Genomic DNA, 57,538 nt, shown 5'->3' on the forward strand with positions numbered 1-57,538 from the left:
CGTACGCGGTGCTACTTCGGTGTGCTCGCGGGGGTGCTCGACGCAGCGCTCGGCGCGGTGATCGGCGCGGCAGCCGCGACCTGAGGTGACGCCGGGTTCGCGAGGGCCGACGGGGCCGCGACGCTCTCCGTGGGGTCGGGAGCGGGGTCATCCTCCGGCTCCGGCACAGGGCCGCCCACGATGCGGATGTCGGCGGCGTCGAAGGCACGCTTGATGCGCCAACGCAGCTCGCGCTCCACGGAGAGGGCCTTGCCGGGCATCGTCTTGGCCGAGACGCGGACGACCATGGAGTCGAGCAGGACGCTGTCGAGGCCGAGGACTTCGATCGGGCCCCAGAGGCGCTCGTTCCAGGGCTCGTCCTTGCTCATGTTCTCCGCGACCTCGTTCAGCACGGACTGGACGCGGTCCAGGTCCTCCGAGGCGCGGACGGTGACATCGACGCCGGCCGTGGCCCAGCCCTGGGAGAGGTTGCCGATGCGCTTGACCTCGCCGTTGCGGACGTACCAGATCTCGCCGTTGTCGCCGCGCAGCTTGGTCACGCGCAGGCCCACCTCGATGACCTCGCCGGAGGCGACGCCCGCGTCGATCGTGTCGCCGACGCCGTACTGGTCCTCCAGGATCATGAAGACGCCGGAGAGGAAGTCGGTGACCAGGTTGCGCGCGCCGAAACCGATCGCGACACCGGCCACACCCGCGGAGGCCAGCAGCGGGGCCAGGTTGATCTCGAACGTGCCGAGGATCATCAGCGCGGCCGTGCCCATGATCAGGAAGGACGCCACCGAGCGGAGGACGGAGCCGATCGCCTGGGAGCGCTGGCGGCGGCGCTCGACGTTCACCAGGAGGCCGCCGAGGGCCGTGCCGTCGACCGCCTGGACCGTGCGGTTCATGCGTTCTATCAGCTTGGTGATCGCCCGCCGGACGACCACTCTCAGTACCGCCGCGATCACCAGGATCAACAGCACCCGCAGACCGATGGCGAGCCAGGTGGACCAGTTCTGCTGGACCCAGCTGGCGGCGTTGGTCGCACTTTCCTGGGCGTCCTGAATGGTGGCGACCGCCGGGTCCGTCGACGTCGAGGGGGACGGCGACGGCGTCGAACCGACGGTCAATAGGACGGGCAGGGACACGGCAGCAACCTCCAGGCGTAGCGGTCTGCCCGCGGCAGGGACACATGAGGGGCACCGGTCGGACAGACCCACCACACTAACGGGGCATCGTGTGTGGATCGTTGCGATGTTCGAAGGAGAGACTGTGCTCACCTGCGGATGAAGAGGTCGTGATCCCGGGGAGAAAACAGGTGTGGTCGAAAACACTCCCAGCCCGTTACCGGGACATGGTGGCGCTTCCACCAGGCATGAGGGGAGACTGACTACAGATCGTCCCGGCGCGAGCCACGCGCCGCCGACGCCCAAGGAGGCATCCGTGCCGCATGTCCTGGTCCTCAACGCGTCGTACGAGCCGCTCGGCGTCGTACCGCTCCGCCGCGCGCTCGTCCTCGTCCTTGAGAACAAGGCCGTCTCTCTCGAGGAATCCGGCGCCTTCATGCACAGCGCGACCGTTACTGTCCCCGCACCCAGCGTGGTCCGGCTGAAGAGGTTCGTGCGGGTCCCTTACCGGGGGCCCGTTCCGCTGACCAGGCGAGCTCTGTTCGCCCGCGACGGCGGCCGGTGCATGTACTGCGGTGGCGTCGCAACCAGCGTCGACCACGTCATCCCGCGCAGCCGCGGGGGTCAGCACGTCTGGGACAACGTGGTGGCGTCGTGCCGCCGCTGCAACCACGTCAAGGCCGACCGTCACCTGGTCGAGATCGGCTGGCGCCTGCGCCACAAACCCGCCCCGCCGACGGGGCTCGCGTGGCGCATCATCGGAACCGGGCATAGGGACCCGCGCTGGCTGCCATATCTGCAGCCGTACGGCGCGGATGACGCGATGGCCCGGATCGACGGCATTTCCGCCTGACGATCCGGGCCTTTGTGTTGCCCGGCAGCATCGGCTGCCGCCCCCGTTCCGGCTCCCCAGGAGGACCCCCGTGCCTCCCGGGGAGCCGGCCATGCCCCCTGATCAGGCGTAACGCAGTTCCGCCGGGTGCAGGGAACGGCGCAGCAGCGGCAGGGACGTGGCCGCGGCCAGCAGACACGCGGCATAGACGATCACGGGGACGAGTGCCGGCAGCACCGGGACTGAACCGCCACCGGCGAGCTGTCCGTACCAGACGCCGATCCCCGTGCCTCCTACGCCGGCCAGCGCGACCGCGGGAGCGAGCGGCAGGGCCGTTTCCAGCAGCAGGGCCCGGCCGAGCACCGCCTGCGGCACCCCGGCGGCGGCCTGCGCGGCCAGGCCCCGGCGGCGGGTGGCGAGGGACTCGGCGGTGCCCACGGCGAGACCCGACAGGGTGATCGCCAGGGCGATCAGGATGGCCGCGCCGGTGAGATTGACGCCGGTGGTGTAGAAGGACATGTCCTCCGCCAGCATGCGGCGATCGCGCCCGTCGAGATCGTCGAGCAGGACCTGCCGTACGCCCATGAAGCCCGTCCCCACGACGGTCACCAGCAGGACGGCGGCATGGGTGCGGGCGGCTGCCCACGGGTCGTCGCGCAGGCGTTCCGCCGCGATCAGGATCGCAGGGTTCCCGGTCCGGTCCGCGAGGACGCGGCCCGTGAACCGGGCGGTGACGCCCGTCACCCACACCGCGCCCAGGCCCGTGAGAATCACCACGGTGAAGACGAGCGGCGGAGCCGTGCCGAACCCGCCGAAGTTGCCCGGGGCCATGGCGAGCCCGGTGACGAGGATCACCAGCGTCGCCGCCAGGAACGCGAGGCCCGGGCCCCGGACGCCGCTCGGGCGCACCCGCCGCACCCAGCCCAGCGGCGAGGCGACCACGCGGCGCAGGGCGAGTGCGCTCACCAGCGCGCCCAGCAGGGGCACGGCCGACGCGATCACCACGAATCCGGCCCAGACGACGGCCGGCGGACGCTGCCACTCGCTCACCAGGAGCAGCGCGGAGAAGACGGTGGCGACCGCCGACCCCGCGAGGCATGCGAGCCCCGCCTCCAGCGCGGCGATCCGCCGCACCTGGGCCGGGGAGGCCCCCGCCAGGCGCAGCCCGGCCAGCCGCCGGTCGCGGTGTACGGCGCCGATGCGGGCGCACTGACCGAGGAAGCCCAGTACCGGGACCAGCAGGAGCAGCAGCGTGAGGACGATGCCCGCACGCTCGCCGGGCTGATCGAGCAGGCCGTTGGCCAGGGACACGTTGTACTGCCCGTCGAGCGAGGCGACCGCGGCAGCGGCCAGCCCGAAGCCCGTCGCCAGCCCGGCCCCCACCGCCGTGAGCGTGACCCGCCACCACTCCCGCCGGTCGGAGCCACGGGTGAGCAGCAGCGCAAGTCGCAGGTCGGTCATCATCGGGCGGCCTCCTGGGCGTGACGGCGCGTGAGGGCGGCCGGTGGTGTCGGCCGGGGCCGGGCGGTGTCGCCGTGGGTCAGGAATCTGACGCCGGCGTGGTCGGTGGTCGTCCGGCGGCCTTGGGTGTCTCGCGGGGTTACGGCGGTGGGTGGTGTCGGCCGGGGCCGGGCCCTGTCGGCGAGGGTCGGGTTCCGGACGGGTGCCGGGTCGGTGGTCATCCGGCGGCCTCCTGGGAGTTGCGGCGGATGACGGCGGTCGGTGGCGCTGTCCGAGGCCGGGCCGTGTGGGCGTGGGCCGGGATCCGGACGGGGGTGGGAACGGTGGTCATCGGGTGGCCTCCGCCGACGGCTCGGCAGCGGTGCCGGCCGCGCCCTCCGCGGGCGCACCGGCCGCCCACTCCGCCGTCACCACCCCGTCCCGCAGTGACACCTCCCGGTCCGCGTACGCCGCCACCTGGGCGTCGTGGGTGATCAGCAGGACCGCCGTGCCGGACTCGCGGGCCGTGTGGATCAGCGCGGTCATCGCCTGTTCCCCGGCGAGGGAGTCGAGCGCGCCGGTCGGCTCGTCCGCGAAGACGACCTTCGGGCCGGTGACCAGAGCCCGGGCGAGCGAGACCCGCTGGGCCTGGCCGCCGCTCATCTCGCCGGGCCGCAGGGCCTCCTGCCCGCGTACACCGAACCGCTCCAGCCACTCACCGGCCTGCTCCCGAGCCGCCGTACGCGGGGTGCCCGCGAGCAGCAGGGGCAGCGCCACGTTGTCGACGGCGGTCAGCTCGGGGATCAGCTGCCCGAACTGGAACACCACCCCGAAGTCGGTGCGCCGCAGCTCGCTGAGCCGCTTCTCGGGCAGCCGGTCGAGGCGCTCACCGGCGTACTCCACCGTGCCGGTGTCGGGCCGGACGATGCCCGCCAGGCAGTGCAGCAGCGTGGACTTGCCGCTGCCACTGGCCCCGGTGACGGCCAGGATCTCGCCCGCGCGCAGGTCCACCGATGCGCCGCGCAGCGCAGGGGTGGAGCCGTGCGCCTTGACGAGGCTCCGGGCCGCCAGGAGTGGGTTGCTCATGCTGCGTCGACCTCCGCGGTCAGGGTGGTGAGCCGGGCCGCCGTGGTGTTCATCCAGCGGAGATCGGCGTCGAGGTGGTTGAGGGCGTAGTCGGCCGAGAGGACGCTCGCGAGATCGGCGCCGGGCGCCGTCTTCACCGCGGTGAGCTCGCGCATGCGCGCCATGTGGGCGGCGCGCTGCGCCCGCAGATAGCCGGCCGGGTCTGCCGAGGCGAGGATCGAGACGACGACCTTGGCGAAGATCTCGTTCGTCACGAAGGGCGCGGGTGGGGCGATCTCCCCGGCCCAGTGGGCCAGTTCACGCGATCCGTCGTCGGTCGAGCGGTACAGCGTCCGCTCCGGACCGCCGTCGGAGTCGGTGCCGTCGACCTCGGCGAGACCGTCGCGGACCAGGCGCTGCAGGGTCGTGTAGACCTGCCCGTAGGCCAGCGGGCGGGCCTGCGGGAAGCGTTCGTCGTGCCGTCGCTTGAGGTCGTACCCATGGCTGGGCCCTCCCGCGAGCAGCCCCAACAGGATGTGACGGGTGCTCATGGAGATCATTATGCACTCGATATATGTAGTGAGTGAATAGTGAGCGAAGAAAAAGTCCCGCCGCAGCGGGACCGTGACATGTCAGCGAGCCACCGCGTACGCCTCCACCGACCACAGTGAGTACCCGTACTCCGTCGCCCTCTTGACCCCCTGGACACGTACGTACCGGACGTCGCGTTCGTCGAAGCGGAGGGATTCGCGGCCGCCGCGACCGTCGTCGACGGTCGTCGCGGTGCGCCAGACGCGGCCGTCGGCGGAGACCTGGACGCGGTACGAGGAGGGGTACGCGTCCTGCCAGCGCAGGACGACCCGGCCGAGGCGGGCCGGCTCGGCCAGCCGCACCTGCCACCAGGCGCCGTCCTCGACGGGCGACGACCAACGCGTCCCCGGATCACCGTCGTTCGCCGCGGACGCCGGAAAGTCGGGGGTCTCGTCGCCGGACGAGGACGCGACGCCGGTGCGGGCCAGGTCGGGGCCCGTCGTGCGCGGGAAGGCGCGGACCGTCAGCGTGCGGGTCTCCGGGCCGAAGGTGACGGTGACCTCGTACGTTCCCGACGGCGTCCCCGGCTCCACGGTCACCTCGACGGGGAGGTCGACGGAGGTTCCGCGGGGGAGGGTGGAGGCACTGGCGGGGACCTTGACCTTGATGCCCTTCGGTGCCTTCGCCGTCAGTTCGCCGCGGACGTCGGCGGGGCGCAGCGACGCCAGCCGGACCGGCACCCGCTGTGTGCCGCCGATCTCCACGTCGGTCGTGGAGCGGGCCAACTCCACCGCGGCGGCAGGGGAGTCGGCGAACCAAGGCACGAGATGGCGTACGCGGGAGGGCGCGGGACCGGTGACGCGGAGCGCGTCCGCGTACACGCCCGCCGCCGTGACCTCCGTCGAGCCCCCGGTCGAGAGGGAGCCGAGGTGCCGCCAGCCCTCGCCCGGGACATGGGCCTCGACGGAGCCGCTGGTGCCGGGGTCGGTGAGGACGCTCACCGCGGTGACCTCGCGGGTGCGCGGGAAGCGGACGGTGCGGCCGTCCGCCGTCGCGCCGCGGTCGGGGCTCGGCTCGTGGTCGAGGCCCGCCCATGTCTCGTACGCCGTCCGGGCCTTCGCCAGGAACGGGTCCAGCGCACCCTTGCCGACCGTCACCCGGCTCGCCGCGAGCTCGGTGCGCAGCCGGTCGAGGGTGCGGTATGCCGTCCAGGCCGTGGTGGCGTCCCCGCTCGACTGGGCGCGCAGCATGGCGACCGCCGTTTCGCCGGCCTCGCCGTAGCGCGCCAACTGTTCGGTCCAGGGCGTCACTTCGGCCGCCAGCGAGTCGTCGGCCAGCCGCTCCGGGGTCTCGCGCATCACTGTGAACGCGGCGCGCAGCCGCTCGGCCGCCGTCTCGTTCGCCGCCCGGTCCGTGGTCGTACGGGCCTGCCAGAATGCCTCGACGAGCGGGCGCAGATAGGCCGACTCCTCGCCGCCGAGGACGGAGGAGGCGTCGTTTCCGGCCAGGGCGCGCAGCGCGTCCCCGCGTCGCGCGTCGCCGTCCGCGAGGTCGTCGATCGCGGCCTTCCAGGACTCCTGGGGGCGGTAGTCCCGCGGGTTCCAGGCGTAGTCGGCGGCGGTGAACAGCGGGATGCGGGAGGCTTCGGCCTGGGGCATCGCGTTCGCCAGCAGGGCCGCCGAACCCCTCGCGACCGCCGGCTCGCGCCCCTGGTACGGGCCGAGGAACACCCGGTCCTGCGCGTAGTCGTTGACCGGATAGTTGTCCATGGTGACGAGGGGGTGCCCGCCGAACGCCTCGCGGGTGCGGGCCAGTTCGCGTCCGGTGATCGTCCTCGGCACGACACCGACGCCCGTCCACGCGACCTCGACGTCCTCGTCCAGGGCGTTCGACAGCTCCTGACGGTAGGTCGTCGAGCCGTCCTCGTAGTACTCGGTCGGCATCAGGGACAACGCGGCGGCGTCCGGGTGGCGTTCGGCGAGATGCCGGGCCACCGCGTTGGCCACCCGGGCCTGCGCCTTCGCGGCCGCCTCGGAGCCGGAGCCGAACGTGTCGGCGTCCGCGTCGCAGTGCCACTCGCTGTAGCTGACGTCCTGGAACTGGAGCTGGAAGGCCCGGAAGCCGAGCGCCCACATGGCGTCGAGCTTGCGCGTCAGTGCCCTCACGTCCGCGTCCGAGGAGAAACACATCGCCTGGCCCGGGGCCACCGCCCAGGCGAGGGTGACATGGTTGCGGCGCGCCCGGTCCGCCAGCTCCCGGAAGTCCGCCCGCTGGTCGGCGGGGTACGGCTCACGCCAGCGCGCCTGGCGGTAGAGGTCGTCACCAGGGGCGTACACCGAGCGGTTCTGCTTGGTGCGGCCCATGAAGTCCAGCTGGGCGAGGCGCTGTTCGCGGGTCCAGGGGGTACCGTAGAAGCCCTCGGTGGTGCCGCGCACCGCGGTGCCGGGCCAGTCACGGACGACGACGCCCGCGACCCTGCCGTCGGCGCCGACGAGCTGCCGCAGCGTCTGCACCGCGTGGAACAGCCCGTCCTCGCCGACTCCCGCGAGGGCGACGGTGTCACGGCCGCCGGTGCGGCCGACGGCCAGACGGTAGCCACCGGCGGGTAGGTCGGTGCGGGGCGCGGCGCCGAGTGCCGTGAGCGCCCGCTCCAAGTCGCTCGAGGCGGCGCGCGGACCAATGGCGTGCGCCCCATCGGTGGTCGCGCTCCCGGCGTGCCCGCCGAAGGAGTACGCCCCCTGGGTGCCCTGTCGGCGCGAGTACGCCGTCTCCGTGCCCGCACGCACCACCAGCGCACGCGCGGGGAGCTCGTCCCCCTCGCGCGCGGTCGCGATCTCGCGCGCGCCTGCCTGGCGAAGCAGCGTGCGCAGCGCGTCCACGGCGTACGGATCGGTCGTCGCGTCGGTCACCAGGACGACCTCGTCCGTGACCGCGACGGGGGTGCCGCCCGCGCGGAGGGACTGCGGGCGGGGCCAGACCGTGGGCAGTCCGCTCTCGATGGGGTCGCGGTCGTCCGCGGAAGCCGTGGGCGCGGGCGGTGCGGCGACGGCGGAAGCCGAACCCAGCGCGCCGGCGACGACGGCGAACGCGACGGCGGCCGCCCCTTTCCCACGCAGGAGCTGCACGCTCCGCCTCCTCGTAGCTCGCCCCCCGACGGCCGTGCCGGAGAGGGTTCGAGCCCACCATCCGCGTGGTGAGGGTGTCAACGAGAGTGGCCCAAGTGCCCTGTTTACCCCAATCCGGAGGTGCGACATGGGGGCAGAATGTGACCAGAAGCACGTTGTTCGTCCGCGTACGTCTGCGATCGCGCCCGCTGGGTAGGGCTGCGGTATCCCGCCAGACAGGTCCAAGACCGCCAGACTCGACAAGGAGGCCCCCGTGGCCGCATCGGCACACCTTCTGCTCTCGGCCCTCTCCAAACGCGAGACGGATATGTCCGTCGAACCCGAAGGCGCCCATCTGTGCCTGCTCAGCGCGGAAGGCGCCTGCGCGGAGGCTCCGCTGACCAGTGAACCCCCGCTGCCCGACGCCGAACCGCTCACCAGCGAGCCGCCGCTGGCAGACGCCGCGCACCTGACGAGCGAGCCGACCTCCACCGGCGCCGCCTCGGGGATCTAGATGGCGCCACCCCGGCCCGCCGACCCGCCGCAGACGACGCCTTCGACACCCCTGTCCCGGCTCGCCGAACTGCGCGGCGTCGCCACCTCCTACAGCCCGTCCCCGGACCGTACGGTCGCGGCCTCGGACACGGCGCTCGTCGCGGCCCTGGCGGCACTCGGCGTCGACGCGAGCACCCCGGACGCCGTGAGCGCCGCCCTCGCAGCGCAGGAGGCCGAGGTGAGCGAGCGGCTGCTGCCGCCGACGGTGGTGTGCTGGGACGGCAGCGCCCCCGCCGAGCTGGCCGAACTGCCGAAGGGCACCCGGCTGCGCATCACGACCGAACAGGGCGAGACCCGCGCCTCGGCCGAACAACTCCCGCCCGGCGTCCATGCGTTGCGCGCCACCGCCCCCGACGGCCGCACTGCCGACGCCCACCTCGTCGTCGCGCCCGCCCGGCTGCCCACGCCGCCCGGACGCACGTACGGCCTCCTCGTCCAGCTCTACTCGCTGCTGTCCCAGCGCTCCTGGGGCATGGGCGACCTCGGCGACCTCGCCGAACTGACCGCCTGGGCCGGCCGTGCGCTCGGCGCCGGATTCGTGCAGGTCAACCCGCTGCACGCGGCCGTACCCGGCACTCCCACCGACCCCTCCCCCTACCGGCCCTCCTCCCGCCGCTTCCCCGACCCGGTGCACCTGCGGGTCGAGGACATCCCCGAGTTCGCGTACGTCGACGAGCCCGACCGGGTGCTTACGCTGCTGGAGCGCGCCGAGCGGCTGCGCGAATCCGTGCTGCGCAAGGGCGCGTTGATCGACCGCGACGCCGTGTGGGAGCTCAAGCGCGAGGCGCTGGAACTGGTGCGCGCCGTGCCGCTCGGGCCCGGCAGACGGGCCGCGTACGTCGACTTCCTCGCCGAGGAGGGTGAGGCCCTGGAGGACCACGCCACCTGGTGCGCGCTCGCCGAGGTGTACGGCCCCGACTGGCGGCGGTGGCCCGAGGGACTGCGCGACCCCCGCTCGCCGGAAACCGCCCGGGCCCGCGGTGAGTTGATGGACCGCGTCGACTTCCACACCCGTCTCGCCTGGCTCACCGACGCCCAACTCGCCACCGCCCAGCGCTCGGCGCGCGACGCGGGGATGGCGGTGGGGCTGGTGCACGATCTCGCCGTCGGGGTGCACCCGGACGGTGCCGACGCCTGGGCCCAGCAGGAGTACTTCGCGGCCGGCATGTCCGTCGGCGCGCCCCCGGACGCCTTCAACGCGCGCGGCCAGGACTGGGGCCTGCCGCCCTGGCGACCGGACCGGCTGGCCGCGTCCGGCTACGCCCCGTACCGCCGCCTCCTGCGCGCTCTCTTCCGGCACGCGGGCGCCCTGCGCATCGACCACGTCATGGGCCTGTTCCGGCTCTGGTGGATCCCGCAGGGCCGGCCGCCCACGGAAGGCACATACGTCCGTTACGACGCCGAGGCGATGCTCGCGGTCCTGGTGCTGGAGGCGTCGCGCGCCGGGGCGCTGGTCATCGGCGAGGACCTCGGCACCGTGGAGCCGGGCGTGCGCGAGACGCTGCGGGCGCACGGGGTGCTCGGCACGTCGGTGCTGTGGTTCGAACGCGACTGGGACGGTGACGGGCTCCCCCTGCCCCCCGAGCGCTGGCGGGCCGACTGCCTGGCCACCGCCACCACCCACGACCTGCCGCCCACCGCCGCCCGGCTCACCGGCGACCACGTCGAACTCCGGGACCGGCTCGGCCTGTTGACCGGCTCCCTGGAGGAGGAACGAGCGGCGGCCGCCGCGGACACGGGGGAGTGGCTGACGCTGCTCACCCGGCTCGGGCTGCTGTGGGGCGCGAGCGGTGGGTGCCCCGCGGATTCGGAGGAGGCCGAGATCCAGGCCGTGCACCGGTTCCTGCTGCTGACCCCGGCCCGCATGATCGGCGTCTGGCTCCCGGACGCGATCGGCGACCGGCGCCCGCAGAACCTCCCCGGCACCTGGGACCAGTACCCCAACTGGCGCCTGCCCATCGCTGACGCCGAGGGCCGCCCGGTGACGCTGGAGGAACTGGCCGCGTCGCCCCGGCTGCACGCGCTGCTCGAAGTGGTGCGGGCCGGGGCGCGGACCGGAGGCGGCAGGCGCGCACGTGGCGGCGGAGACGGTCACGCCGGGCGCTGAGACCTCCGTACGGCACCCCCGGGCGCGCGACTCATTCAGGTGTTCGCTACGTTTGCACCGTGGACAAGAAGAACGCCCTGCGCGCCGGCGCCCTGGCCGCCGGTACGACGCTGATGATGCTGCTCATGTCGTCCCCCGCGCTCGCGCTGACCCGCGACGACGGTGACGACCCCGGCAACGGCCTGAGCGTGGTCGACACGCTGGGCCTGTACGTCGTGGCGCCGATCCTGCTGTTCCTGATCATCGCCGGCCTCGTGATGGTCCTGGACAAGTCCGACAGGCCGGCGAAGCAGGGCTGAGCCCGGCACGGCTCACCCGGCATTCCCCGGCTTTCCCCGGCTCTTTCTCTTTCCGTCGAGGGAGTCCGCGCACCGCAGGGTGCGCGGACTCCCTCGACGTGTTTGTGCGCGCAGCGAGGTGTCTTTGCGCGTACTCAAGGATTCGGCGCCGTCAGATACCGCTGCACCGTCGGCCCCAGCCACGCCACGATCTCCTGGCGGTGCAGGGCGACGGCCGGCTCGATCCGCAGGACGTAGCGGGCGAGCGCGAGCCCGAGCAGTTGTGAGGCGCACAGCGCTGCCCGTGTCGGCGCCTGCTCGGGGTCGGGGCAGGTGCGCTGGACGACCGGGGAGAGCTGGTCCCTGAAGATGCCCTGCATGCGTTCGGCACCGGTCTGGTTGGTGACGCCGACCCGGAGCATCGCGGTGAGCACCTCGTTCTCCTCCCAGAGGTCCAGGAAGTGGCTCACCAGGACCCGGCCCACGTCGTGCGGGTCGACGGCCGCCGGGTCGGGCAGCCGCAGATCGACGTCCAGCACGGCCGCGAACAGCCCCTCCTTCGAGCCGTAGTAGCGCATCACCATCGACGGATCGATCCGCGCGTCCTTGGCGATGGCGCGGATGGTGGCGCGCTCGTAGCCGTCGGCCGCGAAGCGCTCCCGGGCGGCGGCGAGGATCGCGGTGCGGGTGGCGTCGGAGCGGCGGGGCGCGGGCGCGTCGGCCGCCGCCGGTGCCGACGCGGGCGCGGGGTGGTTCTTGAGTGGCATGCCAACAACCGTAGGCCAACACATGTTGACAGTCCAGCGATGTCAACCTATGTTGGCAAACAAGCGTTGGCCAACAAGTGTTGGCAAGCGGGCGCTGGTCAGCAGGCGCTGACCAATGGGCGTTGGCACCAGGAGGCCGCCATGAACGGCAACACGCGGAACACGCGAAACGTGCACAACATCGAAACCATGGGCACCACGGGAAACACGGGAGTCGCGGAAGTCGTGCGCATGCGAACCCTGAAGGCCGTCCCACCCGGCAGCGTCATCGTCGTCGGCTCCGGCCCCACCGGGTTGCTGCTGGCCGGCGACCTCGCCACCGCCGGCGTCCCCGTCACCCTCGTCGAGAAGCGTCCGCACAAGATCAGCAACCTCTCCCGCGCCTTTGTCCTGCACGCCCGCACCCTGGAGCAGCTCGACGCCCGCGGTCTCGCCGACGGCCTGGAGCGCAAGGGGCAAGCCCTCGACCGCATCCGTCTCTTCGGCGGGCTCACCGTCGCGCTCGACACGCTCCCCTCCCGTTTCAACCAGCTCCTGGTGATCCCGCAGTACGAGGTGGAGAAGGCGTTGCAGCGGCGGGCGGAAGACGCCGGAGTGCGGTTCGTGTACGAGACCGAGGTGACCGGGCTGAGTCAGGACGCGGACGGGGTGATCCTTGAAGTCCGCGGCAGGGAAGGCGAGTCGGGGCAGTTGCGCGCCGCGTACGTCGTCGGGACGGACGGGATGCGGAGTGCGGTGCGCGCGGCAGTCGGGCTGTCGTTCCCCGGCAAGTCGGTCATCCGGTCCGTCGTTCTCGCGGACGTGCGGCTCGACGAGGAGCCGGAGTCGGTGCTGACCGCCGACGCCGTCGGCGATGCCTTCGCCTTCATCGCGCCCTTCGGCGACGGCTACTACCGGGTGATCGGCTGGCATCGGGGCCGCGACGTCCCCGACAGTGAGCCGCTGGAACTCGACGAGGTCAAGGAGATCGCCCGGCTCGCCCTCGGCCGCGACTACGGCATGCGCGACGCCCGCTGGATGTCCCGTTTCCACAGCGACGAGCGCCAGGCGCCCGCCTACCGCGTGGGTCGCGTCTTCCTGGCCGGGGACGCCGCTCACGTGCACACCCCGGCCGGCGGCCAGGGCATGAACACCGGCCTCCAGGACGCGGCGAACCTCAGCTGGAAGCTGGCCCTGGTCGTCAACGGCCATGCCGACACCGCCCTGTTGGACACCTACCAGGCCGAGCGCCACCCCGTCGGCAAGTCCGTGCTGCGCAGCAGCGGCGGCATCGTGCGACTCGCGATGGCCAAACGCCCCTGGACGCTGGCGCTGCGCGCCGGGCTCACCACCTTCCTCAACCATGTCGGCCCCGCCCGTCGCAAGGCGGCGGGTCAGATCACGGGCATCGGGTACGCGTACGGGGCGCCGCGGGGCTCGCACCGCCTGACCGGCACCCGCGTCCCGGACGTCGCCCTCGAAATCGGCCGGCTCTACGAGGCCCTGCGCGGCGGCCGGTTCGTCCTGATCACTCCGGAGGCGTACGACGACCGGCAGGACCGCAAGGACCGGCTGACCGTGGAACGGTGGGCGGGCGACCGCCGTACGACCGTCCTGGTGCGCCCCGACGGATACGTGGCCTGGGCGGCCGAATCCGCCGACCCGGCCGCGATCGAGGCCGCGGTTGCCGCGCACGTGGGATGAGGGGAGTCGCGCACGTGGGGTGAGGGAGGACGCGCCCTCGTCGATCGCCTCGGAGGCCGGGGAGAGGGAAGTCTGCCCATCCCGGCCTCTTCAGGGGCCGCGGAGCTACGGCAGCTTCACGAATGGCGAGAGGAACGCGCGGGCGCCGGGCGTGTCCAGGCGGTACGACACGTTCGTCGCGTAGCACGGGGTGTCGCCCGTGATCGTGGTGGCGGCCAGAACATTCTTGCCGCCGATCACCGCAAAGTTGGGGCCACCCGAATCGCCGTAGCAGGCGCCACCGTTGCCCTGCGGCGCCGTCATGGCCAGACGCACCCACGCGTTGTTGAGGGCGTTGAACGTGACGGGCGCCTTCATGCGGACGCCGCCGCCGGGGTGGGTCTGACCGCCGGGGCCGTTCACGGCCTCCTGGGTGCCGTACCCCGCGACGAACCAGTCGGTCGAGTTCAGCCCCTGCGGACCGAGCGCACCGAGCTGGCCGGCGGTCGGCAGCGTCGCCGGTGTGAAGGTCCAGCGGGCCTTGGTCTTCGCGGCGGGTAGCTCGATCACCGAGATGTCGTGCGGGTCGGACGCGGGCCCGGGATAGTCGGGGTGCGTGTGGGCGGTGCCCTGGACGGCGACGGCGTTCGCCTGTGCGGCCGGGTCGCCCGGGTACTTCTTGGCGGCGGCGTCGAGCCCGGATTGCACGTCCTGGTCCAGCGACACGTAGAACTTCACGTTGGCCGGCCAGTCGGTGGTGCAATGCGCGGCCGTCAGGAACGTGTCCGTGTCGATCATGGTGCCGGAGCAGACCCAGTCGACCCGGTCCGGGGTGGCGGGGTCGTCGTCGTTGTCCCACGTGGCGACGAGCGCGCCGACCTCGGTGCGCTCGGGGGCGGGCATCGCGTTGTAGGAGTTGATGGCCGAGGACGGCAGTGCGGTGGTGAGCACGGCCGCACAGGCTGCCGCGGTGACGGCGGTGGCGCGTATGGCTGACAAAAGAACTACCCCTTCTACAGGTGGGAGTGGGCGTTCTCCTGTGGGAGGTGGGCCAAGTGAAGCGCCTGGGGCGGGCTACGACAAGAGCGCGCCCCATCCCGGCGTCAGCCGTCAGCCGTCAGCCGTCAGCCGTCAGCCGTCAGCCGACGGCCGACGGCGGAGTGCGAAGTGTGGAGTGCGGAGGGCTGATACGGGAGCAGAGGGGCGCCCTAGTGCTCGGGCGCCTGAGTCCCAGCCAGCAACTCCCTCAGCAGGTCGGCCAGTTGGGTGGACCGTTCGGCGTCGAGGGTGTTCAGCGCCTCTGTCTGGGCGGCGAGGCCCGCGCCGACCGCCTCGTCGATGAGCGTCAACCCCTTCTCGGTCAGGGTCACTTGCAGGCCCCGTCGGTCGTGCGGGTCGGGGGAGCGGCGCAGCAGGCCGGCCCGTTCCAGCTTGTCGAGGCGGCCGGTCATGCCGCCCGTGGTGAGCATGAGCGTCGCCGACAGCTGTCGGGGTGAGAGCGTGTACGGGGCGTCCGAGCGGCGCAGCGTCGCCAGCACGTCGAACTCCCCGCGCGCGATGCCGTAGCGCGCGTACGCCTTCTCCATCCGGTCGCCCATCGCCCGCGAGATCCGGAAGATCCGTCCGAAGACCTCCATCGCGGCGGTGTCGAGGTCCGGCCGGACGGCGGCCCACTGCTCGATGATCGCGTCGACGGGATCCTTGGGGGTGCTCATGGGGCGAGTATCCGCCGAAGATCGGTTGCCCGCAAGAAAGTAGATCAGCGAGAAGTAGCTTGACAGAAAGTAGCTTGCAGCTAAGCTACTTTCCATCGACCTGCTCCCTGCTGGTCTCGTCGAAACCGGGTGCCCTCATGGCCGCGAACAGCAACCGCCCCGCCCTCATAGCCCTCACCGCGCTGGCCCCCGTCTCCTGGGGCAGCACGTATGCCGTCACCACCGAGTTCCTGCCGGCCGACCGTCCCCTGTTCACGGCGGTGATGCGCGCCCTGCCCGCCGGCTTACTGCTTCTGGCGCTGGCGCGGGTACTGCCGCGCGGCGTCTGGTGGGGGAAGGCGGCGGTGCTGGGCGCGCTGAACATCGGCGCCTTCTTTCCGCTGCTGTTCCTCTCCGCGTACCGGCTGCCCGGCGGTATGGCGGCGGTCGTCGGCTCGATCGGGCCGCTGTTCGTCGCGGGCCTGTCGGTGCTGCTGCTCGGCGACCGGCCGACCCTTCGTACGCTCCTGACCGGCATCATTGCGGCCCTCGGCGTCAGCCTCGTCGTGCTGAGGGCGGCGGGCGCGCTCGACCTGGTGGGTGTGCTCGCGGCGCTCGCCTCAACCACCTCGATGTCCACGGGAACCGTGCTCACCAAGCGGTGGGGGCGGCCGGACGGGGTCGGCCCGCTGGCGCTCACCGCCTGGCAGTTGACGGCCGGCGGGCTGCTGATCGCGCCGGTCGCCCTGCTGGTCGAGGGTGCGCCGCCCGCGCTGGACGGCCGGGCGGTCGGCGGCTACCTCTACCTCGCGCTGGCGAACACAGCGGTCGCGTACTGGCTCTGGTTCCGCGGTATCGGCCGGCTCACCGCCACCCAAGTCACCTTCCTCGGCCCGCTCTCGCCGCTGACCGCGGCTGTCATCGGCTGGGCGGCGCTGGGGCAGGCGCTGACGCCGGTGCAGTTGGCGGGCATGGCGCTGGCGTTCGGGGCGACGGTGTTCGGCCAGCTCAAGGCGCATACGGCTGTCGAGCCGCGTATCGGCGTCGAGCGGCGTACCGGCGTCGAGCCGCGTACGGCCGTCGAAAGGGGCGCGACCGCCGGGCAGGGATCCCTCGGTGCGCGATCTTTCAGTTCAACTGAAAGGAATGCTCGAAAAGATTCGATGGACGTGATGGTTCCCGCCTTGCGACGGTAGTCGGGCTGCTGCCCCGGCCGTCGGGCAGCTTCCCCGACCACACGAGAGGCAAGGGATATTCGTGGCAGTCCTGGACCGGACGCGTACGCACAGCGTGACCCCCACCGCAGCGCGGAAGGGGGTCACCGGTCTCGGAATCGCCCTCGCGGCCGCCGCCACGGTCCTCTGGTCCGGGAGCTTCGTGGCCGTGCGCGCGCTGCACGACAGTGTGCCGCCCGTCCAGCACGCGTTCTGGCGCTGGGTCATCGCGCTCGTGGCGGTCGCCCCGTTCGCGGCGCGCGAGGCCTGGCGGCAGCGGGCGCCGGTACGCCGTCACCTCGGTCATGTCCTCCTCGCCGCCCTGCTCGGTGTCACCGTGTACAACACGCTGGTCAACCAGGCGGGCGTCTCCACCTCCGCCGGCAACATGGGCATGATCATGGCCGCGTCGCCCGTCCTGATGGCGGTGTACGAGCGGATCGGCGGCGTACGTCTCGGAGCGCGTCGTGTCGCCGGGATGCTGATCGCCTGCACGGGCGTCGTGCTCCTGGTCTCCAAGGGTTCGCTGTCGGCCGTGGACTTCACGGCGGGCGACCTCTGGATGATCGCTGCGGCGACGTGCTTCGCCTCGTACAGCGCGCTCCTGCGCCGCCGGCCCGCCGAACTCACCGGCCTCACCTTCCTGTTCACCATCTTCGTCCTGGGTACGGTGATGCTGCTCCCGGCGTACGCGCTGAGCGTGCGGACGCAAGGGACCTTCACGCCCACCCCCGCGACGATCGGCCCTCTCCTCTATGTGGGAGTCGCTTCCTCCGCGGTCGCCTTCTTCGCCTGGAACAAGGCCATCTCCCTCATCGGCGCGGCCCGCGCCGGAACCGTCTACTACCTCCAGCCGGTCTGCGTCGCCGCCCTGTCGTACCTGCTTCTCGCCGAGCGGACGACCTGGACGCAACTGCTCTGCATGACCCTGATCCTGGGCGGAGTCGTCCTGGGCACCGCCGCCAGGGCCCGCTGAACCGCCGCAGGTCGGGGCCTCCGGGCCGCGGGATAGGTTGCCGCCATGGCCGAGTACGACAAGTGGGACATCAGGAAGCTGGAGATTCTGCGGACGCTGCGCGAGCGCGGGACCGTCACCGCGACCGCCCAGGCGCTGATGATGACCCCCTCCGCCGTGTCGCAGCAGCTGACGAACCTCGCGAAGCAGCTCGACGTGACCCTGTTGGAGGCACAGGGGCGGCGGGTTCGGCTCACCGACGCGGCGGAGCTCGTGCTGCGGCACGCCGAGGCGGTGTTCGAGCAACTGGAGCGGGCCGACGCCGAGTTGACCGCGTACGCGCACGGGGAGGTCGGGGAGGTGCGGGTCGGTGCCTTCTCCACCGCCGTGCCCGCGCTCGTCGTACCCGCTGTGCGGGCGTTGCGTGCGGCGCGGCCCGGGATCTCCGTGCAGGTGCGGGAGGCCGAGGCGGCGGAGGCGTACGAACTGCTCGGCGCCGGGGTGGTGGACCTCGCCCTGTCGCTGGCCGCGCAGGCGCCGTCCGCGGCGGATTCCCGCTTCACGCGCGTGCCGCTGCTCGCCGACCCGCTCGACCTCGCGCTCCCGCATGGGCACGCGCTGGCCGGCGCGCCGGTGGTGCGGCTGGCCGACTTCGCCGCCGAGTCCTGGATCTTCGGGGGGAGCGGGCCGTGGTCGGACATCACCCGGGGGGCGTGTGAGGCGGCCGGGTTCAGTCCGCATCAGGGTCACTCCGCGGCCGGGTGGACCGCGATCCTCGCGATGGTCGAGGCGGGGATGGGTGTCGCGCTGGTGCCGCGGATGGCCGCGGTGCGGCGGGAGGGTGTGGTGATGCGGGAGCTCGCGGGGGAGCGTCCGCATCGGCATGTGGTGGCCGCGGTGCGGCGCGGGGCGGAGGAGGGAGCCGCGGTGGGGAGAGTGTTGGAGGCGCTGGGAGAGGTGGCGGCGGGGCTGGGTCGTTAGCGGGTTCTCGCCCCTCGCCTCCTCCATCCCCGCCCTCCCGAACTCTCGGCTTCTCCCCCAGTGCCTTAGGGGGCTTCTGATGGATCTCCGCGGCGTCACGACGCCCGGCACGCACTCTCGCCGCACCGGACAAAAGCCCTAGTAGCTCCTCCCCCACGCTCGGCTTCGCTCGCGCGGGGGGACCCCCATCGAGGACTTCCGCCCGGCACGCCGAGAGCACGCACCGAACGCCGCTCCTTCTTCCACGGAGATCCATCAGAAACCCCCTAAGGGCCTGGGAGGTACCCCCAGAGCAGGGGACCGCCACCGTCCCTCGGGGACTCCCCACCCAGACCCCCGTATCGCGCCAACGCGCTCGTCCTCGAACGCCGGACGGGCTAGAACAGTCTCCGTGGGCGTCGATGTGGTGTGCCGGAGTTGTGGGAAGGCGTTGCCCGAGCGGGTGGGGCGGAAGGGGCGGAGCTCGGTGTACTGCTCCGCCGCCTGTCGGCAGAAGGCGTATCGGGAACGGCGGGCGGAGCCCGTGGACACCGCGGAGGGCCTCATCGAGGAGGTCGGCCGGCAGGTCGAAGCACTGGTGCCACAACCACCGTCCGTCTTCTACTCCGGAGTGACGGAGCTGTCGTCCACCGTCGGCCGGCTGCGCCGTATCGCCCGAGTCGCCCGGGACACCGCGCAGGAAGCCGGCGGGGAACGCCCGGAGGATTTCGTCACGGGAGACGGAGTGACGGAAGTCGCCCTCACTGAGAGCGACTTCGCCACGCTCGTCGAGTCGTACCGGCGCGAGCTGCGCGTCCACTGCTACCGGATGTCGGGCTCGTACGACGACGCGGAGGACCTCGTGCAGGAGACGTTCCTGCGGGCCTGGCGTGCGCGGGACGGGTTCGCCGGGCGGGCGAGCGTGCGGACGTGGCTGTACCGGATCGCCACCAACACCTGCCTGGACTTCCAGCGGCGTACGGCGCGCCGCCCCCAGCGGTACGAGCCCCTGCCCGGCATGAACCACGGCAGCGCCGAACCCCCGACCCGCATCACCTGGCTCCAGCCGTACCCGGACGAGGACCTGCCCTCGGCGGAGGACCAGCCGGACACCCGCGCCGTCTCCCGGGAGACCCTCGAGCTCGTGTTCCTCGCCGCCATCCAGCACCTCCCGCCCCGCCAGCGCGCGGTCCTTGTCCTGCGCGACGTCCTCGGCCTTGCGGCCGCCGAGACCGCCGAGGCCCTCGACATGACCGTGGCTTCGGTCAACAGCGCCTTGCAGCGTGCCCGGCCCACCCTGCGCGACCACCTGCCCCGCCGCCGCGCCGACTGGACCGCCGTCGCCGACACCGACGCCCGCGAGCGCGAGATCCTCAAGCGCTACATGGCCGCCGCCGAACGCCTCGACCTCAGCGAGTTCGCCACCCTGCTCAGCGAGGACATCACGCTCACGATGCCGCCGAACCCGTTCTGGTTCGTCGGCCGCGCCGCCCTCACCGAATTCCTGAAGGTCAGCCTCGACCCCGCGTCCCCGATGTTCCTCGGGCACTGGCGCCATCTGCCCGCCCGCGCCAACGGCCAGCTCGCGGCGGGGGGTTATGTACGGCGTCCTGGGACGACCGTCTATCGCGCCCAGGTCCTCGACGTCCTCCGCATCGAGGGCGACCGGATCGTGGAGATCACCTCCTTCGAGCCGCACCTCTTCCCCGCGTTCGGACTGCCGCTGCGGCTCCCCGCCGACCGATGAGTGCGCGGGGCCGCGTACGTCTCCATGACCGACACGTACGACCACGTACTCACCCGTACGACCGACCTCATGGAGGAACACCATGCTGCTCACCGACAAGACCGCGATCATCTACGGCGCCGGCGGAAGCATCGGCGGCGCCGTCGCCCGTACCTTCGCCCGCGAGGGCGCCCGCGTGCACCTCGTGGGGCGTACGACCCAGACGCTCGACGCGGTGGCCAAGGACATCGCCGCGGCGGGCGGGAACGCGGAGACGGCTGTCGTCGACGCGCTGGACGAGGCGGCGGTCGAGGCGCACGCCGGGTCCGTGGCGGCCGACGGCGGCATCGACGTGTCCTTCAACCTCGTCACGCGCGGCGACGTCCAGGGCATGCCGCTGCTCGACATGCCCGTCGACGACTTCGTACGGCCCGTCGACACCGGCATCCGCGCCCACTTCATCACCGCTCGCGCCGCCGGCCGGCGCATGGCCGAGCGCGGATCCGGGGTGATCCTCACCCTCAACAGCGGTTCCGCGCACGGCAGTCCGATGATGGGCGGGACGGGGCCCGCGGACGCCGCGATCGACACCCTGGTGCGGAACCTGGCGATGGAGCTGGGCCCGCGCGGGGTCCGGGCCGTGGGGCTGTGGGTCGCCGGGGTGCCCGAGACGCTGACCCGGGAGAAGCTCGCGGCGGTCGACAGCGGCATGGACCTCGACGAGAACGCCCTCCAGGGCCTGCTCGCCCACCTGGCGGGCATGCGCATGACCCGTCGCAGTCCGACGCTCCCCGAGGTCGCGGCCACCGCCGCCTTCCTCGCCTCCGACCACGCCGGCGGGATCACCGGCACGTTCGTCAACGTCACGGGTGGGATGGTCCCCCGCTGACCCTCCGCTCGCGTCGGTTGTGCCACCAGGTGCGGGCCCACAACAGATGGACTCCACCGAGCGCGACGACGACGGCCGTCGCGTCCAAGCGCTGCGCCACCGAGTGGCCGGGGCCCAGACGGGCCACGGCCTTCGTACGACGCAGCAGGCGCCAGCGCAGACCGGACTGCACGTGCGGACCATGATCGACACCGCCCGCCTGGTGTGCACGGTGGGCGGGCAACTACCGAACAGGTCACCCGCCCACCGTCACCACCGATCAGGCGTGTGCCGCCTGCGCGTCCGCCGCCTGCGCCTTCAGTGCCCGCTCCACGCCGGAACGGGACTCCGAGATCAGGCGCCGCAGGGCCGCATTGGGCTCGGCGGAGGCCAGCCACGCGTCCGTCTTGGCGAGGGTCTCCTCGGAGACCTGGATCGACGGGTAGAGGCCGATCGCGATCTGCTGGGCGATCTCGTGCGAACGGGAGTCCCAGATGTCCTTGACCACGGCGAAGAACGTGTCCGTGTACGGGGCGAGCAGCTCGCGCTGGTCGGTCTGGACGAAGCCGGTGATCACCGCTTCCTGCACGGCGTTCGGAAGCTTGTCGGACTCGATGACCGAGGCCCAGGCCTCCGCCTTCGCCTCCTCGGTGGGACGGGAAGCCCGGGCCGTGGCCGCGTGCCGCTCACCGGCTGCCGTCTTGTCGCGCTCGTACTCGGCGGCGATCTCCGCCTCGTCGAAGCGGCCGACCGCCGCGAGCCGCTCCACGAACGCCCAGCGCAGCTCGGTGTCCACGGCCAGGCCCTCGATGGTCTCCCGGCCCTCCAGCAGCGCCTCCAGCAGGTCCAGCTGCTCCGGTGTGCGGGCGGTCGCCGCGAAGGCGCGCGCCCAGGCCAGCTGGTGGTCGCCGGCGGGCTCGGCCGCGCGCAGGTGGGCGAGCGTGGCGTCCGTCCAGCGGGTCAGCAGGGCCTCGCGCGCCGTCGGGTCGGCGTACAGCTCGATCGCCAGCTTCACCTGGCGCTGCAGCGACTGCACGACGCCGATGTCGGACTCCTTGCCGATGCCGGACAGGACGAGGGACAGGTAGTCGCGGGTCGCGAGTTCCGCGTCCCGGGTCATGTCCCAGGCCGAGGCCCAGCACAGGGCACGGGGGAGGGAGGACTCGAAGTCGCCCAGGTGCTCCGTGACGTGGGCCAGCGAGGCCTCGTCGAGGCGGACCTTGGCGTACGACAGGTCGTCGTCGTTGAGCAGGAAGACCGCCGGGCGGCGCTTGCCGACCAGCTCCGGTACGGCGGTCAGCTCGCCGTCGACGTCCAGCTCGACACGTTCGACGCGCACCAGCTTGCCGCTCGCCTCGTCCAGGTCGTACAGGCCGATGGCGATGCGGTGCGGGCGCAGCGTCGGCTCGCCCTTGGCGCCGGCGGGCAGGGCCGGGGCCTCCTGGCGGATCGCGAAGGAGGTGACGACGCCGTCCGCGTCCGTCTCGACCTCCGGGCGCAGGATGTTGATGCCGGCCGTCTGCAGCCACTTCTGCGACCAGTTCTTCAAGTCACGGCCGGAGGTCTGCTCCAGCGCGCCCAGCAGATCGCTGAGCCGCGTGTTGCCGTACGCGTGCGCCTTGAAGTACGCCTGCACGCCCTGGAAGAACTCGTCCATGCCGACATACGCGACAAGCTGCTTGAGGACGGAGGCGCCCTTGGCGTACGTGATCCCGTCGAAGTTGACGAGGACGTCGTCGAGGTCGCGGATCTCCGCCATGATCGGGTGGGTGGAGGGCAGCTGGTCCTGCCGGTACGCCCAGGTCTTCATGGAGTTGGCGAACGTGGTCCAGGAGTGCGGCCAGCGCGAGCCGGGCGCGTACGCCTGACAGGCGATGGACGTGTAGGTGGCGAACGACTCGTTCAGCCACAGGTCGTTCCACCACTCCATGGTCACCAGGTCGCCGAACCACATGTGGGCGAGCTCGTGCAGGATCGTCTCGGCACGCACCTCGTACGCGGCATCGGTGACCTTGGAGCGGAACACGTACTGGTCACGAATCGTCACCGCACCGGCGTTCTCCATCGCGCCCGCGTTGAACTCCGGCACGAAGAGCTGGTCGTACTTCTTGAACGGGTACGCGTAGTCGAACTTCTCCTGGAACCAGTCGAAGCCCTGCCGCGTCACCTCGAAGATCGCGTCCGAGTCGAGGAACTCGGCGAGCGAGGGCCGGCAGTAGATGCCGAGCGGGACGGACTGCCCGTCCTTCTCGTAGACGCTGTGGACGGAGTGGTACGGCCCGACGATGAGCGCGGTGATGTACGTCGAGATCCGCGGCGTCGGCTCGAAGACCCAGACGTCGTCCTTGGGCTCGGGCGTCGGCGAGTTGGAGATGACGGTCCAGCCGGTCGGCGCCTTCACGGTGAACTGGAAGGTGGCCTTCAGATCGGGCTGCTCGAAGGACGCGAAGACGCGGCGCGCGTCCGGGACCTCGAACTGGGTGTAGAGGTAGGCCTGCTCGTCGACCGGGTCGACGAACCGGTGCAGCCCCTCGCCGGTGTTGGTGTAGGCGCAGTCCGCGACGACCCGGAGCACATTGCGCCCCGTCAGCAGACCCGTGAGCGCGATCCGCGAGTCCTTGAAGACCTCGGCGGGGTCGAGCGCGTCACCGTTCAGGGTGACCTCGTGGACGGTCGGGGCCACCAGGTCGATGAAGGACTCCGCGCCGGTCTCGGCGGAGTCGAAGCGCACCGTGGTCACGGACCTGTAGGTGCCGCCCTCCTGCGCGCCGGAGAGGTCGAGATCGATCTCGTACGAGTCAACGGTGAGCAGCTTCGCCCGCTGCTGTGCCTCTTCGCGGGTCAGGTTTGTGCCAGGCACGCGGTCATCTCCTCGTTATGTGTGGGTTGCGCCATCCTTCCACGGGACCTGCACGGAATGCGATGTCCGTATCCCGCCGGTGAGGAGCCCCGGCGGGCGCGAACCTGGACGTCATGACGGAGTACATCGCACACCCCATTGAGCAGGCCGTCCTGAAGCAGCTTCGGGACCTTGATGACGCGGGTCGCCCGGCGGCGGCCCTCACCGACGAGGAGGGAGGTGCTCCGCTGCGCTGCTGTCTGCGCCGCAGTGAGCCCGGGGAGCGGATCGCGCTCGTCTCGTACGCGCCGTTGCGGCGGTGGGCCGCGGAGACGGGGGCCGAGCCGGGTGCCTACGACGAGCAGGGGCCCGTTTTCATCCACGCGGACGACTGCGCGGGTCCGGATCCGGACGGCCACCCGTTCACAAACGCCCACCGTACGGTCCGCCGCTACTCCGTCGACGGGCGCATCCTCGGCGGCCGGCTCGTGCAGCCCCCGGACTCCTTCGACGACGCGTTCACGGAGGCCTTCGCCGACCCTGCGGTGGCCCTCGTCCATGTGCGAGCGGTGGAGTACGGGTGCTTTCTGTACGAGGTGCGCAGGGCGCGGGCGTAGCGGGTTCCGCCCCCGCCCGTCAGCCGCCCACCGCGATGCGCCAGGGGCCGTCGGCGCCGATACGGAGGAGGCCCGGCCCCCGGACGGGAGCCAGTACGTCGAGGCGGCCGACCTCGTTGACGAGGAGGTCCTCGTCGTCGCCGGGCCAGTCGGGGTTGGCGGACTCGACGTGGTGCCAGACGGTGAAGTTGCTCTCGCCCTGGTGAGTGAAGGAGAGAACGCCCGCGGGACCGTCGTACACCAGCAGATCGGGACCCTGGCCGTGGAGTGAGTGGTCAAGGCGCCGGGCCTGGCCGAGGGGAAGCACCCGCAGGGTCCAGGGGGTGTCGGCCTCCACGCTCAGGGACAGCGGCCGGTTCTCGGGTACGGACGCCACCGTCCGCCCGTGCACCTCGTCCTGGTAGGAATCGAGCAGTGACATGTCCGTACGCCCGTACTCGTCGCACGAGTACACGCTGACGGAAATGCTGTCGCGGCACTCGATCTCGACGACCACGCGCCCACCGGGCGGAAGGGAGTGGGGGCAGGTGACGCGCTGCTTGCCCGAGCCCTGCTGGACGAAGGGCGGGAACGCGAACGCGAGGCCGTCCAGGATTCCCCGTGCCGGCGGGCTCGGCGGGCTCGGCGCGTCCTGGACGGTCGTCTCGTCGTCCTCGACACTGATCCCGAAGTCCGTCGCCAGCCCGGCGAGGCCCGAGTCGTAGCCCTGACCGACCGCGCGGAACTTCCAGCCGCCGTTCCTGCGGTAGAACTCCCCGAAGACGAACGCCGTTTCCGTCGACGCGTCGGCGATCGCGAAGGACGCGACGGGCGAGCCTTCGGGGAGGCCGACCCGGACGTCGAGCTTCGGTATCTGCCCGAAGGTTCCCGCGTCGGCGGACGCGGCCACCACGACGCGGTCCACCGCGGGCTCGACGGCCGCCAGGTCCAGCCAGATCCAGTCGGCGGTCGCCCCGTCGCCTCCCTGCCCCTTGCCCAGGTGGCGCACGGTGCCCGAGGGATGCTCACGCTGGTTGTAGAAGACGAGGTCAGCGTCGGAGCGGACGCGGCCGGTCGCGTCGAGCAGCAGGGCCGAGACGTCCACGTCCGGAACGCCGGGACCCTGCTGCCAGGTCACCGCCACCTGAAGAACCGCTGCGGGAACGGGCAGGTTTCCGCCCTTGGCCATGTCCGTCATGGCGTGATCTTCACATAAACCAACGCGGGTGGAGGGTGGTTCGGCGAGGTCCGCGAAAAGACGTGGAAGGGGTGCGCGCACGGGCACACGAAGAGTCGCCGGACAGGAGGGCGGGGCACCGTGTCGGTGCCCCGCCCTCCTGTCGTGTGCGCGGCTGTCAGCCCCTGAGCTCGTTGAGTTCGGCCGCCACCAGCTCCGCGATCTGCACCGCGTTCAGTGCGGCACCCTTGCGGAGGTTGTCGTTGGAGATGAACAGGGCGAGACCGTGCTCGACCGTCTCGTCGGTGCGGATGCGGCCGACGTACGAGGCGTCCTTGCCGGCTGCCTCCAGGGGGGTCGGGATGTCGGAGAGGGCGACACCCGGGGCTCCCGCGAGGAGTTCGGTGGCGCGCTGCACGCTCAGCGGACGGGCGAAGCGGGCGTTCACCTGGAGGGAGTGGCCCGAGAAGACCGGGACGCGCACACAGGTGCCGGAGACCTTGAGGGCCGGGATCTCCAGGATCTTGCGGGACTCGTTGCGGAGCTTCTGCTCCTCGTCCGTCTCGTGCAGACCGTCGTCGACGATGGAGCCGGCGAGCGGGAGCACGTTGAAGGCGATGGGACGCTTGTAGACCTGCGGCTCGGGGAAGTCGACCGCCTCCCCGTCGTGGGTGAGCTTGTCGGCGTCGTCGACGACCTTGAGCGCCTGGCCGTGCAGCTCGGCCACGCCCGCGACGCCCGAACCGGAGACCGCCTGGTAGGTGGCGACGACGAGGGCCTCCAGGCCCGCCTCGTCGTGCAGCGGCCTCAGGACCGGCATCGCGGCCATCGTCGTGCAGTTCGGGTTCGCGATGATGCCCTTGGGGCGGTCCGCGATCGCGTGCGGGTTCACCTCGGAGACCACCAGGGGCACGTCCGGGTCCTTGCGCCACGCGGAGGAGTTGTCGATCACGACCGCGCCCTGGGAGGCGACCTTCTCGGCCAGCGCCTTGGAGGTCGCGCCGCCCGCGGAGAAGATGACGATGTCCAGGCCGGTGTAGTCGGCGGTCGCCGCGTCCTCCACCGTCACGCCGTCGAGCACCGTCCCGGCCGAGCGGGCCGAGGCGAACAGGCGCAGTTCGTCGACCGGGAAGTCCCGCTCGACCAGGATCCTGCGCATGACCGTGCCGACCTGACCGGTGGCTCCGACGATTCCGACCTTCACGGCGACTCCCTTAGCGTGCGTTTTACGTGGTCCAGCGTTTCCATGATGCGTCTGTCCCGTGCCCGTGTGTCCAATCCTTTCGCCGTGGCGCCCGAGGAGTGGGACGCGGGGATCGGTCGGTTCCGCCCGGATCGTCCGGCGACGGCTCCCCCCGCTCCGAAGAAATCCACCCGCCGCCCGCCCCGGACCGCAAGCCGTACTGCGGGGCGCGGTCCCGTGGCCCGGAGCGGTGTGACGTACGACTCCGGGCCGGGGGGCAGGGCAGCGCGGCGGCCTAGCCGCGTGTCTCGATGCTCCACTTGCCGCCGCCCGTTCTGACCTGGACGAGGCCCTGCGGTATGTGCTGGAGACCGGTGGCCATGCTGATCCGGCGTATCGGTTCGAGACGCTCGTCGAGCTCCCAGAGCGCGATCAGGTCGAGCAGGCCACGCGCTTCGTACCGGACCATCATCTCGGCCGCCGGGCCGGTGTGACGTACGACTCCATAGCCCTGTCCCGACACCTTGTCGGTGAACGCGGGCACGGTGTCCAGGGCGGCCGGCTCGATCTGCCAGCCGGTCGAATGGCGGGCGGTGATCAGGACGTAGCAGTATCCGGCCGCCGACACCGGCAGGGTACCGACGACGGGCCGGCGCCGCCCCGCGGTGCCCGCGCTGATCCACTTCTTGCCGTCGGCCTGCACGGTGAACGTGTCCAGCGGATGGTCGTCCCGGGTGAGACGGCGCACGGTGTGCACCGCGGGCGGGCCGGTGTAGCGGAACACCGTGCTGCCCTTGCCCTCCGCCTTCCCGGTCAGCGGTGTCGCCGCCTCGATGGGCAGCAGACGCAGGCTCCACGAGCCCACCCGCTCCAGCCGCAGCCGGACCTCGCTCTGGCCCGAGCCGAACAGGAGGGTGCGGCCGGCCGTTCCGTGCGTGCTCGATTCCATGAACTTGTCGGCGTCGTCGTACTCGTCCAGCCGGTCGATCCTGTAGCCGCCGTACTCGGTCTCGTCCTTGATCGTGTACTCGAGGACCGCGGGCCGCCCGGGCTCCGGGTTGACCAGTGTGACCGTCTTCGCGCCGCGGCCCGAGTGCTCGTCCTTGGCACGGCTCAGGCGGCCGAGGAGGCCCTTCGAGCGGCGCTCGTCCTTGCCCGGGTCGTCGCTGTCACCCGCGTACGGCTGGACGGGTTGCGGCGCGGGCACGGCGGCGGGCGGCGCGGACGCCGGGGCCGGGCCGGGGTCGAGGGCGGGCAGGGGGCGGGCGGTGAGCTGCCAGGGGCCGTCGGCCTCGACGAGCAGCAGGAGCGGGCCCCCCGGGATGGGCGCGGTCTGCCGCAGCCGCCCGATGTCGTTGAAGACGAGGCCCTTTGAACCCTGCGGGTTGTGCGCGTCCACGCTCCAGACCACGAACGAGCTGTCGCCGTCGTCACCGCCGGAGAACTCCGCGTCGACGTCGGCCTCCGTACCCGTGTAGGCGAGCACTTCGGGGCCGAGCCCTTGCACGGTGCCGTTGAGGTGGCGCACCACCGACAGCGGTTGGACGGACACCGTCCAGTCGTTGTCTCCGGTGACCCGCAGCCGGAGCCGCCGGTCGTCCCCCTGGAAGGCGAGCGCGCGGCCGCGGAAGTCGGTCATGGTGTTGTTGAAGACGAGCTTGTCGTCCTTGTTGCGCTTGGTGAGCGTGTACGCGTAGAGGTAGCCCTCGCCCTCGTGCCAGGCCTCGACGATCACGGGGCCGGGAGGAACGGACCCGCCGACGGTGATGACGCCCTGACCCCGGCCGCGCTGCACGACGGGCTCGAACCCGGGCCCGAACGGGAACGGGGCGGCGTCCTGCGGTACCGGCCGCGTGGCGTCCACTGCTACCGGTCCCGCTGTCGAGGGCACGGCGTTCAGCGTTGCCGGTCCCGCGGTCAGTGCGGGCACGGTGTCCACCGGTCCGGGTCCCGCCGTCTTCGAGGGCTCGGCGTCCAGCGGTACCGGCCCCACCGACATCGAGGGCACCGCGTCGAGCGGCTCGGGCTCCGCCGGTTCCTCCACCGCGATGCCGAAGTCCGTGGCCAGCCCCGCGAGCCCCGAGGCGTAGCCCTGTCCGACCGCCCGGAACTTCCACTCCCCATTGCGCCGGTAGAACTCGCCGAGCACGAAGGCGGTCTCGCTCGACGCGTCCGTCACCTCGTAGTGCGCCACGATCGCACCGTCACCGGTCACCGCCTGCACGGCGAGTCCGGGTACCTGGCCGAAGACCCCGCCGTCGCAGGATCCGGCGATCAGCACCCGCTGCACCTCCGGCTCGACGCGCGGCAGGTCCAGCTCCAGCCATTCGGCGAGCTGCCCGTCGCCCTCGGCGTTCCCCGCGTGCCGTACGGCCGCCGAGGGATGCGTCGGCTGGTTGTAGAAGACGAGGTCGGCGTCGCCGCGTACCTTGCCGACCGCGTCGAGGAGCAGGGCCGAGGCGTCCACGGCCGGCGTCCCGGGGACGTTCCGACGGCAGACGGCGACCCGCAACAGACCTGCGGGGACAGGGGTGTTGGCACCTTTGGTGATGTGCGTCATGAGCCACATGCTGACAGTGGGGATCATGTGAAGTCGAGGGGCGGGAAATGTGGAGGCCGATGGTCCGGAAAACCCCTCCGAAGTGGGCCGAACGTTTTGGACCGCCGCCGCGTCGTAGAGGAAACGCGGCGAGGGGAGGGGTGGCTGTGCTGCGCAGAAAGGCCCGCCGTGCTCAGGGGGTGGACGACCCCTTGGACGCGGCCCAGGAACGCCGGGTGCGGGCGGTGCTCGCGCTCGGCGGCGTACCGCAGGCGGACCTGCCGGACGGGGTGCAGCAGGTCCGCCTGCGGTTGCTGGAGCGGGCGGCGAAGGGGGACGAGGCGCCGCGCGATGTGTCCGCGTGGGCGGCGGTCGTCGCCTCGAACCTCGCGATGGACTGGCACCGGGCCAAGCGCCGCCAGGAGCGGCTGGGTGAACGCCTGGCCTCGCTGCGGCAGCCGGCGCACCCCTCCGACGAGGACTCCAATGTGCTGTCGCTGGCCGTCGCGCAGGGCCTGGACGAACTGCCCGACGCCCAGCGCCAGGTCCTCGTCCTGCGCTTCTACGCCGATCTCTCCGTGCGTGGGATAGCCGAGGAGCTCGGCATCCCGGAGGGCACGGTCAAGAGCAGGCTGCACACGGCGGTCCGCGCCCTGCGCGCCCGCCTGCACGAGGACGAGGTGGTGTGACGTGGCCGAGTACGAAGGCATGGACGCGCTCATGGCCGCGATCACGGACGAGTCGCCGACCGAGGAGGCCCACGACGACGCCGAGTTCATGGCGGAACACCGTGCCGCGGTGGCGGACGTGGCGCTGCTGCGCGAGCAGTTGACGGCCCTCGGTCATGCCTTGACGGACCCTGGGGAAGAGCGGAAGCCGGTCCCGCGACGGACCCCCAGGAAGCGCACCCGCCGCCCGGAACAGGCCCCCAGGAACCGCGGCCGCCGTCCCCTAGCCCTCGCGGTGGGAACCCTCGCCGCGGCCGCCGTGGCCGCGATGGTCGTCGGCATGGGATGGCTCATCGCGCAGGGCGGAGTCGGTGGGGGGAACGACAGCGCCAAGGCATCCAAGGCGGACAGCGGAGACAACAAGGGGGGTGCGGAGTCCTCGCAAACCGCCGCCGGCTACATCGCCTGCTCCCGGCTCATCGTCGAGGGCACGGTCGTCGACGTCGAGCCGGCACCCGGCGGCGCGCAGGACCGGATCACCCTCGACGTGGACCGCTACTACAAGCCGGACAAGGGGAAGGCCCAGGTCACCTTTGTGATGGACGAGGACGTCGACCCGCGGCTGCACAAGGGCGACCACGTCCTGGTCGGCATCCCGCGCAACTCGGCGTCACCCGACATCTGGAGCACGCGGGAGAAGGACATCGCCCACGATCGGGCCTGGATCCTCAAGGCGTTGCCCCCGTCACGAGGCCTGGCGTGTGAGTGAGAAAGGGGCGGGCGCCCGTTTCCGGACGCCCGCCCCGTACCAGCCGTAGGAACTATGGCTACGGCGTGACCTTCTCGATCTTCACGCTGCCGATGCCCGCGACCGTGCCGCGCGCGTTCACCAGCTGGACCTGGCCGAAGAACTCGCGTCCCGCGGGCGCCGCGGCCGCGGCGGTGACCGAGCCGGACACCGTCGCCGAGTCGCCCGTGCCGAGCTTCACCGGCGCGGACTCGTCGACCGTGACGGTGCCGAGAGCGGCGGAGAAGAACACGTCCTGGTAGTCGTACGCGGTCGAGCCCGACGGGACCGCGTAGCCCGCGACCTCGATGGTGTACGTCCCGGCGGCCGGGTTCGCGACGGAGACCGCCTCCTCGGAGTCGCCGTCCGCCGACGAGCCGACGACGGTCCCGGCGGCGTTCTTCACCGTCAGGTCGAGGTCGGCGGCCGTGTCGGAGACATTGCCGATGGCGACGTCGAGGGACGTGGCGCCCGCGGGCACCTCGACCGTGGTGGTCTGCGTCGCGCCCTCCGCGATGGTCGGCCGCGCGGTCAGCGAGGAGCCGAGCGGGCCGCCCTTCAGCTTGCCGTCGAGCGCGGCGTACTTGTTCGTCACCTTCCAGGAGGCGGCGGCCGGGGTGCCGACCTTGGCCTCGGGGACGGTCACGACGGCCGGGTCGAAGGCCGCGCCGAGCACGGCGACGTCGAGCTTGTAGGGGTTGTCGAGCAGCGGCGACGTACGGCGCGCCTCGACCTCGACCTCCCAGACGCCGGCCTGCGGGTCCGCGTACGAACGCACGTCGGGCTTGCAGCCGTTGCCGGCGAGGTAGTTGTTGTAGCAGTACGGGGTGCCGGTGTTGTCGACCGGAACGCCGTACGGGTGGATCGAGATGAACCGGGTCTGGCTCTTGTCCTTCAGCCCGCTCATCGCGACCTCGAGGGACTTGGCGCCCTCGGGGACGGTCACGAAGTACGACTGCGTGCTGTTGCGCTGTACCGAACCCGACGCGGAGTACGTGTACTTGACCGGGGACGAGACCACGACCGTCGACAGGATCTGCTTGTCGATGCCCTCGGTGCTCGGGTCGTCGACCTCCAGGATCGCGCTCTTCAGGCCGGCCGACCTCGGGGCGGCCTGGACCTTGACGGTCACCGGCTGGTTCAGCGGGAGCCTGACCTCGTCCGAGCCGACGATCCGGAAGGTGTCGGCGGCGTTGTTCTCGAAGTACAGCTCGTGGCGGATCGCCCGGTCGGCGCCCGACGTACGCGTGATCGTGATGTCGTACGTCTTCTTGTCACCGGCCTTGAGCCCGCCCTCGCGGTCGTACAGGCCCGTGCCGAAGCCCGGCGTCTTGAGTGCGTAGTCGATCGCGGTGTCGACCGGGGCCTTCACGGTGTAGTCGTGGGCGGTGGCGCCGTCCTTGACGGCGTCCCAGGCGTCCCCGATGTTGATGAGGCCCGCACCCTCCGCGTACGCCTGCACACCCTTGATGTGGTCGGCGGTCGAGGTCAGCGCCGTGCGCAGGGTGGCGGGCTTCAGGTCGATGCCCTTCTGCTTGGCGGCGCTCAGCAGCAGCGCGGAGGCGCCCGCAGCCTGCGGCGACGCCATCGACGTGCCCTGCAGCATCGAGTAACCGGCCGGCAGTGAGTAGCCCGCCTCGGCGACCGGGGAGCCCGGCAGCCAGGTCTGCGTGGAGTTGATGGAGGCGCCGGGGGCGCTCAGCGTCGGCGTGAAGCCGCCGTCCTCGCGCGGGCCGCGCGAGGAGAAGGGCAGCATCGCGTAATCCTTCTCCACCTGCGAGCCGTAGTTGGCGGCCCAGGTCTCCTTGGAGATGGTCGCGCCGACCGAGATGACCTTGTCGGCGAGGCCCGGGTCACCGATGGTGTTGGCGCCGGGGCCCGAGTTGCCCGCGGAGATCACCAGCTGGACGCCGTAGGTGTCGATGAGACGCGTGTAGAGCTCGGCGCGCGCGTTGTTGCCGTCGTTGAGCGCGGGCAGACCGCCGATGGACATGTTGACGATGTCGACGCCGCGGTTGGCGACGAGGTCGATCATGCCCTCGGTGAGCGCGACGTTGGTGCAGCCGCCGGTCCAGGTGCAGGCGCGCGAGGAGACGATCTTCGCGCCGGGCGCGGCACCGTTCATCCTGCCGCCGAACAGGCCGTTCGCGGAGGTGATGCCCGCGACGTGGGTGCCGTGCTCGGACTCGATGACACCGATGTTGACGAAGTCGGCCTTCTTGCCGATCCAGTCGCCGCCGTAGGGGTCCATCGGGACGTCCTTGCGGATCTGCACGACGAACGGCTGCCGCTCGACGACGTCGGTCGACGGGTTGTCGGTGCCGAAGTAGCCGATCTGGTAGCCGTCCTTGTACGGCTTCATCGGCTTGTCGTCGGTGAAGTCGTTGTTGTTGTTCAGGTCGACGGTGACCGTGCCGGCCGCCGCGTCGTACAGGACGCCCCACGCGTCGGTGGTGTCGCCGTCCCGGTTCGCGTCGCCCTTGGCGTCGCCGCCCGCGGTCACGGACTCGCGGAAGGTGCTGATCTCGTACGAGCCCGCAGGCGCCGTCCAGGTCTTGCCGCTGTAGGTGAAGGTGGGCCCGGACACGGCGGTGACCATCGCACGCCAGGTCGCGTCGCCGTCCACGATCGGGTCGGTCGAGGTGACCCAGTCGACGATCTTGCGCTCGCCGGTGGTGGTCTTCTGCAGCGCGGGGTGGCCCAGGTCGACACCGGAGTCGAGGATGCCGATGGTGATGCCGCGGCCGTCCGCCTTCGGGTGGTCCTTCACGAAGTCGACGGCGCCCGTCTCGAAGGACGGGTTGTACGGGTTCTCGGCGGGGGTGCTCTTGGACGGACCGGAGTACGTGGCCGTCGAAGTGGCCTGCTCCTCGGCGCCCTTGGCGGTGTCGGCGCTCGGCGTCGGGTCGTCCAGCGCGATCTCCTGGCGCAGGTCGATCCCGTGCACCGAGGACAGCTTCGCGGCGGCGGCGATGGCCGAGTCGGCCCGGCCGGTGGGGACGGTCGCCCGGACGTAACCGAGCTTGTCGTAAGTGCGGCCCACGGAGCCGCCCTTGACCGCGTCCAGCTCCTTGGCGACCTGCTCGGTCCGACCGGGAGCGGTGGCGATCATCATCGTGACGTTCTTGTCGCCGTTGGCCTTGGCCTCGGCGAGGAGGTCGGCGTCGGACGAACCGAGCTTGGCGGCGGCGGACTTGGTGCCGGGGTCGGCAGCCGGGGCGTCCGTGCCCGCGTTCGCGGAGAAGGCCATGGGTATCGGCCCGGCCGCGGAGAGCGCGGCCACCAGGCCGGCGGCCACGGCTATGCGGGCCACGCGTCTCGCGCCCGATATCGGAGCGCGCTGAGGGTCGGAGGTCATCTGCATCCCTTGTAGGTAAAGGAACGAACGCGGAACGACCGGCCCCGACGTTCCTCCGGGACGCGATCGCATCAGTCCGGTATGTGGACCCGGATGACCGCTCAGCTTTACCTAAGGGGCAGTTGTTTGGGGAGAGTTGACCGAGGCGGGATGGAGTCATGGCGTAATTCCGCCATGCGTCACGCCAGTTATGTCGTTGTATGGCGTGACATGTAGGAGAGCTCAGCTCTCCTTCGTGCGCGCGTAGTGGCGGGATGCCTTCGCGCGGTTACCGCAGGCCGCCATCGAGCACCAGCGGCGGGTGCCGTTCCGCGAGGTGTCGAAGAAGTGCAGGATGCACGAGTCGTGGGCGCAGCGGCGGATGCGGTCGGGGGCGGCGGCGAGCAGCTCCAGATAGTTGCGCGCGGCGAGCCAGGCGGGACCCCAGGCGGTGTCCTTGAACTCGACTCTCTCGCCCGGTCCCTGGGGGCTCAGGGTGGGGCGCAGCCGTCCGTGCGCGAGGACGGCGTCGACGCGGTCCGCCCCGTCCTCCAGAGAGCCGTCGACCACGGCGCGCAGGGCGTCGCGGGCCTGGAGCACGTGTCGCAGGGTCGCCTCGTCGGCGACGTGGTCCAGCTCGTTCGCGGCCAGCCATACCGCGAGCCCCTCGGTGTCCTTGAGCAGGTCCTGCGTGACCCCTTCGTGCATCCAGCGGGTGTTGAGCAGGTCGAGTGCGAGCGGCTCACCGGTGAGTGGACGCGGGTCGGAGGCGGTGGGCATGGCGGGGCTCCCTTCACGGCTAACCGGTCAAGAGTACGTGACCGGTTGCGCTTCTCCAGTCTAACCCTTAACCTCGATGACAGAGGTTAGCCCTGTCGGGGGCGCCATCGACAGAGGGGACTGGCATGGCACCGCGCACCGGCCACATCGGCCTGAACGTCACCGACCTCGACCGCTCACTCGCCTTCTACCGGGACGTCCTCGGCTTCGGGGTGATCGGCGAGGGCAAGGAGGAGGAGCGGCGGTACGCATTTCTGGGGGAGGGTGGCAGCCCGGTGCTCACGCTCTGGCAGCAGGCGCAGGGGGCGTACGACGACGGGCGCGCCGGCCTGCACCACCTCGCGCTGGAAGTCGACTCGATCGACCAGGTCAGAGAGTACGAGACAGCCCTGCGCGCCTACGGTGTCGACTTCGCGTACGAGGGCGTGGTCGCCCACCGCGAGGGCGCGGCCTCGGGCGGCATCTTCTTCCACGACCCCGACGGCACCCGCTTGGAGATCTACACGCCGAGTGGTGCCGAAGAGGCACCGGCGCCGTCCGCATCGGCGCCGACCTGCGGTTTCTTCTAGGGACGGGTATGACTCTCCAGGAGCCGTCATGACCTACCACTCCGGTTCGCGCGCCGTGCAGGACCGGGTCGGCGTCCGCGACCTCGCCGATCACGTGGGACAGGCCATCGGACAGGGCATCCGACCGGTGGCCGCCGCCTTCCTCGAACTGCAGCCGTTGCTGATCGTCGGCGCCGCGGACCCGGAGAGCGGAGCGGTGTGGGCCTCTCCGCTCACCGGGGCACCCGGTTTCGTGCGGGCCACGGGGCCCCGCCAGATCTCGGTCGCGGGCGGGGTCGGGCCCGGCGACCCGCTCACGCCGGCGCTCTCCGCGGCCGGCACCCCACTCGGCACGATCGCGCTCGACCCGCGCACCCGCCGCCGTATGCGCCTCAATGGACGGGCCCGCCCGACACCCCGCGGGTTCGCGGTCGAGGCCGACCAGGTCTTCTCCAACTGTCCGAGGTACCTGCAGAGGAGGGAGTCGTACGAGACGACGGACCGTGTGCGGGGCATGCCACGACGCGGCGCCGAGCTCTCCCCTTCCCAGCGAGGGTTCATCGAGGCCGCCGACACCTTCTTCCTCGCCACGGTCCACGCGCACGGGGCCGACGTGAGCCATCGGGGCGGCAACCCCGGATTCGTACGTGTTGATTCGCCCGGCGAGCTCAGGTGGCACGACTACCCCGGGAACTCCATGTTCCTGACCCTCGGCAACCTGGCGGTCGACCCACGTGCCGGGCTGCTCTTCCTGGACTGGGAGTCGGGGGCGGCGCTCCAGCTCACGGGCACGGCGCGCACAGAGTTCACCGACGACGGGGAGCGGACCGTCCGCTTCACCCTCACGGAGGTCGTGGAGACACCCGCTGCCAGTCCGCTGCGCTGGTCGGCGCCCGAGTACTCACCGGCCAACCCGTCGGCGAGCGCCGGGGAATAGGTTCAGTACCCCGCAAAATGAACACGGAGTGACCGTCTCCCGGCCGTTCGGGGAGGGGCCGTGGACGCGCAGGGTGGTCCAAGATCCACGTACGGTGATCGGCGCTGCCCGTTGCTGCCCAGTTAACGTGCAGGTCATTCCCGGTGCCAACGATCCAGTGTGAGCGGGGAGTTCGCGAGCCGAGCGCCCCGCGACCACTGCCGACGCGTTCGCACTCGGGGAGACCGCGCCATGTCGCGCATACGCTCTGTCGCCACTGCTGCTGCCATGAACCGCCGTACGCTTCTCGCCGCCACCGGGGCGGTGTCCCTCTCCGCGGGGATCGGCCTGGCCCTGCGGTCCGGCTCGGACGCGCACGCCGCGGCCGGCCACGCCGGTCAGGCGCCCGTCGCCGACTCGCTCGCCCACTCCAGGACCCGGTCGAACGGGGTGGCCCCCGCGAAGCCGGCCCCCTACACACGCGGCACCACGCTGAGCAACGTCGCCACCCCGCACTCCGGCTCCACCGGGTACCGGCGGCTCGGCGACGGCGCCGGCTGGAAGCGGGTCGTGCGCAGCGAGCTGGCCTCGGTCAAGTCGGGCCGGGCCGAGCGGCGCACCGCGCTCGCCGCGTTCGTGCAGCTCACCGACCTGCACCTGGTCGACGCCCAGCACCCGCTGCGCCTGGAGTACCTGCGCGCCCAGAACAAGAGCGCCTGGCGTCCGCAGGAGACCCTGACCGTCGCGGGCGCCGTCTCGCTCGTCGAGCGGGTCAACTCACTGCGGGGAGCGCCCGTCACCGGCTCCCCGCTGCATTTCGTCATGACCACCGGGGACAACACGGACAACAACTCCAAGACCGAGCTGGAGTGGTTCCTGAAGGTCATGAGCGGCGGCCGCATCAGCCCCAACAGCGGGGACCCGCGCCACTACGAAGGCGTGCAGGCCAGCGGCCTCAAGACGTACTGGCAGCCCGACTCCGCCCTGCGCGACGCCGACAAGCAGCTCGGCTTCCCGCGCATCGAGGGCTTCCTGGAGGCGGCGATCCGCGAGCTGCGGAGCCCCGGTCTCAAGCTGCCCTGGTACTCCACCGTCGGCAACCACGACGCGCTCCCGCTCGGCTGCTACGGCTCGCGCGGCGACTCGTACCTCACCGACTTCGCGGTCGGCGGCAAGAAGCTGATGTCGCTCCCGGCGGTGGAGTGCACCGCCCTCGCGAAGAGCATCAAGGACGGCAGCAGCCCCAAGGGCACGGAGTTCCGGGACCTGCTCAAGGCGCACGCCCGCCAGATGCGCTCCGTCACGCCCGACGAGAACCGGGCCCCGTTCACCCCCGCCGAGTACATCCGGGCGCACCTCGACACCGCGTACACCGGCCCGGGTCCGATCGGCCACGGATACTCCTCCGCGAACCTCGCCGCGAACACCCAGTACTACACGTTCCGCATCGCCGAGGACGTCATCGGCGTCAGCCTCGACACCACCGACCCCGGCGGCCACTACGAGGGCTCCATCGGCACGGCCCAGCTCCGCTGGCTGGAGAAGACACTGCGCGAGAACAAGGACTCGTACGTGATCGTCTTCAGCCACCACACCAGCAAGACGATGCGCAACCGCCACGCCGACCCCGCCCACCCGGCGGAGAAGCGCCACGGCGGCGACGAGGTCATCGCGCTCCTCGCCAGCTTCAGCAACGTGTTGGCCTGGGTGAACGGCCACACCCACAAGAACGAGATCATCCCGCACGCCGCGCCCGACAACCGCTCCTTCTGGGAGATCTGCACCGCCTCGCACGTCGACTTCCCCCAGCTCGCCCGCGTGATCGAGCTGGTGGACAACAAGGACGGCACGCTCTCCCTCTTCACCACCCTCATCGAATCCTCGGCCCCGCACGGGACGGACTTCGCCGACCTCACCCAGACCGGCCTGGCGTCCCTCTACCGCGAACTCTCCTTCAACGCTCCCGGCGCCCGCACGGACCTGTCGGGAACATCGCGGGACCGCAATACGGAGCTCGTACTGAAGAAGGGCTGAAACCCGCTCAACTGGCACACGGGCAGGCAACCTTCACACCGGCCCATCGGGTCCCTCCACCCGACCTGGCAGTTCGTCGGTGAAGGGGGAAGACATGTCAGTGCGTACGGGACTGGTGGGGGCCGCCGCGGTGGTGCTGGCCGGGGCTCTGGCGGGACCCGCGGTGGCGGCGCCCGCCGGAGGGGGCCATGCCTCGACCCGGCAGGCGATGGACGCGGCCGTGAAGGACGGCGTCCCGGGTGTGACGGCCACAGCGAAGGACCGGCACGGCACCTGGTCCGCCACGTCGGGCGTGGGCGACCTCCGGACGGGGGCGCCGCGCTCGACGGCGGACCACTACCGCGTCGGCAGCATCACCAAGACCTTCGTCTCCACGGTGCTGCTCCAACTGGAGGCGCAGGGCCGCCTGTCGCTGGACGACAAGGTGGACACGTGGCTTCCGGGCGTGGTGCGGGGCCACGGCCACGACGGCCGCGCGATCACACTGCGCCAACTCCTCAACCACACCAGCGGCATCTTCAACTACACGGCGGACGAGGACTTCGGCCGTACGTACTTCCTGAAGGACGGCTTCTTCCAGCACCGCTTCGACACGAAGACGCCCGAGCAGCTCGTCGCGATCGCCATGACCCACAAACCGGACTTCGCGCCGGGCACGTCCTGGAACTACTCCAACACGAACTATGTTCTGGCCGGCATGGTGATCGGCAAGGTCACCGGCCACTCGTACGCGTCGGAGATCCGCCACCGCATCATCGAACCGCTCGGCCTGCACGCGACGTCCGTCCCCGGCACCAGGGTCACGGTCCCGGGGCCGAGCAGCCGCGCCTACTCCAAACTGGCCGAGGCGACGACGGGCCCGACATACGACGCCACGGAACTCAACCCGTCCCTGGCGTCCTCGGCGGGCGAGATGATCTCCGACTCCTCGGACCTGAACCGCTTCTACGCGGCCCTGCTGCGGGGCAAGCTCCTGCCGCAGAAGCAGCTGACGGAGATGAAGACCACGGTCAAGGCCGACGGCATCCCGAACGCGGGCTACGGACTGGGTCTCATCGACCGCAAGGTGAGCTGCGGCGTCCACGTCTGGGGCCACGACGGCGGGATCCACGGTTCGACCTCCTCCGCCGTGACGACCGCCGACGGCCGCCATTCCCTCTCCTTCAACTTCAACGGGGACTGGTCGGGGGACAGCGACGCGGTCATCGAGGCGGAGTTCTGCGGCAAGTAGCCGGCCCGAGGGCGCAGGCCCCTAGGGCCTGTCGTCACATTCGGGAATGTGACGACAGGCCCTAGTCGCCGGCCGCGAAGGTGACGTCGCCCGTGTCGACCGTCCCTCCGCGGCGCCCGGGGGCGCTCTGCCACTGCCAGTAGAGGTTGGTGTGGGCGACCACCTGCTCCGGGGGCGGTGCGCCGTATGCGGTCAGGTCCTCCGTGGTGTGGGCGTCGCCGACGAGTGTCACGTCGTAGCCGCGGGTGAAGGCTCCGTGGAGGGTGGAGCGGATGCACGCGTCGCTCTGGGCGCCGGTGACGACGAGGCGGCCCACGCCGCGGTCGGCGAGCAGCGTCTCCAGTTCGGTGGCCTCGAAGGAGTCGCCGTAGAGCTTGTGGACGACGGGTTCCGAGTCGGCGCGGACCAGTTCCGGCACGTACTGCCAGCTGTGGCTGCCGCGCTTGAGGTCGTCGTCGGAGTGCTGCACCCAGATCACGGGCACGTCCTCCGCGCGGGCCTTGTCGACCAGGGTGTTGATGTTCGCGATCACGCTGTCGCGGTTGTGGGAGCCGTCCACCACGCCGTTCTGGACGTCGATGACGAGCAGCGCCGTGTGCGGCCGGTCGGGCAGGGTCGTCATGGAGCCCTCCTGATTCTCGTCGAGGATCCTCGGAAATCCTGTGTCGGCCCCACAGTAGAGCGGCGCACTGACAACGCCACCGCGAAGCGGCAAGCGCAGGAGAAGGGGCCCGCGGCTGTGCGCTCGCAGGCCCCTTCCCTCCCCTCCTGACACCTCCCCCGGTCCCTCCCTACCGGGGCAGCACCACGACATACGCCGCCGGATCGCGGTCGTTCGAGGCCATCAGCGCGGTGCGTACGACCGTGGCCTGCTGTTCCATCCCCTCGCGGAGCTTCTTCGGGGTGATGTAGACGACGGTGATGCCCAGGCGCTCCAGGTGTTCGCGCTTGCGGGCGTACTCCGACCAGAGGGCGTCCTCGTCCTGGCGGGGAGCCCGGGTGTCCAGCTCGACCGCGACCGCCTGCTCGGGCCAGTACGCGTCCAGGCCGCCCAGGTGGGGACCGCCGGGCAGGCGCAGGTCCACGTTCCACACCGGGTCGGGCAGGCCGTGCTCATGGACCATGCGGTACAGACGGTCCTCGGCTTTGGCGCGCCCCTCGGCCAGCAGCGAGTCCACCGCGTCCACCACGTGCGGGCGGCCGAGGAGCCGGGCCGCAGTCAACTCACGTACCACTGCCGCCGGTTCGCAGTGGAGGCCCCGTACTGCCTCCGTCAGCAGCCGGCGTACGGCCCCCGCGTCGGCCAGTTCCGCGACCGCGTCGGCGAGGGCGCGCGGCACGGGGGCGACCGGAACGCCCGTGACCTGCACGGGGGTCGGGAGGGACGGCGTACGGACGATGCGGGCGCAGCCGTTGGAGCGGAGGCGGCGCAGGCGGGGGACCAGGACGTCGATCCTGTCGAGGGACAGGAGGGGCGGGGCCGAGGAGAAGCCGTACAGGGTCAGTGCCGCCAGGCCCGTGATCAGGGCGTCCGTGTACGGCTGGGGAGCGTGAGGTTCCTCGGCGCCCGGTTGGGCGGGGATGGAGGCCGCCGGGCCGGGCACGGGGGAGCGGGCGGCGTACAGCAGGACCGCGTGCAGGCGTTCCTCGGAGGTGGGCGGGCCGGGGTGGAGGAGGTAGACGCCCGGGAGGATCTGCTGCCAGGGGCCGCCGGGGCGGCACTGCTCGTTCGCGTCGGCGGTGGTCACGCCGTGGGCGCGCAGCTGGGCGGTGGTCAGGACGCGCCGCTGTACGTCGGAGAGATGGCGGAGGGGGCGGGGGGAGAGCGGGGTGTTGTGGTTCATGACCCGGGGTTTCCCGCCCCGGGGCGGGCCTCTAACCGCTGTTACACGCCCGTCGACAAATCTGGACAAGCTCGTCCTAAAGTACGGGCGTTCGACTGCCGAAAGGCCCTGGTCCGGACGGGGAGTAATAGGGGTTACGGCTCTGAATACCTGTATTTCGTAACCACTGCGTGCATCGGATTACGTCACCAGAGCTCCGGCCACCCGCGTTGGCGCCGCGTCCGCACCGCGCCGGTATCGCGTCCATTCGACGTCCGCGCCGCGTCCGCACCGCGCCGGTATCGCGTCCATTCGACGTCCGCACCGCGCCGGTATCGCGTCCACTCGACGTCCGCACCGCGCCAGTACCGCGCCGCACCCCGTCAGCACCGAGGGCACCGGCCGGAACCGGTGCCCTCGGTCGCCCAGCGGTGGGCGGTGCTAGCCCGCCGCCGCCACATCGCACGCCTGTCCCCGCAGCGCACGCGCCAGATCGTCCCGCGCCTCCAGCACCAGCCGCCGCAGCGCGGGCGCCGCCCCCTCGTGCGTCGCCAGCCACGCGTCCGTCGCGTCCAGCGTCTCCTGCGAGTCCTGGAGCGACGGGAACAGCCCCTTCACCACGTCCATGCCGATCTGGATGGACCGCTCCGCCCAGACCCGCTCGATGGCGTCGATGTACTTCGCGGCGTACGGCGCGAGCAGCTCGCGCTGGGACGGCTGCGTGAATCCGGCGATGGTCGCCTCGACGAGCGCGTTGGACAGCGCGTCGGACTCGACCACGGCCGCCCAGGCCTGCGCCTTGACCGCCGCCGAGGGGCGGGCGGCGAGGCAGCGGACCTGGTAGCGCTTGCCGGACGCCGTGTCGTCGCGGGCGAGTTCGGCCGAGAGCGCGGCCTCGTCGGCGACCCCGTGCGCGGCGAGCGGCTCCAGGAACGCCCAGCGCAGCTCCTGGTCGACCTCCAGCCCGTCGATCTTCGCGGTGCCCGCCAACAGGTCCTGCAGCAGCTGGAGATCGGCTTCTTCGGACGCCACCGTCGCGAAGAAACGCGCCCACGTCAGCTGGTGCTGGCTGCCCGGCTCGGCGAGCCGCAGCTCCCGCAGCGCGCCCTCGGCCAGCAGGCGCCCGCCCTCCGCGCGCCAGGAGGGCGCCGCGTAGTACGTGAGCGCCGAGTTGGCCCAGGCGTGCAGCATCTGGAGCACACCGATGTCGGACTCGCGGCCCGCGTACCGCAGCACCAGGTCGATGAAGTCACGGGTGGGCATGAGCGCGTCGCGCGTGAGGTTCCACAGCGCCGACCAGCACAGGGCCCGCGCCAACGGGTCGGTGATCTCGGCGAGTCGCTCCCGCAGAGTCGCCAACGAGCCTTCGTCGAACCGGATCTTGCAGTACGTCAGATCGTCGTCGTTGACGAGGACCAGCTCGGGGGCGTCGGCGCCGACCAGCTCATGGACGAGCGTGCGCGGGCCGTCGACGTCCACTTCGGCGCGCGCGTACCGCTCCACGGTGCCCTCGGGCGTGCGGCGGTACAGGCCCACCGCCACCCGGTGCGGGCGCAGTTCGGGGTGCGACTCGGCGGCCTCCTGAAGGATCGCCACCTCCGTGACACGTCCCTCGGAGCTCAGAATCACCTGCGGGGTTAGGGAGTTGACGCCGGCGGTCTGCAGCCAGGACCGCGCCCAGCCGGCCATGTCCCGGCCGCTCGTCTCCTCCAGTACCGACAGCAGGTCGCCGAGGCGCGTGTTCCCGTAGGCGTTCCGCTTGAAGTAACGCCGCGCGCCCTCCAGGAAGGCGTCCTGCCCCACGTACGCGACGAGCTGCTTCAGCACGCTCGCGCCCTTGGCGTAGGTGATGCCGTCGAAGTTGAGCTTGGCGTCCTGGAGGTCGCGGATGTCGGCCGTGATCGGGTGGGTGGACGGCAGCTGGTCCGCGCGGTACGCCCATGCCTTGCGGCGGTTGGCGAAGGTGATCCAGCCGTCCTTGAAGCGGGTCGCGCCGACCAGCGAGAACGCGCCCATGAAGTCGGCGAAGGACTCCTTGAGCCACAGGTCGTCCCACCACTCCATGGTGACCAGGTCGCCGAACCACATGTGCGCCATCTCGTGCAGGATGACGTTCGCCCGGCCCTCGTACGACGCCTGCGTCACCTTGCCGCGGAAGATGAACTCCTCGCGGAAGGTGACGAGTCCCGGGTTCTCCATCGCGCCGAGGTTGTACTCGGGCACGAACGCCTGGTCGTACTTGCCGAACGGGTACGGGTAGTCGAAGTGGTCGTGGAAGAAGTCCAGCCCCTGCTTGGTCACCAGGAACACGTCGTCGGAGTCGAAGTGGGGTGCCAGGCCCTTGCGGCACATCGCGCCGAGGGGGATCTCCAGCGTCGTACCGTCGTCGAAGGTGCGGGAGTAGGAGTCGGTCACATAGTGGTACGGGCCCGCCACGACCGCCGTGATGTACGTCGAGATCGGCTTGGTCTCGGCGAACTGCCAGATGCCGTCCGTGAGCTCGCCGACGCCGTTGCTCCAGGCGGTCCAGCCCTCCGGGGCGCGTACCTCGAAGCGGAAGGGGGCCTTGAGGTCCGGCTGCTCGAAGTTGGTGAAGACGCGGCGCGAGTCGGCCGGCTCGTACTGCGTGTACAGGTAGACCTCGCCGTCCTCGGGGTCGACGAAGCGGTGCATGCCCTCTCCGGTGCGGGAGTAGGCGCACTGGGCGTCGACCACGAGTTCGTTGTCGGCGGCCAGGTCCTCCAGCTGGATCCGGGAGCCGTCGAAGACCTCGCTGGGGTCGAGATCCTTGCCGTTGAGTGAGACGGCCGTCACACTCGGCGCGATCAGGTCGGCGAAGGTGGCGGCGCCCGGCTCGGCGCAGCGGAAGCGGATGGTGGTCACGGACCGGAAGGTCCGCGGACCCTCCGTGCCGCCCTCTCCCGCGGGGGAGTCGCCGACGGCGGAGCGCAGGTCGAGGGACACGTCGTACCCGTCGACGGACAGCAGGGCGGCCCGCTCCCGGGCCTCGTCGCGGGACAGATTCTCACCGGGCACGGACGGCACTCCCTCAGCTGGTGTTCGGCATGCGGACAGGCCCGATCCTGCCATGTGCCCCTGACACCGGGCACCCGGGAATGGGGTGGACGACGGTCGGTGTTGCCTGGGGAAACGACCTCATTTCTAGGAGAACCATGTCCCAGACCGTGAGCACCGCCGCCAAGACCCCCGTCGACTTCTGGTTCGACCCGCTGTGCCCCTGGGCCTGGATGACCTCACGGTGGGTCCTGGAAGTGGAGAAGGTCCGGGACATCGAGGTCCGCTGGCACATCATGAGCCTCGCCGTGCTGAACGAGCCCAAGCTGGACGAGCTGCCCGAGGAGTACCGCGAGATGCTGGCGACCACGGCATGGCAGCCGATCCGCGTGGTGACCGCCGCCTGGCAGAAGCACGGCGACGACGTCCTCGGCCCGCTCTACACCGCGCTCGGCACCCGCTTCCACAACCAGGGTGAGGGCCCGACCCGCGAGGCGATCGCCGCAGCGCTCGACGAGGTAGGCCTCCCGGCGGACCTGATCGACTACGCCGACCAGGAGAACTTCGAGTTCGACGCCGAGCTGCGCGCCTCCCACAAGGAGGGCATAGACAAGGTCGGCCAGGACGTCGGCACCCCGGTCATCGCCGTCCCCGGCGCCGACGGCGAACAGCTCGCCTTCTTCGGCCCCGTCGTCACCCCGGCCCCCAAGGGCGAGGACGCCGCCAAGCTCTGGGACGGCACGCTGCTCGTCGCCTCGGTGCCGGGCTTCTACGAGATCAAGCGGACGCGGACGGCGGGACCGGACTTCAGCAACCTGTAAGTCCTTCGGTCCTCAGTCGGCGTAGAGCGCGGACAGCCGGGGCAGCCGGCGTGACCGTTCCTCCTCGTCGTCGAAGTCGAAGTCCCAGGACGGATCCAGCTCCGGATACCGGATCGTGAAACTGTCCTGGGGCGGCTCCTTACCCGTCGCGGCCCGATGGGCGTCCCAGGCGATGCCCAGTGCGTCCTCGCATTCCATCTCCGTCCAGTCCGCCGCGGCCTCCCGCACGACCGGGAGGTCCAGGGTCTGACAACGGGGGGTCAGTCCGCGCCCGGCTCGGGTGGGGGGTCCTCCCGGAACTTCTCGGGGAGGACGTCGCCGCCTCGCGTGTGGAGGTACGGCTGGTACCACAGGCACCCCTTGGCGGTGCATCGCCAGAGGTTGTTCACGAAGTGGCGCTCGCCCTTTTCTGCGCGGACTGCCGCCTTCTCGGCGTCGTTGAGCTTCCGGAAGTCCTGCCTGCTGCCGCAGGTCGGGCATTCCCGGCTTATCGTCATTAACCCTCCTCGTGGGCGCGTTACCTCTTCTTTCGCCCCCGCCGCCCCTACCCATTCCCGTACCTGGGGGCTCTGCCCCCAGACCCCCTGGGTCGTTTCCTCTGGCGCGGGTCGGTGGGGGCTTGTCGCGCAGTTCCCCGCGCCCCTTCGGGGGCGGCGGGGCGAAACAAGTCACGGGTGGGAGCGGGATCGGGCCTCTGTGAGGCGGGACAAGTGGTCCTGGTAGGCCTTGGCGTAGTAGGCCGCCCGAGCCGCGTCGGGTTCGACGACCGCTGTCGGCTCGGTCCACGCGGCCGTGTCGAGGGCGACCCCGTAGCGCGCCGCCGCCGCCAGTACCGCCCCCCGCGCCCCCACCTCGCCCTCCACGACCCGCAAGGGCCGCCCGAGCACATCGGCCAGCAGCCGCATCCACGCGGGGCTGCGCGTGCCCCCGCCGCAGACGGCCAGCGATCCGGTCAGGCCCGCGGCCTCCAGGCAGTGGCGGGCGGCGAAGCCGATGCCCTCGCAGGTGGCGCGGATCAGGTCGCCACGGGTCGACTCCAGGCAGACGCCGGTCAGTTCGGCGCGCAGGCGTGGTTCGACGAAGGGGGCGCGTTCGCCCGAGGGGGCGAAGTAGGGGAGTACGCGGACGCCGTTCGCGCCGGGCGGGGTGGCGGCCAGCAGGGCGTCCACCTCGTCGTGGCGGACGCCCGTCGTCGACAGGACCCAGTCCAGCGCCGCCGTGCCGACCATCGCGGGCATGGCGCGCAGCCAGTACCCGGCCCGGTCGGTCGAGATGTACAGGCCGGCCGGTTCGCCGGTCAGATCGAGGTCCGTCGTACCGACCAGACTGGCCAGGCAGGTGCCGACGATCAGCAGGCCGTCACCCGGGGCCGTGACGCCCGCGCCGAGCGCACAGGCCGGGAGGTCGTACGGGCCGTTGGCGATCGGTGTGCCGGGCGGCAGGCCCGCGTCGCGGGTCCGCGCGGTGGCCACGGGATCACTCACCGGTGCCAGGAGCCGGCGCCGGTGGGTCAGGCCGAGGAGCTCCACGACACGGTTGTCGTAGGTACGGGTGCGTGGGTCGAGGAACGGCATCGACGCGTCCGAGACATCCGTCGTCGCCCGCTCCCCGGTCAGCCGCTGGAAGACCATGTCCTTGCAGTACAGGGCGGCCGTCGCCGAGTCGAGGGAAGCGGGCTCGTAGCGGTCGAGCCAGGCCAGCAGCGGCCCGGGACAGCCGGGGAACATGGCGCTGCCGGTGCGTCGGAACACCGTCTCGAAGGTGCCGTCCGCCAGCCATTGGTCGACCAGCTCGTGCGCCCGGCCGTCCATCCAGGACGCGGCGGCCCGCACCGGGCGGCCCTCGTCGTCGACGAGCCACACCCCGTCGCCCTGCCCGGTGAGCCCGGCCAGCTCGACGGGGCCCGGTACGGCGGCGCTCAGCTCGGAGAGTACGGCGACCACCGCCGCGTACACCTCTTCCATGTCCTGCTCGACGAAGCCGCCGCGGATGGTGAGGTCCACCGGCCGCGCCTGCACGGCCAGTTCGCGGCCCGTGTCGTCGAAGGCGGCGGCCTTCACCATGGACGTGCCCACATCGATACCGACGTACATGCCCCTCGGCCTCCCTCAGCTCAGTCGTCTCCTACCGGTGGGCCTCAGTCGAGGCAGTGTGCCGGCGGTTCCCCGCGTGTCCAGCGGCCCACCTCCGCCGCCGCGATCCGTGCGGCCTTTTCGGCCACCGCCCGGCTGGCGCCGCCCAAGTGCGGGGTCATCACGAGTCGTTCGCTCCCGACGAGGTCGAAGAGGGGGGAGTCCGGCGGCACCGGCTCGCGCTCGTAGGTGTCGAGCGCGGCCGCCGACAGCTGCCCGCTCTTCAGCGCGTCGCACAGCGCGTCCTCGTCGACCAGTGGCCCCCGGGCCACGTTCACCAGGGCGGCACCGGGCGGCAGCAGCGCCAGTTCGCGCGCCCCGATCAGGCCGCGGGTCTCGGAGGTGAGCCGCGCGTGCAGGCTGATCACCCGGGACCGGCTGAGGAGTTCGTCCAGTGAGCCGACCCGCAGTCCGTGCACCTCGCCGCGCACATACGGGTCGTACACCAGCACCCGCGCCCCGAACGCGCCGAGCACCCGCGCGACCCGGCTGCCCACGGCCCCGTAGCCGATCAGCCCGACGGGAAGGTCCTCCAGCTCCAGGCCGCTCTGCTCGTAGGTGTAGTACGTGGCCCCGCCGCCCCAACTGCCCTGCCGCGCGAGGAGATCGTGGGCCTGCGGGATGCGCCGCAGTGCCGCGAGGAGCAGGCCGACGGTGAATTCGGCGGTGGCGGCCGCGTTGCGGCCCGGCGCGAAGCACACGCGTACGCCGTGTGCGCGGGCGGCCTCCCGGTTCACGTTCACCGGGCCGCCCCGGCAGACGACCACCAGTCGCAGCCGGGGGGAGGCGGCCAGGACGCGCTCGGTCACCGGCCCCATCTGGGTGACCAGGACGTCCGCGTCGGCGAGCGCCTCGATCAGCTCGTCCTCGGCGTCGCTCGCCTCCTCGACCTCGGCGACCCGGCCGAAGGGTTCAAGAGGCCAGCCGAGCATCAGTTCCCGTACGAAGAAGGGGTGTTCGCCGAGCGCTGCGCGGACCGCCTCCGCGATCAGCCGCGGCAGTACGAAGTGGTCACCGGCGGCCACCACAGTCACGGAACCGGTCATCGCAGAGAGTCTCCCGTCTCGGCGTCGAAGACATGGGTGAGGCCGGGATCGGCGCCCACCCGGACCCGCTCGTCCCGGACGAGTCGTACCTCGGGGCCGGTGAGGGCGACGAGCGGTCGTACGACTCCTTCGAGGGCGAGGGTGGCGATGCCCGATTCCAGGAGCGGCTCGTGGGCGCTCACCCGTGCCGGGACCCCGTCCCCGCCGGACAGTTCCAGATCCTCCGGACGGATGCCGATCACGATCTCGCGGTCCTGCGCCACCTTCACCGGCAGCGCGAAGCTCACCGTGCGCGAGAGCCGGGCGTGGCCGTCCCCCGTCGAGATCCCCGGCAGCAGATTGATCGCGGGTTCCCCGACGAAGTCGGCGACGAAGACATTGGCGGGGCTGTCGTAGATCTCGTACGGCGTGCCGAGCTGCTGGATGACGCCGTCCTTCATCACCGCGATCCGGTCGGCGAGGGAGAGGGCCTCCTCCTGGTCGTGCGTGACCAGGATCGTGGTGTGCCCCAGGTCCCCTTGGATGCGCTTGAGTTCGCGGCGGGTCGTGTCCCGCTGGGCCGCGTCGAGGTGGGACAGCGGTTCGTCGAGGAGCAGGACGTCGGGCTCGCGGATCAGTGCGCGGGCCAGGGCGACGCGCTGCTTCTGGCCGCTGGACAGACCGGCGGGCCGGGCCTGAAGCAGATCGGTGAGCGCGACCCGTTCCGCGATCTCGGCGACCTTGCGGGCGACCTCTCCCCGTGATCCCCGTGCTCCTCGCCTGCGGGCCTTCAGTCCGAACGCCAGGTTCTCGGCGACGCTCAGCGGCGGATACAGCGCGTAGTTCTCGAAGGCGACCCCGATGTTGCGGGCCTGCGCGGGCCGCCCCACGACCGAGGCACCGCCCACCAGGATGTCGCCGCCCGTCACCGTCTCCAGACCCGCGATCATGCGCAGGGTCGTGGACTTGCCGCACCCGGAGGGGCCGAGCAGCCCGAGGAGTTCGCCGGAGCGCAGCTCCAGGTCGATGCCGCGCACCGCGTCCACGGCCGGGCGACCCCGGGACCTGTACGTCTTGCGCAGCTCGCGCAGCGCCAATTCGGCCATCGGCAGCCCTTTCTGCTGGGCACTCAGCCACCGGTGCCGGTGGCGCACACTTCGTACGGAACCTTGTGTTCGTCGAGATCGCGCAGCCCCTCCGCCGATGCCCCGTCGTCGACGAGGACCAGGTCGAAGCGGGACAGCGGGACGACGCGGTGCAGTGCGACCCGGCCGAGCTTGGTGTGGTCGAGCAGCAGGATGTTGCGGGCGGCCGAGTCGAGCATGGCGCGCTTGACGGACACGATGTGCTGCTCCTGGTGGTAGGCGTACCCGCCGAAGACCGCCGACGTCGAGGCGAAGCAGACGTCGACGCGCAGCGACTGCACCGCCTCCACGCAGGACACCCCGAGGAACGACGAGTGCAGGGGGTCGTAGTCGCCGCCCAGGGCCATCAGATGGATGCCGCGCCGGTCGGAGAGGAGGTTGATCGCCTCCAGGAAGTTGGTGACGACCGTGAGCGGGGTGATCTCGCCCAGCCTCCGGGCTATCTCCAGCGCGGACGTCGAGTCGTCGAGCAGCACCGCCATGCCGGGCTCGACGAGCTTCAGCGCGCGCTCGGCGACGGCCGCCTTCTGCGGGCGCATCGTCTTCAGCCGGTACTGGACGTTCGACTCGAAGACCCCGGACGGCTGCGCGGTCACACCACCTCTGAACTTCCGTACGATTCCCTGCCGTTCGAGCTCGTCGAGGTCCCTGTGTATGGTCATCAGGCTCACGCCGAAGCGCTCGGCCAGCTCGGCCGCGGTCGCCGACCCGTCCGCCAGTACCTGTTCGGCCATGGCGGCCTGCCGGACCGCGGGCCCCTGCTGTGCGCCACTGGTGTTGCCGCTGCTGCTCATCGCGTGCTCGTCTCGATCCTTCGTCCTGGACGCTCCGGCCGGTCGGCCTCGAACAGCAGCAGGTTCTCAGGCCGTACGGTCAGCCGTACCGGATCGTCGGGACGCAGGTGTGTCGCCTCGGCGCGTGGCGCGACGAGCGAGACGTGCTGCCCGCCGAGTCGTACGGTGACCTCGACGGCCCGGCCGAGCACCTCGGTGACGTAGACGGTGCCGGTGAGGACCGGGCGCCGGCCGTCGGTGCCGTGCCCCTCGCGCTCCAGAGCGAGATCCCGGGGACGCACTCCGACCAGCACGTCCGTGCCCGGGGACGCCTCCGCCCCGAGGGGCAGCTCCACCTCCCCCGAGGTCTTGGCTCCGCGCGACCAGGGGGCACCCCCGCCGTCCGCCGAACGGAAGCCGCCGCCTTCGGTGATCGTTCCCGGCAGCAGATTGATCCGCGGCCGCCCGAACGCCCGCGCCACCTCCGTGTCGTACGGCCGGTACCAGATCTCCTCGCGCGTCCCCGTCTGTACGATCCGGCCGTCCCGGATGACACCGATGCGGTCGCCGAGTGCCAGTGCCTCGACGGAGTCGTGCGTGACGTACAGGGTGGTGGTGTGCTGCACGGCACCGATCGCCTTGAGCTCGGCGCGCATCGACTGGCGGAGTTTGGCGTCCAGGTGGGAGAGCGGTTCGTCGAGGAGGAAGGCGCGGGCGGGGCGTACCAGCACCCGGCCGAGCGCGATCCGCTGCCGCTGCCCGTTCGACAACTGGCCCACCGGACGGTCCAACAGACCGCTGATACCGAGGAGTTCGGCGATCGCGCCGATGCGGTCGCGGGCCTCGGCGGCGGGCAGCCTGTGCCGGGGCGAGCGCAGCGGGGAGGCGAGGTTGTCGTACGCCGAGCGGTGCGGGTAGAGGGCGTAGCTCTCGAAGCACATGGCCACGCCCCGGTCGTACGGTTCGACGCCGGTCATGTCGGTGCCGTCGAGCTCGACCGTGCCGGAGTCGGGCTGTTCGAGTCCGGCCACGGTCTTGAGGGTCGTCGTCTTGCCGGCGCCGGAGGGGCCGAGCAGGCAGAAGAACTCGCCTTCGTGGACCTCCAGTTCGAGCCCGTCGAGCGCGGTGGTCCGGCCGTACGTCTTGCGCACGCCGCGCAGAGCGATGCTCATGACTTCACCGCCCCGAACGACAGCCCCCGCACCAGATACCGCTGGATCGTCAGGGCGAGCAGCAGCGGCGGTACGACGGAGACGAGCGCGGCGGCGGCCGTGAGGTTGTACTTGGGCCGGTCGCCGCCGAGGAAGGACAGCGCGCCCACGGTCACGGTCTGGGCCCGCGAGGAGGTGAGGATGAGGGGGAAGACGAAGTTGTTCCAGGCGAAGATGAAGGCGAGCAGCGATACGGCCGCGATCCCGGGCTTGACCAGCGGCAGTGCGACCCTGAAGAAGGCCTGCTTGCGCGTGTAGCCGTCGAGGAGCGCCGCCTGCTCCAGCTCCGGTGTCAGATCGGCGAAGTACGACCGCATGATCCACACGATCAGCGGCAGGGTGACGAGTTGCAGCACCCACACCATGCCGACGTACGTGTCGAAGAGGCCGAGCTTCTGGTAGAGCACGAACAGCGGAATGATCACGGTGAGTTCGGGCGCGAAGCGGAACGACAGCAGCGTGAACATCAGGTTCTCGGAGCCCTTGAACCGCCAGCGCGCCGACGCGTACGCCGCCGGCAGGCCGACCACGAGCGAGAGCGCGACCGCGCCCAGCGACACGACCAGGCTGTTGACGAAGAAGCGCACGAAGGGAATCCCTTCGCTGTCGCCGAGCACCGTCCGGTAGGAGTCGAGGGTCGGGGTGAAGGAGAAGTAGGTGCTGAAGAGCTGGTCGGCCGGCTTGAGGGAGAGGATCAGCATCCAGGCGACCGGGAAGAGCGCGAAGACGAAGTAGAGGATGAGCGCGGTGTCCGCCAGCCAACCGAGCCACGGTTTGCTGCCCGGCTCTCGTTCCGACAGCCTGCTCTTTCGGGTCACTTGGACACCTCCGCGGCCCGGTTCTGAAGCCTGCCCAGATAGCGCACCAGCACCATCGCCGCCAGATAGACCACGGCCCACAGCACGATCGTGTAGCTGATCCCGAACGAATAGCGCTGGAAGCGGATGGCCTCCAGGTAGGCGCGGATCTGCAGCACCACCGTCGAGTCGCCGGGGCCGCCCTCGGTCAGCGCGTAGATGATGTCGAAGACCTTCAGCGAGTCCATGAAGCGGAAGATCACCGCGACCAGGACGTAGGGCCACAGCATCGGCAGCGTGAGCCGCCGGAAGGTGTACCACCAGTGGGCCCCGTCCACCGCGGCCGCCTCGAACGGGGAGGTGGGCAGCGAGCGCAGCCCGGCCAGCGCCAGGATCGCCACGAAGGGCGTGTACACCCATACGTCCACCGCGATCGACGACAGCAACGCGCCGGTCGGGGTGTCCGTCCACTGGACGCCGCCCAGGCCGAAGGGGGTCAGCAGGTGGTTGATCACGCCCACGGACGGCTGGAGCATCAGTTTCCAGATGATCGCGGCGATCACCGGCGCGATCATCAGCGGCAGGATGAGGATCTTCTCCAGCACCCGGCCGACGCGGGACGACCGGTGCAGCAGCAGGGCCACGGCGACCCCGAGCACGGTCTCGACGGCGGCGGCCCCGACCGCGTACAGCACCGTCACCCAGGCGGAGTTCCAGAAGGCCTCCTGGGTGAAGACCGTCCGGTAGTTCTCGAAGCCCACCATGTCCGGCCGCGGCTTGCTCGCCGAGAAGTCGAACAGCGTGTAGTAGAGGCCGAGCCCGAACGGGTACAGGATCCCGCCGGTGAGCAGCAGGGCGGGCACGATGAGCAGGTACGGGCGCAGACCGCGACGCCAGCGCGGAACGGCCCGTACCTGCCGTGCCCCCTCCTCGCGAGAGGCCGCCCCGTGGTCGGTCTCCGTCAACGAGGTCATCGGGCTCAACTCACCTTGCTCGCGAGGTCACTTGCGAGGCCGTTGAGCACGGACTTGGCGTTCTTTCCGCCGTAGATCTCCTGGAGCGCGGACGCCCAGCTCGTCGTCGCGTCGAAGAACTGCGCCTGCGGGGTGAACTGGATCTTCGTCTGGTCGACGACCGTCTCGAAGGTGTCGATGAAGCCCTCCAGGTGCTTCATCTTGTCCTTGTAGGCGCCGTCCTGGCTGATCGACTTCCGCACCGGGTCGATGTGGTTGTACGTGATCGCGCCCTTGCGCAGATGCTCCTTGCCGGTGGCCCACTGCAGGAACAGCCAGGCGGCGCTCTTCTTCTTGCTCTTGGCGTTCATGCCGAGCGACCAGATCCACATGTTGGTGGCGAGCGACCCGTCGGGCCCCTTCGGCCCCGGATGGAAGGCGATCTTTCCGGACGCCGGGCTCGCCCCCTTCACGGCCTGGAAGTACGCGGCCGTGTCCGCGTCGAAGAGCATCCCGGCCTTCTTCGCGCCGAGGTCGCTGGAGCACTGGTACCAGGTGTACGACGTCCATGACGGCGGGCCGCCCTGCTTGACCATGCCCGCCCAGTCCTGGGTGAAGGCGATGGCCTCCGGGGTGTTCATGGCCGGCTTGAGTTTGCCGTCGGTGACGGTGAAGTCCTTGAGTCCGTTGCGCGCGAACATCGTCATGAAGCCGGGGTGGATGGTCGCCCAGCTGCGCGAGCCGCGCACCGCGATGCCGTACATCCCGTCGAATCCGGCGCCGGGCGCCTTGCGCTTGATGACGGACGCCACGTCGCGTAACGCGTCGAAGCTCTCCGCCGGCTTGAGGCCGAGCTTCTTGAAGACCTCCGTGTTGTAGGCGACGACGTTCGTCTCCCAGCCCCACGGCAGCGCGTACTGCCCGCCCTGACCCAGCGGCGCGCCCGCCTTGAGGGACCACTGGTCGGCCCCCAGGAGGTTCGGGAAGAAGTCGTCCCGGTCCCATTCGTCGCCGGTGGCCGAGGAGTTGCGCATCCAGGGCCCGAGGTCCTCCAGCCAGCCCGGCGGCCCGTACTGCCACACCATGTAGGCGCCGAGCATGAAGACGTCGTACGAGGCGCGCCCGCTGGAGAGGTCCACGGTGAGCTTGTCGAAGTAGTTGTCCTCGGGGAAGACGTCGTACTCGACCTTGATGCCGGTCTTCTCGGTGAACGTCTTGAGGTCGGCGATCAGCGCGTCCGTGTACGGGTGCTTGTTCAGCAGCGCCTTGACCGTTTTGCCCTTCTCCCGCTTCCAGTCGAAGGACCCGGTGACGTCGGCGGCGGCCGACCCGTCGTTCTTCTTGTCGTCCCCGCCGAACCCGGCGCCGCAGGCGGTCAGCAGCGGGGCCGAGGCCGCCGCGGCGGCCAGCGCGAGGAAGCGCCGGCGGTCGTGCACGTGCATGTCCATCCGTGACCTCCACGTCGGATCGGTCCGGTGCTGCATCCATCCGGGGGGTAACCCCCGGACCCCCAGCCGGTAAGGCGGGTCAGCCGGGCCGCTTGGCGATGACACAGCGCGGCAAGCCTGAGTAACACGTCGAGTCGACTTGTTAACAGAGGGTGTAGCGGCGGGAGTTGACCGTCAATCCCTCGCGCAGGGGAAAATCTCAGGGCAGAGTGAGAAGTTCACAATCTGGGTCGGGATGCGCGCGGGTGAGTCGGAAAGCGGGAGGTCCGGATGGCGGAAGACAGAACGGCGTGGCTGGGGATCGACCTGGGCACGCAGAGCGTCCGTGCCCTGGCCGTCACCGTCGACGGGGACGTTCTCGGCAGCGGGGTCGCCCCGCTGCGAGGACGACGCGACGGCATCCGGCATGAGCAGGGCGCGGGCGACTGGTGGGGGGCCATGTGCACGGCGTCCCGCGCGGCTCTGCATTCAATCGACCGGGTACGGATCGGCGGACTCGCGGTGTGCGGAACCTCCGGGACGGTGCTCCTCACGGACGGCGAGGGCCGCCCGGTCGGCCCCGCCCTGATGTACGACGACGGGCGTGCGGCGGCGGAGGCGGGGCGGGCCCGCGAGGCGGGCCTGCTGGTGCAGAACGGCTGGGGGCTGCCGAAGGCGTTGTGGCTGGTCCGCGAGTACGGCGTCGCCCGGCAGGCAGGCGCGGACGCCGCTGTGCGGCAGGCCCACGTCCGGCTGGCCCACCAGCCCGACGTGATCGTCGCCCGCCTCACCGGGCATCCCGTGTCCACCGACTCCAGCCACGCCCTCAAGACCGCCTACGACCTGGAGCACGACACCTGGCCGTACGCCGCGTTCGCCGAACTCGGCCTCCCCGACGGGCTGTTGCCCGACGTCGTCGGCCCCGGAACCCTCCTGGGCGAGGTCTGCGCGGCCGCCGCCGAGCGCACCGGCATCCCGGCCGGCACCCCCGTGATCGCCGGGATGACCGACGGCTGCGCGGCCCAGATCGCCTCGGGCGCCCTGCGGGAGGGCTCCTGGAACTCGGTGCTCGGGACGACGCTCGTGCTCAAGGGGGTGTCGTCGACGCCGCTGCGGGACGGCACCGGAGTCGTCTACAACCACCGTGCGCCGGACGGGAATTGGTGGCCCGGGGGTGCGTCGAGCGTCGGCGCGGGCGTGCTCGCGGCCCATGTCCCCGCGGCCGGTCCCGCCGCCATGGACGCCCGGGCCGCCGCCTTCGAACCGTCCGGCGCGCTCGCCTATCCGCTGGTGTCGCCGGGCGAGCGGTTTCCGTTCCTGGCGCCGGACGCCACCGCCTTCGTCCTCGGCGAACCCGCCTCGGACGCCGACCTGTGGGCCGCGCTCCTCCAGGGCGTCGGCCTCACCGAGCGGCTCTGCCTGGACTACCTGCACCACCTCGGCGCCCCGCTCGACGGCCCGCTCACCTTCACCGGCGGCGCCGCCCGCAGCCCGTACTGGAACCGGCTCCGCGCCGACATCCTCGGGCGCCTCGTCCGCGTCCCCGAAGAGACAGAACCCGCCCTGGGCATGGCCGCGTTGGCCGCCTACGGTACGGGCGCCGCCCGCACCCTCGCCGACGCCGCCGAAGCCATGGTCCGCATCCGCACGGTCCTCGAACCCCGCCCCGGCCGTACGGCTCTCTTCGTCGACCCGTACACGCGGTTCGTCGGCGAACTCGAACAGCGCGGCTGGCTGCCGGCTTCCGTCGCAGCGCACGCGCGAGCGCGTGCGAACCTGGATACTGCCGGGTCATGAGTACCACGAGCACCCGCGGTGCGACCCTGCTGCTGGCCCGGCACGGCCAGACCGTCTGGCATGCCGAGAACCGCTACGCCGGCGTGAGCGACGTCCCCCTCACCGACGAGGGCCGCGCCCAGGCGGAGGCCCTCGGCCGCTGGGCCGCCGCACACCCGGTCGACGCGATCTGGACGTCCACGGTCTCCCGCGCCATCGCCACGGCCGAACCGGCCTGCCGCGCCCTGGGCCTCACTCCGCACCGCGAACCCGCCCTGCGCGAGTGCGATTTCGGGGTCGTGGAGGGCCGCACCCTCGCCGAGTTCGAGGCGGAGAACCCGGCGCGCGCCAAGGCCTTCCGGGCCGACCCGGTGTCGTACCCCTTCCCGGAGGCGGAGGACCCCCGCACCGCCGCGGCGCGCGGCGCGGGCGCCCTGCGCCGCATCGCCGCCGCACACCCCGGCGCGCGCGTCCTGGTCGTCGCCCACAACACCCTGCTCCGCCTGGTGCTCTGCTCCGTCCTGTCCATCCCGCTGGGCGAGTACCGCCGCGTCTTTCCGCGACTGCGCAACGCGGCGATCACCGAACTGCGGGTGACGGACGGGGCCGTCGCCCTGCTGTCGCTCAACGTGCCGTGCGCACCATGAGGGAGAGCCCCCGCGAGTCAGGTCCTCGCGGGGGCTCTCCTTTTCTCGGCCTGCCACGTGAAGGGTGAGAAGACGATCACGAGCAGGACGTTTCCTATCTGCCTCAGGGGGCCAGGAGCAACACGTCTGAGCGGGAGTTGGCCACTTCGTGACGCCGGGCCACGTCCTGCCAGTCGACGACCTGCTCTTATTGCAATGGACTTGCAACTACACGCTAACAACAAAAAGGCCCCCGCGTGTGCAACGCGGGGGCCTTTCGGCAGTTGAGGGGCGTCAGTGACGGGCCCGCGCCCTTTGCCAGGCGTAGCCGACCGCCGCCAGGAGCAGCGTCATCCCGCCCGTCGAGTAGAGCTGTACGCGGGTGTCGGGCTCCCGGGCCATCAGGACGAAGATCGCCGCCATGCCCGCCAGCGCGACCCACGTCAGTGCCGGGAACGCCCACATCCGCACGACCAGTTTCTCCGGGGCCTCCCGCTCCACCCGGCGCCGCAGCC

The 57,538-nt window shown here is 71.2% G+C and carries 49 protein-coding genes (1 of these 49 cut by a window edge); 20 read left to right on the plus strand and 29 right to left on the minus strand.

Annotated elements, in window-relative coordinates:
• Nucleotides 1–11 precede the first annotated feature (11 nt).
• A complete protein-coding gene (locus tag IEY95_RS07085) occupies nt 12–1,127 on the minus strand; it encodes a mechanosensitive ion channel domain-containing protein (RefSeq protein ID WP_189185009.1) in 1,116 nt (371 codons plus the stop codon).
• 295 nt (nt 1,128–1,422) lie between these two features.
• Between IEY95_RS07085 and IEY95_RS07090 the strand changes: the two genes are divergently transcribed.
• Nucleotides 1,423–1,959, plus strand: a complete 537-nt coding sequence (locus IEY95_RS07090) for an HNH endonuclease (RefSeq protein ID WP_189185010.1) — start codon at nt 1,423–1,425, stop codon at nt 1,957–1,959.
• Nucleotides 1,960–2,061: 102 nt separating this feature from the next.
• Here IEY95_RS07090 and IEY95_RS07095 read toward each other — a convergent pair whose 3' ends face one another.
• The 4 genes from IEY95_RS07095 to IEY95_RS07110 form a co-directional block, all read right to left on the minus strand.
• Complete coding sequence (locus tag IEY95_RS07095) at nt 2,062–3,402, minus strand: ABC transporter permease (protein ID WP_189185011.1); 1,341 nt, start codon at nt 3,400–3,402, stop codon at nt 2,062–2,064.
• A gap of 324 nt (nt 3,403–3,726) precedes the next feature.
• A complete protein-coding gene (locus tag IEY95_RS07100) occupies nt 3,727–4,464 on the minus strand; it encodes an ABC transporter ATP-binding protein (RefSeq protein ID WP_229702641.1) in 738 nt (245 codons plus the stop codon).
• Nucleotides 4,461–4,994, minus strand: a complete 534-nt coding sequence (locus IEY95_RS07105; protein ID WP_189185012.1) for a PadR family transcriptional regulator — start codon at nt 4,992–4,994, stop codon at nt 4,461–4,463. The genes IEY95_RS07100 and IEY95_RS07105 overlap by 4 nt, the downstream gene beginning before the upstream one ends.
• An 81-nt stretch (nt 4,995–5,075) precedes the next feature.
• On the minus strand, nt 5,076–8,099 hold the full coding sequence (locus tag IEY95_RS07110; RefSeq protein ID WP_189185013.1) for a glycoside hydrolase family 84 protein: 3,024 nt from the start codon (nt 8,097–8,099) through the stop codon (nt 5,076–5,078).
• Nucleotides 8,100–8,352: 253 nt separating this feature from the next.
• Here IEY95_RS07110 and IEY95_RS07115 point away from each other — a divergent pair, with 253 nt between their 5' ends.
• From IEY95_RS07115 to IEY95_RS07125, 3 genes are read left to right on the plus strand one after another with little or no spacing between them, the layout of a single operon-like run.
• The gene (locus tag IEY95_RS07115; RefSeq protein ID WP_189185014.1) at nt 8,353–8,592 is read left to right on the plus strand and encodes a hypothetical protein; all 240 of its coding nucleotides are present in this window, start codon (nt 8,353–8,355) and stop codon (nt 8,590–8,592) included.
• Nucleotides 8,593–10,740, plus strand: coding sequence for a 4-alpha-glucanotransferase (gene malQ / locus IEY95_RS07120; RefSeq protein WP_189185015.1), 2,148 nt, complete (start codon nt 8,593–8,595; stop codon nt 10,738–10,740).
• 59 nt (nt 10,741–10,799) lie between these two features.
• Complete coding sequence (locus IEY95_RS07125; RefSeq protein ID WP_189185016.1) at nt 10,800–11,039, plus strand: hypothetical protein; 240 nt, start codon at nt 10,800–10,802, stop codon at nt 11,037–11,039.
• 134 nt (nt 11,040–11,173) lie between these two features.
• Here the strand turns inward: IEY95_RS07125 and IEY95_RS07130 are convergent, their stop codons facing one another.
• On the minus strand, nt 11,174–11,785 hold the full coding sequence (locus IEY95_RS07130) for a TetR/AcrR family transcriptional regulator (protein ID WP_189185017.1): 612 nt from the start codon (nt 11,783–11,785) through the stop codon (nt 11,174–11,176).
• A 231-nt stretch (nt 11,786–12,016) separates the two neighbouring features.
• On the opposite strand from IEY95_RS07130, the gene IEY95_RS07135 reads away from it, so the two are divergent.
• Entirely contained in the window at nt 12,017–13,468 is a 1,452-nt protein-coding gene (locus IEY95_RS07135) for an FAD-dependent monooxygenase (RefSeq protein WP_189185421.1), read from the plus strand.
• Nucleotides 13,469–13,573: 105 nt separating this feature from the next.
• On the opposite strand, the gene IEY95_RS07140 is transcribed toward IEY95_RS07135, so the two are convergent.
• The gene (locus tag IEY95_RS07140) at nt 13,574–14,446 is read right to left on the minus strand and encodes a trypsin-like serine protease (RefSeq protein WP_189185018.1); all 873 of its coding nucleotides are present in this window, start codon (nt 14,444–14,446) and stop codon (nt 13,574–13,576) included.
• A gap of 209 nt (nt 14,447–14,655) precedes the next feature.
• On the minus strand, nt 14,656–15,162 hold the full coding sequence (locus IEY95_RS07145) for a MarR family winged helix-turn-helix transcriptional regulator (protein ID WP_189185019.1): 507 nt from the start codon (nt 15,160–15,162) through the stop codon (nt 14,656–14,658).
• A gap of 137 nt (nt 15,163–15,299) precedes the next feature.
• On the opposite strand from IEY95_RS07145, the gene IEY95_RS07150 reads away from it, so the two are divergent.
• The 5 genes from IEY95_RS07150 (at nt 15,300) to IEY95_RS07170 (ending at nt 20,885) form a co-directional block, all read left to right on the plus strand.
• Nucleotides 15,300–16,337: an EamA family transporter gene (locus tag IEY95_RS07150; RefSeq protein WP_189185020.1), complete on the plus strand. Its 1,038-nt coding sequence runs from the start codon at nt 15,300–15,302 to the stop codon at nt 16,335–16,337.
• 70 nt (nt 16,338–16,407) lie between these two features.
• Nucleotides 16,408–17,331 carry a DMT family transporter gene (locus IEY95_RS07155; RefSeq protein WP_229702749.1) on the plus strand — a complete coding sequence of 308 codons (924 nt, stop codon included), beginning with the start codon at nt 16,408–16,410 and terminating at the stop codon, nt 17,329–17,331.
• Between the two features lie 45 nt (nt 17,332–17,376).
• Complete coding sequence (locus IEY95_RS07160) at nt 17,377–18,291, plus strand: LysR substrate-binding domain-containing protein (RefSeq protein ID WP_189185022.1); 915 nt, start codon at nt 17,377–17,379, stop codon at nt 18,289–18,291.
• A gap of 523 nt (nt 18,292–18,814) precedes the next feature.
• Nucleotides 18,815–20,017, plus strand: a complete 1,203-nt coding sequence (locus IEY95_RS07165) for a sigma-70 family RNA polymerase sigma factor (RefSeq protein WP_229702643.1) — start codon at nt 18,815–18,817, stop codon at nt 20,015–20,017.
• Between the two features lie 82 nt (nt 20,018–20,099).
• Nucleotides 20,100–20,885 carry an SDR family NAD(P)-dependent oxidoreductase gene (locus IEY95_RS07170; protein ID WP_189185024.1) on the plus strand — a complete coding sequence of 262 codons (786 nt, stop codon included), beginning with the start codon at nt 20,100–20,102 and terminating at the stop codon, nt 20,883–20,885.
• On the opposite strand, the gene IEY95_RS07175 is transcribed toward IEY95_RS07170, so the two are convergent.
• The gene (locus IEY95_RS07175; RefSeq protein ID WP_189185025.1) at nt 20,860–21,057 is read right to left on the minus strand and encodes a hypothetical protein; all 198 of its coding nucleotides are present in this window, start codon (nt 21,055–21,057) and stop codon (nt 20,860–20,862) included. The genes IEY95_RS07170 and IEY95_RS07175 overlap by 26 nt on opposite strands.
• Before the next feature lie 87 nt (nt 21,058–21,144).
• Entirely contained in the window at nt 21,145–23,724 is a 2,580-nt protein-coding gene (pepN, locus tag IEY95_RS07180; protein WP_189185026.1) for an aminopeptidase N, read from the minus strand.
• A gap of 113 nt (nt 23,725–23,837) precedes the next feature.
• Here pepN (IEY95_RS07180) and IEY95_RS07185 point away from each other — a divergent pair, with 113 nt between their 5' ends.
• Nucleotides 23,838–24,320: a DUF1203 domain-containing protein gene (locus tag IEY95_RS07185; protein WP_189185027.1), complete on the plus strand. Its 483-nt coding sequence runs from the start codon at nt 23,838–23,840 to the stop codon at nt 24,318–24,320.
• Between the two features lie 19 nt (nt 24,321–24,339).
• Here the strand turns inward: IEY95_RS07185 and IEY95_RS07190 are convergent, their stop codons facing one another.
• From IEY95_RS07190 to IEY95_RS48785, 3 genes are all read right to left on the minus strand, one after another.
• Nucleotides 24,340–25,497 carry a TerD family protein gene (locus tag IEY95_RS07190; RefSeq protein ID WP_189185028.1) on the minus strand — a complete coding sequence of 386 codons (1,158 nt, stop codon included), beginning with the start codon at nt 25,495–25,497 and terminating at the stop codon, nt 24,340–24,342.
• Nucleotides 25,498–25,654: 157 nt separating this feature from the next.
• Entirely contained in the window at nt 25,655–26,680 is a 1,026-nt protein-coding gene (locus tag IEY95_RS07195; protein ID WP_189185029.1) for an aspartate-semialdehyde dehydrogenase, read from the minus strand.
• 274 nt (nt 26,681–26,954) lie between these two features.
• The gene (locus tag IEY95_RS48785; protein WP_229702645.1) at nt 26,955–29,219 is read right to left on the minus strand and encodes a TerD family protein; all 2,265 of its coding nucleotides are present in this window, start codon (nt 29,217–29,219) and stop codon (nt 26,955–26,957) included.
• Nucleotides 29,220–29,365: 146 nt separating this feature from the next.
• On the opposite strand from IEY95_RS48785, the gene IEY95_RS07205 reads away from it, so the two are divergent.
• Nucleotides 29,366–29,887, plus strand: a complete 522-nt coding sequence (locus tag IEY95_RS07205) for a sigma-70 family RNA polymerase sigma factor (protein ID WP_373294441.1) — start codon at nt 29,366–29,368, stop codon at nt 29,885–29,887.
• A 1-nt stretch (nt 29,888) separates the two neighbouring features.
• Nucleotides 29,889–30,635 (plus strand): hypothetical protein, encoded by a 747-nt coding sequence (locus IEY95_RS07210; protein ID WP_229702647.1) that lies wholly within the window; start codon nt 29,889–29,891, stop codon nt 30,633–30,635.
• 58 nt (nt 30,636–30,693) lie between these two features.
• On the opposite strand, the gene IEY95_RS07215 is transcribed toward IEY95_RS07210, so the two are convergent.
• Together IEY95_RS07215 and IEY95_RS07220 are read right to left on the minus strand one after the other, a co-directional pair.
• The gene (locus IEY95_RS07215; protein WP_189185031.1) at nt 30,694–34,011 is read right to left on the minus strand and encodes a S8 family serine peptidase; all 3,318 of its coding nucleotides are present in this window, start codon (nt 34,009–34,011) and stop codon (nt 30,694–30,696) included.
• A 222-nt stretch (nt 34,012–34,233) separates the two neighbouring features.
• Entirely contained in the window at nt 34,234–34,770 is a 537-nt protein-coding gene (locus tag IEY95_RS07220) for a CGNR zinc finger domain-containing protein (protein ID WP_189185032.1), read from the minus strand.
• A gap of 125 nt (nt 34,771–34,895) precedes the next feature.
• Here IEY95_RS07220 and IEY95_RS07225 point away from each other — a divergent pair, with 125 nt between their 5' ends.
• From IEY95_RS07225 to IEY95_RS07240, 4 genes are all read left to right on the plus strand, one after another.
• On the plus strand, nt 34,896–35,339 hold the full coding sequence (locus IEY95_RS07225; RefSeq protein WP_189185033.1) for a VOC family protein: 444 nt from the start codon (nt 34,896–34,898) through the stop codon (nt 35,337–35,339).
• Between the two features lie 28 nt (nt 35,340–35,367).
• Nucleotides 35,368–36,255, plus strand: a complete 888-nt coding sequence (locus IEY95_RS07230) for a pyridoxamine 5'-phosphate oxidase family protein (RefSeq protein WP_189185034.1) — start codon at nt 35,368–35,370, stop codon at nt 36,253–36,255.
• A gap of 231 nt (nt 36,256–36,486) precedes the next feature.
• Nucleotides 36,487–38,268: a TIGR03767 family metallophosphoesterase gene (locus tag IEY95_RS07235; protein ID WP_189185035.1), complete on the plus strand. Its 1,782-nt coding sequence runs from the start codon at nt 36,487–36,489 to the stop codon at nt 38,266–38,268.
• 94 nt (nt 38,269–38,362) lie between these two features.
• Nucleotides 38,363–39,499, plus strand: coding sequence for a serine hydrolase domain-containing protein (locus IEY95_RS07240; RefSeq protein ID WP_189185036.1), 1,137 nt, complete (start codon nt 38,363–38,365; stop codon nt 39,497–39,499).
• A 61-nt stretch (nt 39,500–39,560) separates the two neighbouring features.
• Here the strand turns inward: IEY95_RS07240 and IEY95_RS07245 are convergent, their stop codons facing one another.
• The 3 genes from IEY95_RS07245 to pepN (IEY95_RS07255) form a co-directional block, all read right to left on the minus strand.
• Entirely contained in the window at nt 39,561–40,121 is a 561-nt protein-coding gene (locus IEY95_RS07245) for a cysteine hydrolase family protein (RefSeq protein WP_189185037.1), read from the minus strand.
• A gap of 169 nt (nt 40,122–40,290) precedes the next feature.
• The gene (locus IEY95_RS07250; protein ID WP_189185038.1) at nt 40,291–41,343 is read right to left on the minus strand and encodes a hypothetical protein; all 1,053 of its coding nucleotides are present in this window, start codon (nt 41,341–41,343) and stop codon (nt 40,291–40,293) included.
• Between the two features lie 420 nt (nt 41,344–41,763).
• Nucleotides 41,764–44,358: an aminopeptidase N gene (pepN, locus tag IEY95_RS07255; protein WP_189185039.1), complete on the minus strand. Its 2,595-nt coding sequence runs from the start codon at nt 44,356–44,358 to the stop codon at nt 41,764–41,766.
• A gap of 137 nt (nt 44,359–44,495) precedes the next feature.
• Here pepN (IEY95_RS07255) and IEY95_RS07260 point away from each other — a divergent pair, with 137 nt between their 5' ends.
• A complete protein-coding gene (locus IEY95_RS07260; protein ID WP_189185040.1) occupies nt 44,496–45,158 on the plus strand; it encodes a mycothiol-dependent nitroreductase Rv2466c family protein in 663 nt (220 codons plus the stop codon).
• Nucleotides 45,159–45,170: 12 nt separating this feature from the next.
• Here IEY95_RS07260 and IEY95_RS07265 read toward each other — a convergent pair whose 3' ends face one another.
• The 10 genes from IEY95_RS07265 to IEY95_RS07310 form a co-directional block, all read right to left on the minus strand.
• On the minus strand, nt 45,171–45,386 hold the full coding sequence (locus IEY95_RS07265) for a hypothetical protein (protein WP_189185041.1): 216 nt from the start codon (nt 45,384–45,386) through the stop codon (nt 45,171–45,173).
• Between the two features lie 32 nt (nt 45,387–45,418).
• Entirely contained in the window at nt 45,419–45,655 is a 237-nt protein-coding gene (locus IEY95_RS07270; RefSeq protein WP_189185042.1) for a hypothetical protein, read from the minus strand.
• Nucleotides 45,656–45,826: 171 nt separating this feature from the next.
• A complete protein-coding gene (locus IEY95_RS07275; protein WP_189185043.1) occupies nt 45,827–47,251 on the minus strand; it encodes an FGGY-family carbohydrate kinase in 1,425 nt (474 codons plus the stop codon).
• Between the two features lie 44 nt (nt 47,252–47,295).
• Nucleotides 47,296–48,336, minus strand: coding sequence for a 2-hydroxyacid dehydrogenase (locus tag IEY95_RS07280; RefSeq protein WP_189185044.1), 1,041 nt, complete (start codon nt 48,334–48,336; stop codon nt 47,296–47,298).
• The gene (locus IEY95_RS07285; protein ID WP_189185045.1) at nt 48,333–49,421 is read right to left on the minus strand and encodes an ABC transporter ATP-binding protein; all 1,089 of its coding nucleotides are present in this window, start codon (nt 49,419–49,421) and stop codon (nt 48,333–48,335) included. Before IEY95_RS07285 ends, IEY95_RS07280 begins: the two co-directional genes overlap by 4 nt.
• Before the next feature lie 23 nt (nt 49,422–49,444).
• Nucleotides 49,445–50,254: a DeoR/GlpR family DNA-binding transcription regulator gene (locus IEY95_RS07290; protein ID WP_189185046.1), complete on the minus strand. Its 810-nt coding sequence runs from the start codon at nt 50,252–50,254 to the stop codon at nt 49,445–49,447.
• The gene (locus IEY95_RS07295) at nt 50,251–51,405 is read right to left on the minus strand and encodes an ABC transporter ATP-binding protein (RefSeq protein ID WP_189185047.1); all 1,155 of its coding nucleotides are present in this window, start codon (nt 51,403–51,405) and stop codon (nt 50,251–50,253) included. Before IEY95_RS07295 ends, IEY95_RS07290 begins: the two co-directional genes overlap by 4 nt.
• Nucleotides 51,402–52,262: a carbohydrate ABC transporter permease gene (locus IEY95_RS07300; protein WP_229702649.1), complete on the minus strand. Its 861-nt coding sequence runs from the start codon at nt 52,260–52,262 to the stop codon at nt 51,402–51,404. The genes IEY95_RS07295 and IEY95_RS07300 overlap by 4 nt, the downstream gene beginning before the upstream one ends.
• Nucleotides 52,259–53,215 (minus strand): carbohydrate ABC transporter permease, encoded by a 957-nt coding sequence (locus IEY95_RS07305; protein ID WP_229702651.1) that lies wholly within the window; start codon nt 53,213–53,215, stop codon nt 52,259–52,261. The genes IEY95_RS07300 and IEY95_RS07305 overlap by 4 nt, the downstream gene beginning before the upstream one ends.
• Nucleotides 53,216–53,220: 5 nt before the next feature.
• Nucleotides 53,221–54,642 (minus strand): ABC transporter substrate-binding protein, encoded by a 1,422-nt coding sequence (locus tag IEY95_RS07310; protein WP_189185048.1) that lies wholly within the window; start codon nt 54,640–54,642, stop codon nt 53,221–53,223.
• 270 nt (nt 54,643–54,912) lie between these two features.
• Between IEY95_RS07310 and IEY95_RS07315 the strand changes: the two genes are divergently transcribed.
• Together IEY95_RS07315 and IEY95_RS07320 are read left to right on the plus strand one after the other, a co-directional pair.
• A complete protein-coding gene (locus IEY95_RS07315; protein ID WP_189185049.1) occupies nt 54,913–56,418 on the plus strand; it encodes an FGGY-family carbohydrate kinase in 1,506 nt (501 codons plus the stop codon).
• Nucleotides 56,415–57,044 (plus strand): histidine phosphatase family protein, encoded by a 630-nt coding sequence (locus IEY95_RS07320; RefSeq protein ID WP_189185050.1) that lies wholly within the window; start codon nt 56,415–56,417, stop codon nt 57,042–57,044. Before IEY95_RS07315 ends, IEY95_RS07320 begins: the two co-directional genes overlap by 4 nt.
• Nucleotides 57,045–57,317: 273 nt before the next feature.
• On the opposite strand, the gene IEY95_RS07325 is transcribed toward IEY95_RS07320, so the two are convergent.
• On the minus strand, nt 57,318–57,538 hold the 3' portion of the coding sequence (locus IEY95_RS07325; RefSeq protein ID WP_189185051.1) for an amino acid permease. The gene runs 1,171 nt beyond the window's last position; the window shows 221 of its 1,392 coding nt (coding positions 1,172–1,392); its start codon lies beyond the right edge, outside the window — the gene reads right to left on this strand; the stop codon is at nt 57,318–57,320.

Source organism: Streptomyces albiflavescens (assembly GCF_014645835.1).
Lineage (GTDB): Bacteria > Actinomycetota > Actinomycetes > Streptomycetales > Streptomycetaceae > Streptomyces > Streptomyces albiflavescens.

Bases quoted from the DNA above. Each gene is read 5' to 3' on its own strand.
- IEY95_RS07150 (WP_189185020.1), top strand. From the start codon at position 15,300: ATGGCCGCGAACAGCAACCGCCCCGCCCTCATAGCCCTCACCGCGCTG.
- IEY95_RS07100 (WP_229702641.1), bottom strand. From the start codon at position 4,464: ATGAGCAACCCACTCCTGGCGGCCCGGAGCCTCGTCAAGGCGCACGGC.
- IEY95_RS07170 (WP_189185024.1), top strand. From the start codon at position 20,100: ATGCTGCTCACCGACAAGACCGCGATCATCTACGGCGCCGGCGGAAGC.
- IEY95_RS07190 (WP_189185028.1), bottom strand. From the start codon at position 25,497: ATGACGGACATGGCCAAGGGCGGAAACCTGCCCGTTCCCGCAGCGGTT.
- IEY95_RS07220 (WP_189185032.1), bottom strand. From the start codon at position 34,770: ATGCCCACCGCCTCCGACCCGCGTCCACTCACCGGTGAGCCGCTCGCA.
- IEY95_RS07260 (WP_189185040.1), top strand. From the start codon at position 44,496: ATGTCCCAGACCGTGAGCACCGCCGCCAAGACCCCCGTCGACTTCTGG.
- IEY95_RS07095 (WP_189185011.1), bottom strand. From the start codon at position 3,402: ATGATGACCGACCTGCGACTTGCGCTGCTGCTCACCCGTGGCTCCGAC.
- IEY95_RS07130 (WP_189185017.1), bottom strand. From the start codon at position 11,785: ATGCCACTCAAGAACCACCCCGCGCCCGCGTCGGCACCGGCGGCGGCC.
- IEY95_RS07185 (WP_189185027.1), top strand. From the start codon at position 23,838: ATGACGGAGTACATCGCACACCCCATTGAGCAGGCCGTCCTGAAGCAG.
- IEY95_RS07290 (WP_189185046.1), bottom strand. From the start codon at position 50,254: ATGAGCAGCAGCGGCAACACCAGTGGCGCACAGCAGGGGCCCGCGGTC.
- IEY95_RS07245 (WP_189185037.1), bottom strand. From the start codon at position 40,121: ATGACGACCCTGCCCGACCGGCCGCACACGGCGCTGCTCGTCATCGAC.
- IEY95_RS07295 (WP_189185047.1), bottom strand. From the start codon at position 51,405: ATGAGCATCGCTCTGCGCGGCGTGCGCAAGACGTACGGCCGGACCACC.
- IEY95_RS07135 (WP_189185421.1), top strand. From the start codon at position 12,017: ATGCGAACCCTGAAGGCCGTCCCACCCGGCAGCGTCATCGTCGTCGGC.
- IEY95_RS07215 (WP_189185031.1), bottom strand. From the start codon at position 34,011: ATGACCTCCGACCCTCAGCGCGCTCCGATATCGGGCGCGAGACGCGTG.
- IEY95_RS07145 (WP_189185019.1), bottom strand. From the start codon at position 15,162: ATGAGCACCCCCAAGGATCCCGTCGACGCGATCATCGAGCAGTGGGCC.
- IEY95_RS07315 (WP_189185049.1), top strand. From the start codon at position 54,913: ATGGCGGAAGACAGAACGGCGTGGCTGGGGATCGACCTGGGCACGCAG.
- IEY95_RS07310 (WP_189185048.1), bottom strand. From the start codon at position 54,642: ATGGACATGCACGTGCACGACCGCCGGCGCTTCCTCGCGCTGGCCGCC.
- IEY95_RS07280 (WP_189185044.1), bottom strand. From the start codon at position 48,336: ATGACCGGTTCCGTGACTGTGGTGGCCGCCGGTGACCACTTCGTACTG.
- IEY95_RS07160 (WP_189185022.1), top strand. From the start codon at position 17,377: ATGGCCGAGTACGACAAGTGGGACATCAGGAAGCTGGAGATTCTGCGG.
- malQ (WP_189185015.1), top strand. From the start codon at position 8,593: ATGGCGCCACCCCGGCCCGCCGACCCGCCGCAGACGACGCCTTCGACA.
- IEY95_RS07285 (WP_189185045.1), bottom strand. From the start codon at position 49,421: ATGGCCGAATTGGCGCTGCGCGAGCTGCGCAAGACGTACAGGTCCCGG.
- IEY95_RS07240 (WP_189185036.1), top strand. From the start codon at position 38,363: ATGTCAGTGCGTACGGGACTGGTGGGGGCCGCCGCGGTGGTGCTGGCC.
- IEY95_RS07235 (WP_189185035.1), top strand. From the start codon at position 36,487: ATGTCGCGCATACGCTCTGTCGCCACTGCTGCTGCCATGAACCGCCGT.
- IEY95_RS07230 (WP_189185034.1), top strand. From the start codon at position 35,368: ATGACCTACCACTCCGGTTCGCGCGCCGTGCAGGACCGGGTCGGCGTC.
- IEY95_RS07305 (WP_229702651.1), bottom strand. From the start codon at position 53,215: ATGACCTCGTTGACGGAGACCGACCACGGGGCGGCCTCTCGCGAGGAG.
- IEY95_RS48785 (WP_229702645.1), bottom strand. From the start codon at position 29,219: ATGACGCACATCACCAAAGGTGCCAACACCCCTGTCCCCGCAGGTCTG.
- IEY95_RS07320 (WP_189185050.1), top strand. From the start codon at position 56,415: ATGAGTACCACGAGCACCCGCGGTGCGACCCTGCTGCTGGCCCGGCAC.
- IEY95_RS07105 (WP_189185012.1), bottom strand. From the start codon at position 4,994: ATGAGCACCCGTCACATCCTGTTGGGGCTGCTCGCGGGAGGGCCCAGC.
- IEY95_RS07250 (WP_189185038.1), bottom strand. From the start codon at position 41,343: ATGAACCACAACACCCCGCTCTCCCCCCGCCCCCTCCGCCATCTCTCC.
- IEY95_RS07270 (WP_189185042.1), bottom strand. From the start codon at position 45,655: ATGACGATAAGCCGGGAATGCCCGACCTGCGGCAGCAGGCAGGACTTC.
- IEY95_RS07275 (WP_189185043.1), bottom strand. From the start codon at position 47,251: ATGTACGTCGGTATCGATGTGGGCACGTCCATGGTGAAGGCCGCCGCC.
- IEY95_RS07225 (WP_189185033.1), top strand. From the start codon at position 34,896: ATGGCACCGCGCACCGGCCACATCGGCCTGAACGTCACCGACCTCGAC.